The sequence below is a fragment of the Rhodoferax sp. U11-2br genome (genome assembly GCF_018619435.1).
Lineage (GTDB): Bacteria > Pseudomonadota > Gammaproteobacteria > Burkholderiales > Burkholderiaceae_C > Rhodoferax.
On sequence record NZ_JAHFZF010000025.1, the window covers coordinates 1 to 56,824 of the forward strand.

Sequence of the window (56,824 nt, forward strand, 5' to 3'; positions counted from 1 at the left end):
TTTCGGGGCACCGCGCAGGGTCTGATCAACATCTGCACCAGTATCGGCACCTTGTTGTCTGCCGCCGCGATTGGGGCTCTGGCCGACTTCAGTGGCCAGGGGGCAGAGGGCTTCAGTGTGGCTTATGAAGTGGTGGCTGTGCTGATGGCGGGCATGTTGTTGTTGGCACTGGGTTTGCGCAAAAACAGCGCAGCCCTCAAGCCCGCCAAGGTGTGAGTCAAGGCGTCGCCAGACGGCGCCTGGGGGGCGTTTTCAGCGCCCGATGGTGATGGGAATGCGCTGCCGTCCAAAATCACCACATGCCGCATCAAAGCGCCCGGCCAGGGGCGCACCACAGTCGGGGCAGCGTCCATCGGGTCTGAGCCGGTAAGACTTGATCTGGTACCAGTCGCGCACGATCAGCGGCGCCTGGCAAGCCTGACAAAACGTGGTGTCGCCCTCGACATGGTGCACATTGCCGGTATAGACATGGTGCAAACCGGTGTTGAGCGCAATGTGGCGAGCCCGCACCAGGGCGGCGGGTGGTGTGGCCGGCACGTGACGCATCTTGTGGTCAGGGTGGAAGGCTGAAAAATGCAGCGGCACGTCCGGCCCCAGTTCCTGCAACACCCAAGCCGACAGCGCGGCCAGTTCTTCGTCCGAGTCATTGTGGCCAGGTATCAAAAGTGTGGTTATCTCAAGCCATACCTGGGTTTCATGCTTCAAATAGAGGAGTGTGTCGAGCACCGGTTGCAGGTGTGAGCCGGTGAGCTGGATGTAAAAGTCGTCGCTGAACGCCTTCAGGTCAACATTGGCCGCATCGATCATGGCGTAAAAGTCGCGGCGCGGCTGCTCGTGCATGTAGCCTGCGGTCACCGCCACGGTTTGCACCCCGGCCGCATGGCAGGCATCGGCCACATCCATCGCGTATTCCGCAAAAATCACCGGGTCGTTGTAGGTGAAGGCCACACTTTTGAAGCCGTGCTGAACAGCGGCGCTGGCGATGGCCTCGGGCGAGGCGGGGTCCATCAGCCGGTCCATGTTGCGTGATTTGCTGATGTCCCAGTTCTGGCAGAACTTGCAGGCCAGGTTGCAGCCAGCCGTGCCAAACGACAACACGCTGCTACCCGGGTAAAAGTGGTTCAGCGGCTTTTTCTCGATCGGGTCGATGCAAAAGCCCGATGAGCGCCCGTAGGTGCTCAGGACCATCTGGTCCCCCTCGCGTTGGCGGACAAAACAGGCCCCGCGCTGGCCCTCGTGCAGCTTGCAGTCGCGCGGGCACAGGTCGCACTGCAGGCGCCCGTCGGGCAGGGTGTGCCAGTACCGTGCCGGGTAGCTGGGGCTGGACATCAGTCCCTCCTGTGGCGTGACGGCTCATGCCAGGACTGGACCGTGTAGCGTTGCAGGCGCACACCGGTATCCCAGAAGTTGGCAGGCAGACCGGCCTTGCGTTTGAGCTGTGCCATGAAGTCGCGGGCCTGCGGCAACTGCGCCCAGACCTGCGGCAAAAAGGTGCTGCGGTGGGGGCCAAACGCAAACACCACCCCGTCCACGCCCGGTCGCAACTGGGCCAACGCATCGACCTCATCTGCACACTGCATGGCTTGCATCGGTGACAACAACGAGACCTCGATGTCCGTGTGCGCCAGTTCGGCCAGGCTCAAGGGTGCGAAGCGGGTGTCTTGCAGGGCGGCAGCCACCGCATTGGCCTGCACATCGGCCCGCAGGCTGCGTCGCGCCTGTAATGAACCGACACAGCCGCGCAACTGCCCGTGCTGGGTCAGCGTGACAAAGCAGGCGCCTGGGTCGAGCAGCCCGGCGACATCGTCAACGGCGTCGACCGGTTGGCCCAGGGCGGTGGAGATGCTGGCGCGGGCCAGGTGCAGCAGGCTGTCTCCCAGGGCCTCGGAACAGCCGCACGGTGCGGGTTCAGTTTGCATGGTCCACCTCCATGAACGCCACGGCCGCATACCCCACCACACGCGCCATGTCGCCTGCGGTATCTCCCGAGTTGCACATCCCGAGCAAACGGGGCTGCAGGCCATGGTGCCGGGCCGCCAGCAGCAGGCCGTTGATGGATGTGCCGCCGCAGGCTTGCTGTTGGCTCAAGGGGCCATCCAGACGCAGGATGGCCTGCATGGTCTGGCTGTCGGCCTGTTGCGCGGCGCGATAGGGCAAAAAATGGGACAAATCGGAGCTGACAACCAGCAAGGTTTCCGGCCCACCCCACAACAGTTCCAGAACCTCGGCAACATCCTCGGCGCCGGCATGGCCCACCACCAGGGGCACCAGCTGGAAGTCATCCAGCACGGTTTGCAAAAAGGGCAGCTGCACTTCCAGGGCGTGTTCGTGGGCGTGGACTGAGCGACTAACCACCACTTGGGGCAGCTGCGCGAGTTGCGCCACCGCCGCCCGATCCATCTCCACCTGACCGAGCGGGGTGGCCAGGGCGTCGTCATCGGGCAGCGCCAGGCCGCGTACCGGTACCCGATGCGCCGGACCAAGCAGAACCACACGTCTGATGCTGTGCCGTGCGGGCGCCAGCCGGGCGTAGGCCAGCGCAGCGGTTGCGCCGGAGTAGATGTAGCCCGCGTGTGGCACGATGAGGGCTTTGGGCACCGGGCCAGCTGATCCGATGTGGGAGGGTACCTCTGCTAGCAAGGTGCTGACCTCATGCGCCAAGGCGGCGGCTTGGCCGGGGTAGAAACTGCCTGCGACGGCGGGCTGACGGACCGAGTTCATGAACGCACTCCCAGTGCAAGGACTGTCCTCACAGATCAGGCCATCTGGCCGGATATCAAGTGGCTTTGCGCCACACCCCCAGCACAATCACGGCGGCCAACGCCTGGACGGCCGCGATGGTCAGCACCGAGCCGCTCCAGCCCCAGGCTTCATAGGCCAGACCCGCACCCCAGGTGCCGACCGCCCCGCCCGCGTAATAACTCATGTAGTAGAGGCCAGTGGCCAGCGAGCGCCCCTCGGTCACGGTTTTGGCCAGGGTGCTGATGGTGGCTGACTGGCACAAAAAGACACCGCTGGAACACACCGCCAAGCCGATCACAATCACCGGCAGCGTTGGCACCAGCGTCATCAGCAAACCGCTGGCGGAGGTGGCCAAGGCCCACAACAGCGCTTTCATGAACCCCAGGCGCTCCAGATGGCGGCTGGTCATTGGAGTCACCAGCACACCCACCAGATAGACCGCAAACACATTGGCCAGCCCGGCCGACGACAGGTGAAACGGTGCCGCCGCCAGATGCAGGTTGACGTAGGTGAAGGTGCCCACCAGCGAGAACAACACACAGAATCCGACGGCGCAAGAGGCCATCAGTCGCTGGTTATGCAGATGCCGCCACAGGGTGGTGAACGCGCCCTTGACCTGACGGTTGGGCACAAAGTGGCGCGAGGCAGGCAGACGCCACCACACCAGCAGCGCACCCAACAAGGTCATGGCGGCCAGCACCACAAAGGCGCCGCGCCAGCCCAGCCAATGCCCGGCGTGCCCGGTGATAAAACGCCCACAAAAGCCACCCATCACCGTGCCGCCGACATAAATCGACATCATGCGTGCCAAACCACCACCGCGAAACTCTTCGCCAATGTAGGCAATCAGCACCACCACAATGCCGGGGATCGCCAGCCCCTGCAAGAAGCGCAAGCCAATCAGAGCGTTCAGGCTGTGTGTCAGCGGGATCAGCGCGGTAGGCAGCGTCAACGCAAACAGCGAGACACAGATCACATTGCGGCGCCCCAGGGCGTCTGAGAGCATGCCGATGAAGGGTGAGATCAGCCCCACGGCCAGCACCGTGGCGCCCACGGTCAGGCCGGCTTGCAGCGGTGAGGCGGCAAAGTCGCTCATCACCATCGGCAGCACGGCCTGGATGGCATAAACGTTCAGGAAGGCAAAAAAACCGATCAGCCAGACGATGGGCTGCGCGACCTGTTGACCGTCACCAAGGAAATACAGGCGCAGTGGGTGAAGTGACATGCGGAAATTTTAGACACCCGAGGTGCATAGGGTGCTGTTGTCGCCCCGCTATCATGCCGCGATGACTTTGAACGACTCAAGCGCCACACCCAAGCCTGTGGGCTGGCTGGCCACCCTGAAGGTGTATCTGGAACCGGCCTCGCTGCGTATGCTGCTGCTGGGCTTTTCGGCGGGTCTGCCGCTGCTGCTGGTGTTGGGCACTTTAAGTTTCTGGCTGCGTGAGGCGGGCATTGACCGCACCACCATCGGTTACCTGAGCTGGGTGGGCCTGGCCTATGCCTTCAAATGGGTCTGGGCGCCGCTGGTGGATCGGTTGCCGATCCCGCTGCTGACGCGTTGGCTGGGGCGCAGGCGCAGTTGGTTGCTGCTGTCGCAACTGGCCATCCTGATCGGGCTGGTGGCCATGAGTTTCAACGACCCGCAGGTGGCGCTGGCGCCAGTGGTGTGGGGGGCGCTGGCGGTGGCTTTTGGCTCGGCCACGCAGGACATTGCTTTGGACGCGTTTCGCATCGAGTCAGCCGACGTTAACCGGCAAGCAGCGCTCGCGGCGTCCTACCAGACCGGTTACCGCCTGGCCATGATCTGGGCCGGTGCCGGTGTCTTGTGGGTGGCGGCACGGGCCCAGCCTGACGGTGTGCTGGGCTACCAGCATGGTGCCTGGCAGACCGCTTATCTGGTGATGGCGGCCAGCATGTTGCTGGGGGTGTTGACGGTGCTGCTGTCGGACGAACCCCTGCGCCGTGTGTTGCCGCCCAGCAAAAACCTGACCGAGTGGCTGCACGGCGCGCTGGTGGCGCCGTTTGCCGACTTTTTGAGCCGTTTTGGCTGGCAGGCGGCGCTGATCCTGGCGCTGATCGCCACCTACCGCATCAGCGACGTGGTGATGGGCATCATGGCCAACCCGTTTTATGTGGACATGGGTTACAGCAAGGACGAGGTGGCGGCGGTGACCAAAGTGTTTGGTGTGATCATGACGCTGGTGGGCGCGTTTGTTGGTGGTGTCTTGTCCATGCGGCTGGGGGTGATGCGGGTGCTGATGCTGGGCGCGGTGCTCAGTGCGGCCAGCAACCTGTTGTTTGCTTATCTGAGCACCCTCGGGCACGACCTGAGCTGGCTGATTGTGGTGATTTCGGCCGACAACCTGGCCGGTGGCATGGCGTCGGCAGCGTTCATTGCCTACCTGTCGAGTCTGACCAATGTGGCGTATTCGGCCACCCAGTACGCGCTGTTCAGCTCCATGATGCTCTTGCTGCCGAAGTTCCTGGCGGGGTATTCGGGGCGGTATGTGGACAGTTTTGGATACCCCAGTTTTTTTGTCGCCACCGCTTTGCTGGGTGTGCCTGTGCTGCTGCTGGTGTGGCTGGCGTCAAGGTTAAAAGTGGCCTCTAGCCCCCATGAATAAAGGGTCGGCAGATATCTATTTTGATTATTTTTGTGTCGGCGTGTTTACCTATCTTTACGAACACTTCAAGCCTGCGAAGCGCTGGCTGACTAGACTGCCATGATGAACCAACAGCTTTTGATGATTGAAGACGATGCCCGCCTGGCCAACATGGTCTGTGAATACCTGGGCCAGTCCGGCTACACCGTGGCCCATGCGGGAGATGGCCAAAGCGGCTTGACGGCGCTGCAAGGCAAGCCGCCGCATCTGGTGATCCTGGACCTGATGCTGCCTGACATGGATGGCCTGGAGGTGTGCCGCCGCATCCGTGCGCTGCCCGGCGCCCTGGCCGCCACACCGGTGCTGATGCTCACCGCCAAGGGCGACCCGATGGACCGCATCATTGGCCTGGAAATGGGCGCCGACGACTACCTGCCCAAGCCCTTTGAACCGCGCGAACTGCTGGCCCGTATCCGCGCGGTGTTGCGCCGCCATGTCGAAGGGGCCCAGCCGGTGGCCACCAGCGTGCTGCGTTTTGGCTCTCTGGAAATTGACCGCGACGCCCGTGTGGTCAGTGTCAGCGGCCAGCCCTGCGAGTTGACCTCCTACCAGTTTGACCTGCTGGTGGCCCTGGCCGAGCGTGCGGGCCGGGTGTTGACCCGCGACCAGATCATGGAGGCGGTGCGCGGGCGCGAGCTTGATGCGTTTGACCGTTCGATCGACGTGCACATGGGCCGCATCCGCGCCGCCATTGAGCTCGACGCCAAAGACCCCAAACGTATCCTGACGGTGCGTGGTGTGGGTTACGTCTTTGCCCGGCAGCAAGATTGATGTTCCAGAAACTCTACGTTCGCATCTGGCTCGCGGTGGTGCTGGCCGTGGCTGTGCTGATCTTGCTGGTGGGTTGGATCTGGCGCATGACTGCCGACCCACCGATGCGGGATCTGGTGGTGCAAAACGAGGCGGGCCAGATCATTGGCCGAGGCCGTCCGCGCCATGTACCAGACGGTCTGGATGTGACCGAGCGCAGCGCGTATCACAGACAGCGGCAAGAGGGGCCGGCCCGTTCGGCATCGGTGCCCCAGGCTGCTGTCGAGGATGAGCCAGAGCCCGAACCAGGTGCCGCAGCCGGTGTGGCGGCAGAGCCGGACCACCCGGCGCCACCGGAGTTTGTGGTGCGTATGCATGACGGGCAAACCATGCATATGCGCCTGCGCCGCGCACCACCCTCGGTCTGGAGCCGTCCGCCCTTTGGTTTTGCCTGGATGCTGGTCTGGGTGGGCATTGCGGTGGCGCTGGCCACGTATCCGATTGTGCGCACCTTGACCCGTCGGCTCGAGCGCCTGCAAGACGGGGTCCAGCAGTGGGGCGAGGGCAACCTGTCCACCCGTGTGCCTGAGACGGGTTCGGATGAGGTGGCCTTTCTGGCCAAACGTTTTAACCAGGCTGCCGAGCGGGTCGAAACCCTGGTGAAGTCGCATGAAGCCTTGCTGGCCTCGCAGAAATCGCTGCTGGCCAATGCCTCGCATGAGCTGCGCTCGCCGCTGACGCGCATACGCATGGGGCTGGAGCTGCTGGGCCCCAGCGCGTCTGCTGCCTTCAAGAGTGAAATTGCCCGCAACATCAATGAGCTGGACCAGCTGATTGAGGAAATTTTGCTGGCCAGCCGACTCGATGCCCGCCAAAGTGACATGGGTACGGTCGAGTCGGTGGATCTTGTGGGTCTGTCGGCCGAGGAGTGTGCTCGTGTCAATGCTGAGCTGCTGTTGCCCGAGAAGGATGCCGCAGACGGTGGTGGCCCGGCATTTCAGGAGTTGCCGGTGCAGGGCGTGGCCAAGCTACTGCGGCGTGCGGTGCGCAACCTGCTGGAGAACGCACGCCGCCATGCCGCAGGTGAGGTCAGTCTGAGCCTGTTGCAGACCAGCACCCTGGCGCAGATCCGGGTGTGTGACCAGGGACCGGGCGTGCCGCCTGAGCTGCGTGAACGCATTTTTGAGCCCTTTTACCGCCTGCCCGGTGCCACCGAGCGTGACGGTGGTGTGGGCCTGGGTCTGGCGCTGGTGAAATCCATCGCCGAGCGCCACGGTGGCCGCGTGTTTTGCGAAGGTCGACTCGAGGGTGGCGCCTGTTTTGTCATCGAATTGCCCTTGCAAGTCGCCAAAAACTGACGTTTGCTTGCAAAAAAGTCGATTTTTCTGCAAAAAAACTCGCAATATCCCCCAAATGGGGGATATCCAAGACTGTATCAAGTCTGTAAAGTTCATCCAGCTGCTGTCACAGTCTTGAAGCAAAACTCTTGGAAAGATCGTTTGGTGTTTTCGAGTTTGCAAGGTTTCCAACGACGTTCCCTCTCGGGGGAACTTTACAAGCCACCTTCGGGTGGCTTTTTTTTGTCCCAACGCGGCCGCTGTCACCCAGGCTGATCTGCCGGATTGGCATCAAAATGGCCTCTGGCCCTTTTTAAATAAGGGCCGATAGCTATAAAAAAGCAAGTGCCTGCGCGGCGTTGATGTCGTTCAGGCAGCGGGTGTGGCCTAGCGGGCAGACACGCTCAAAACACGGTGCACAGTCCAGCGGTGGTTGGTACGCAGGGTCATTCTTGAGCCACAAGACATGCGCCGCCGCATTGAGCGGGGGGGTGTGCAAAGGGCTGCTGGAGCCAAAAATCGCCACCTGCGGCACACCGAACCCGGCACCCACATGCATCAGGCCCGAGTCATTGCTGATCAGGCCCTGGGTGGCGCTGATCAGGCACAGCGCCTGGGCCAGCGAGGTTTTGCCCGCCAGGTTCAGGATCGTGGCCTGGCTGCTGCCATCGGCGCCCTGGCAGGCCTGCGTGATCTCGGTGCACAGGTCCGCTTCTTTGCCTGAGCCCAGCAACACCACCGGCTTTTGGAGCTGGCGTGCCAGCTCTGCAAAGTGGCGGGTTGGCCAGCGTTTGGCCGGGCCGTATTCAGCACCAGGCGCCATCACGTAATAGCCGCTGCGTTGCAGACCCAACGCAGACAAGCAGACATCGGCCTCGGTGGTATCCAGATGTAACCGGGGTTGGTCGCTGGCCACATCACCCTCACCGCTGAGTGCCGAGTAAAACGCCACCATCGGCGGGCGCTGGCCCTTGGCCGGGTTTTTCATGAGGTGTGTGAGCAGGCCCACACGCGCCTCACCGAGGTAACCCACGCGCTCAGGGATACCCGCCAGAAAGGGCAGCAACGCACTTTTTAATGAGTTGGGGCAGATGTAGGCCACATCAAACTGGCCATCCATCTGTTTGGCCAGTCGCCGCCGCTCACGCAGCTGCAGACCCCCGTGGGCAAACGGGAACTCGATCACCTCGGTCACCTGCGGCATGGCCCGGTACACCGGTGCCACCCAGGGCAGGGCGCCCACGGTCAGGCGCTCACCACGCGCCTGCAGGCGGCGCAGCAGCGGCTCGGTCATGACCGCGTCACCAATCCATTGGGGAGCAATGACCAGGGCGCGTTTGGCCGGGGACGAAGACGGTTTCATGGTGTGCTCAGTAGCTTCAATTCACACGCCAGCTGACCCCTTGCCCGCTCAGGTGCCAAGTGGGTGGCACCTGCCACGTTGAGTGACATTTAATGGCCGTGGAAGTGTTCGCCAGGCTTGAGCTGGTAGACCGTGCCGCAGTACGGGCACTTGGCCTGGCCAGTGCGTGCCACGTCCAAGTACACCTTGGGGTGGGTGTCCCACTGCTTCATGTCGGCCAGCGGGCTGGGGCAGTAGACCCCGCCTGCATGGTTGAGGTCTTTGCCCAGGAGTTCGACAACAGGTTTGCTCATGGTGATCAGACTTTCGTGAGCCAGTGGGCGTATTTGGGGTTACGTCCGTTGACGATGTCAAAAAACGCGCTCTGGATTTTCTCGGTGATCGGGCCGCGGCTGCCACAACCAATTTCCAGGCGGTCTACTTCGCGGATCGGAGTGACTTCGGCAGCGGTGCCGGTGAAGAAGGCTTCGTCGCTGATGTAGACCTCGTCGCGGGTGATGCGTTTTTGCACCACCTCCAGGCCCAGGTCCTTGCAGATGTGCAGGATGGTGTTGCGGGTGATGCCGTTCAGGGCACCGGCCGACAGGTCGGGGGTGTACACCACGCCGCCCTTGACGATGAACAGGTTTTCGCCCGCACCTTCCGAGACAAAACCGCTGGCATCGAGCAGCATGGCTTCGTCGTAGCCGTCGTCGGTGGCTTCCATATTGGCCAGGATCGAGTTGGTGTAGTTGCTGACCGCCTTGGCCTGGGTCATGGTGATGTTGACGTGGTGGCGGGTGTAGCTAGAGATCTTGACGCGGATGCCACGTTTCATGCCTTCTTCACCCAAATAGGCGCCCCAGGGCCAGGCCGCGACCATCAGGTGGATGGTGTTGCCTTTGGGCGAGACGCCGAGTTTTTTGTCACCGATCCAGGTCAGCGGGCGCAGGTAACCGGACTCCAGTTTGTTCTCGCGGATCACGGCGCACTGGGCTTCGTTGACCTGCTCCGGGGTGAACGGGATCTTCATGCGCAGGATCTTGGCGCTGTTGAACAGGCGCTCAGTGTGTTCTGCCAGCCGGAAGATCGCCGGGCCGTTGACCGTGTTGTAAGCCCGCACCCCTTCAAATGCGCCGCAGCCGTAATGCAGGGTGTGGGTCAGCACATGGATCTTGGCGTCACGCCAGTCGACCATCTGACCGTCCATCCAGATTTTGCCGTCGCGGTCAGACATCGAGGGGGGAAGGGGACTCATGGTGTATTCCTTAAAAGTCAGCGCACCGCTGAAGGTCAAATCGACCATTTTAAGGGGCTGTTCTGAGCCCTTGCAGCGGCGCCACGCTGACATTTGCTCACAAGTCTGAACTGGCAAAGTGGGCGGTTCGGAGTATGCTCGTTGTTTACCCGGTGGCTTGCCACCCTTCTGATCTGGAGCTTCTCATGTCACACCCAGTCCGTTTTGTCTATTTTTTGACAGGCGCTTTGCTGGCCCTGGCCGGCGGTCTTGCCGTTGCACAAACCAACTGGTCGTCGGCGCCCGCGGCAGTGGACAGCCCGAAGGCGGCCAAGGCACGTTTTGAAGCCGACAAAAAGCTCTGCGCCGACGAGTCCTCGTCCCAGGCGCGTCTGCAGTGCCGTCGTGATGCCCAGTCGGAATATGACAAGGCCTTGGCCAGCCTGCGTGCCAAGGGCACCTACAGCACCCAACCCGCGGTGGCCAGCTGCGCCGAATGCGCCCGCGTGACCGCTGTGCAAGTGGTGGAGAAAGAAGGTGACAGCAATGCCGTTGGCCTGATCGCCGGTGGCGTGGCGGGTGCGGTGCTGGGGCGTCAGGTCGGGGGCGGCTTTGGCAAAGACCTGGCCACCGTGGCGGGTGCCGCCGGTGGAGCTTATGCGGGCAAAAAAATCCAGGAGCACATCAACACCACCCAGGTCTGGCAAGTCAGTGTGAGTTACACCCAGGGTGGCAGTGCCAAATTTGACTTTGCGCAGGACCCAGGCTTCAAAGTGGGTGATGCCGTCAAGAAATCGGGCAATACCTTGGTTCGCCAGTGAGACTTTCGTCGCACAATCCCAGTTTTCCAATCACTTCATCTCCACACATCATGACCCAACGCAGCCCTTCACTTCTTGACTCATCCCGTATGTTTCGCCGCTGGGGCTCCAGCCTGCTGCTCGGCTGTGTGTGTGCCATGGGGGTGGGGCTGGCCCAGGCTGCCGACTTCTCGGCCGGGCGCATTGCATTTGTCAACATGGAGCGGGTGTTGAAGGAGTCCAGCCCCGCCAAGGCCAGCATGGGCAAGCTGGAAAAAGAGTTCTCAACACGCCAGAAAGATGGCGCCGCCAAGGATGCGGCATTCAAGGCTGCTGTGACCAAGTTCCAGACCGATGCGCCGGTGCTGGCCGAAGCACAGCGTCTTGAACAACAAAAGAAGTTGCTGGAGCAGGAGCGTGACCTGCAGAGCACCCAGCGCAGCTTTCAGGAAGATCTGAACAAACGCAAGAACGAAGAGTTGCAAAAACTCGTCGCCAGCACCAACAAGATCATCAAGCAGATCGCAGCCACCGAAAAGTTGGACTTTGTCCTGCAAAGTGCGATTTTTGTCGACCCGAAAAACGATGTGACCGACCGGGTGATCAAGCTGCTGGAGACCGCAGGCGCTCAATAAGCCAGGTCCCTGACAACCGCCATGGCCTGTTCGACCCGCTCCACCGCGTGGATCGTCAGGCCCTCAAAGTCTTTGGACTGGAGGTTTTTGGGCAGGTTGGCCTTGGGCACCACCGCCACACTGAAGCCCAGTTTGGCGGCCTCTTTGAGCCTTTCCTGACCGCGCGGTGCCGGGCGCACTTCTCCCGCCAAACCCACCTCACCAAACGCAAAAAAGCCCTTGGGCAGCGGTTTGCCACGCAGGCTTGAGGTAATGGATAGCAATACCGCCAGATCTGCTGCGGGCTCCGAGATCCTGACGCCCCCAACGGCGTTGACGAACACATCCTGGTCCATACACGCCACACCGGCGTGACGGTGCAATACCGCCAGCAGCATCGCGAGCCGGTCCTTGTCCAGCCCGACACTCAGGCGCCGTGGGCTTGGGCCACCGCTGTCGACCAGCGCCTGAATCTCCACCAGCATCGGCCGGGTGCCTTCGAGCGTGACCATGACACAACTGCCCGGCACCGGTTCGGCATGCTGGCTCAAAAAGATGGCGCTCGGGTTGCTGACCCCTTTGAGGCCTTTCTCTGTCATGGCAAACACACCAATCTCGTTGACCGCACCAAAGCGGTTTTTGATCGCGCGTACCAGCCGGAAGCTCGAATGCGTGTCGCCCTCGAAATACAGCACGGTGTCCACCATGTGCTCCAGCACCCGTGGCCCGGCCAGGGCGCCTTCTTTGGTGACGTGGCCGACCAGAACGATGCAGACACCGCTGGCCTTGGCGGCGCGCGTCAGGTGCGCAGCACATTCCCGCACCTGGGCCACGGAACCCGGCGCCGAGGTGAGTTGTTCGGAGTACACCGTTTGGATCGAGTCGATCACTGCGATGTCGGGCCGGGTCGATTCCAGCGTGGCCAGGATTTTCTCCAGCCCGATCTCGGCCAGCACCCGCACCTGTGAGCCGTCGAGCCCCAGGCGCCGGGCGCGTAAGGCCACCTGGGCGCCACTTTCTTCCCCGGTGACATAAAGCGTGTTTTGACCGCTGCGCTGCAGCGAGTCGAGCGCCTGAAGCAGCAGGGTCGATTTGCCAATGCCGGGGTCGCCACCGATCAGCACCACGCCGCCTTCGACCATGCCACCCCCCAGCACCCGGTCCAGTTCGTCGTGGCCGGTGGGGATACGCGCCATGTCCACCGCGTCGATGTCACCCAGGATTGCCAGTTCAGCCGTTTTGGCCAGCGAGGCGAAGCGGTTTTTGGTGGGTGCGCTGCTCTCGGGGGTGGACTCCACCAGGGTGTTCCAGGCGTGGCAATGCGGGCATTTGCCCAGCCATTTGGGGCTGATGCCACCACATTCTGAACACACGAAAACGGTTTTGTCTTTGGCCATGTCGGGATATTACTGTATAAATCACCAGATTTTTAGGCGTCGTTGTGGTCGCCCGGTGGCGTCGCTGGCCTGGGTTTAAGTTTGATCTAAGCCGGGGCTGGCAGCATCCGGGGGAGACACACTCGGGTGTGACCGTGCCAAGCGCCCGTCAGATGGACGGGCTTGGCAGAATGGTGGTTCTGCTTTTCTCAAACCCATGCGATTACTTCTGGTTGAAGACGATGTGATGATTGGTGAGGCCGTGCTGGACCTGCTGCGCGCCGAAGGTTACGCGGTCGACTGGGTCAAGGACGGCGCCCACGCCGATGAGGTGTTGCGCGAGCACGGTTATGACCTGCTGCTGCTGGACCTGGGTTTGCCCAAGCTGGATGGCCTCACGGTGCTGGAGCACCTGCGTGCACGCAAGGACCGGGTGCCGGTGTTGATCGCGACCGCTCGCGACGCGTTAAACCAGCGTGTGGCCGGGCTGGACAAAGGTGCTGACGACTACATCATCAAACCCTACGAATTCGATGAACTGCTGGCGCGCATCCGGGCGCTGCTGCGCCGGGCCGCCGGGCGTGCCGAGCCGGTGTATGAACACCTGGGTGTCAGCATCGACCCCGCCACCCGGGAGGTGTGGGTGCGCGGGCAGGCCGTGTCGCTGTCGGCGCGTGAATGGTCGGTGCTGGAGCTGTTGCTGGCGCGCCCGGGTATGGTGCTCTCGCGCAAACAACTCGAAGACAAACTCTACAGCTGGCGCGACGAGGTCAGCAGCAATGCGGTCGAGGTGTACATCCACGGGCTGCGCAAAAAACTGGGGGCCGAGCTGATCCAGAACGTGCGGGGCGTCGGCTACATGATGCCCAAGGGTGCGCCGTGAAGCTGCCACATACCCATTCTCTGCGGGCCCGGTTGTTATGGTTGTTGTTGGTGGCGGTGGTGGCCACGGCCTTGCTCCAGGCGGCTGTGGCCTACCGTGCCGCGCTGGCCGAGGCCGACGCATTGTTTGACATCCAGATGCGGCAAATGGCTTTGTCGCTCAGCCCCGGCATGCCCGAGGGGGGGCAACTGGTGCCCAGCGACGGCAGTGGTGATCAGTATGATTTTTTGATCCAGGTCTGGACCTCTGACGGGCTGAGCCTGTTTCAGTCCACCACCCACGCGACCCTGCCCCAGCGTGCGGTGCTGGGTTACTCCACCATCCAGGCGCGTGGCACCACCTACCGGCTGTACTCCTTTGACACCGGCTCGCAGGTGATCCAGGTGGCGCAGGATGAACAGGTGCGCCAGGCCATGGCGGCCAAGCTGGCGTTACGCACCGTGTTGCCCACCGTGGCGCTGGTGCCGCTGCTGATGCTGCTGGTCTGGTGGGTTGTGAGTTCGTCCTTGGCCCCGGTGACACGGGTGCGCCAGCAGGTAGCGGCCCGTGAGGCCGATGAACTCGGGGAGCTCGCCGAAGATCAGTTGCCTGACGAAATCCGTCCGCTGGTGCACGAGCTCAACCTCTTGTTTGGCCGGGTCACGCAGGCGTTTGAGGCACAGAAAAACTTTGTCGCCGATGCGGCGCACGAGTTGCGCACCCCGCTGGCCGCGCTCAAGTTACAGGTGCAGATGTTGCGCCGCGCGGCAGACGAGCGCAGCCACGACATCGCGATCAACCGGCTCAACGCCGGCATTGACCGTGCCAGCCGGCTCATCGAGCAACTTCTGGTGCTGGCACGCCAGCAGTCCGGCACGCAGGCTCAGAGCACCACGGTGGATCTGGGCACCATGGTGAAAACCGTGTTGGAAGAACAGGTCTTCCCGGCCCAGGCCAAACAGATCAGCATCGATACCCAGATCAGCACCCCAGTCTGGGTGTTGGGCCAGGTGGATGCCCTGCAGATCCTGGTGCGCAACCTGGTCGACAACGCCATCAAATACACCCCGACCACCGGCCGCATCCTGGTGACGGTGTTGAGCGAGGACGGTCGACCCTGGCTGGAGGTGCATGACAGCGGTCCGGGGATTGCGCCCGCCGACCGCAGCAGGGTGCTGGACCGTTTTTACCGCGTGGCCGGTTCCGAGGTGGGTGGCAGCGGCCTGGGGCTGGCCATTGTCAAAACCATCGCCGATGCCCAGCATGCACAAATCACACTCGACGCCTCCGAGCCGCTGGGTGGTTTGCGGGTCAGGGTTGAATGGCCCACTCCGGTGTTGCCCCTGGCACCCAACGGGTTGACCCAAGCCTCTTAAGCCCGGTTTAAGCGGTTTTAAGCCCGCTCTAAGCAGGGGTTCACACACTGAACGGGTGTTCAACAAAGTGTGGAGAAACCGCTATGAAAAAACCGTTTGTTGCCAGCCGTGTGGTGTTGTCCTTGGTGCTCGGGGGTGTTCTGGGTGGCGCTGCTGTCACCACCTTCAGCCTGACCCATGCCCAGGCCGCCTCGCTGGTGTCTTCTGCGCCCGCCGTGTCAACCGCTGTGCCCAACGCCTCGATGAGCCTGCCAGACTTCTCACAGATTGCGCAGCAGCATGGCCCGGCGGTGGTCAACATCACCGTCACCTCTCTGAAAAAGGTGTCCAACCAGGGCGGCGGCGGAGCGGTGCGCCAGCGTGGTTTTCCGGGTCTTGACCCGGACGACCCGTTTTATGAATTTTTCCGCCGCTTTCAGGGCCCCGGTGGTTTGGCCGGGCCCGATGCCTCCCCCACACCCACACGTGGTGAGGGCTCGGGTTTTATCGTCAGCGCCGATGGCCTGATCATGACCAACGCCCATGTGGTGCGTGATGCGACCGAGGTCATGGTCAAACTGACCGACCGGCGCGAGTTTGCCGCCAAGGTGCTTGGCTCCGACCCCAAGACCGATGTGGCGGTGATCAAGATCGACGCCCACAACCTGCCCACCGTGCCGCTGGGCCAGGCCAAGGACCTCAAGGTGGGGGAATGGGTGCTGGCGATTGGTTCGCCGTTTGGTTTTGAAAACAGTGTCACCGCCGGGGTGGTCAGTGCCAAGGGTCGCTCCCTGCCTGATGACAGCCTGGTGCCCTTCATCCAGACCGATGTGGCGGTGAACCCGGGCAACTCGGGCGGGCCGCTGTTCAACACCAGGGGTGAGGTGGTGGGCATCAACTCGCAGATCTACAGCCAGTCCGGCGGTTACCAGGGCCTGTCGTTTGCCATCCCGATCGAGCTGGCCAGCAAGATCAAGGACCAGATTGTGGCCACCGGCCATGCCAGCCATGCGCGTTTGGGGGTGGCCATTCAGGAGGTCAACCAGGCGCTGGCCGACTCGTTCCACCTGGCTCGCCCCGAGGGTGCGTTGGTGTCGAGTGTCGACGCCGGTGGGCCCGCTGACAAAGCGGGTTTGCAAAGTGGTGACGTGATCCTCAAGGTCAATGGCCAGCCGATTGTGGCTTCCAGCGACTTGCCTGCGCTGATTGGCGCAGCCGCACCCGGTGACAAGCTGGAGCTCGACATCTGGCGCCAGGGCAAGCCCGAACACCTCAGTGCCAAAGTGAGCGACGCCAGTGACAAGGCAGAGAACGTGGCTGCGGCGCCCGGCGCTGCCGGTCAAGGCCGTCTGGGCCTGGCCTTGCGTGCCCTGACACCGCAGGAAAAACGCGCGGCCGGTGTTGCGGCTGGTTTGTTGGTGGAAGACACCACCGGTCCCGCAGCATTGGCCGGTGTCCAGGCCGGTGATGTGTTGCTGGCGGTGAATGGTGCGCCGGTGCAAAGCCTGGAGCAGGTGCGCAGCCAGGTGGCCAAGTCGAACAAGTCGGTGGCCCTGCTGATTGCGCGTGACGGCAGCCGGATCTTTGTGCCGGTGCGGCTGGGCTGATGTTGTACCGGTCTTCATTGACACCGCGCCCATGTGGCGCGGCAGAGCCCGCCGCACCCGAGGCGGCGGGTTTGTCGGCCCACATTCTGCCCACCTCGGCCACGATGATTGGGGTGTGTATGACAGTGCTGTCCATCGGGCGCGTGGGTGCGGGCGCCAGCTGGCACATGCTGATCGACAAGGCGCTGGCGGTGGATGCACTGATTTTCCTGGCCAGCGCCTTTTTGTCGTTTGCCGCCATGCGGGCCCAGGTGGGTGGGCGGCGTTATGAGCGCTGGGCTGACGTGGTGTTTCTGGCCGGTCTGGGTGTGTTGGTGGTGGTGGCGCTGAGCCTCGCCTTTACCATCCGCTGAGTGTCTGTCGGTGCGCTACAGCCCACTTGGCACGCCACTTTTGTCCAATAATGGGTGCGTGGACAGAGGGGCTGTAGCGACCTGCTGTTGCCGGGATGACCGGGTGGGCATCTTGTATTTTTGATAGCTACTAGGCCAATATTTATAAGGGCTAGGAGCCAAAATGACTGATAAACATACGCTAGGTGCGCCACCGCTGGATGACACGCTGGCAGCGTCCGGTCTGAGTGCCGCGCAGGCGGCAGAGCGTTTGCAGCAGGACGGCCCCAACAGCCTGCCGACCGACCAACCGCGTGGCCTGTGGGCCATTGTGCGTGAGACCCTCTCCGACCCGATGTTTGCCCTGTTGCTGGGTGCCGCTGTCTTGTACCTGGTGCTCGGTGACTTGCAGGAAGGGCTGATCCTGTTGGGTTTGGTGCTTGTGGTGCTGGCGCTGACCCTGTACCAGGAAGGCAAGACCGAACACGCGCTGGCCAGCCTGCGTGATTTGACCAGCCCGCGTGCGCTGGTGCTGCGCGACGGTGAACCGCGCCGTGTTGCCGGGCGTGAGGTGGTGCAGGGCGACCTGCTGATCCTGGCCGAAGGTGACCGCATCGCCGCCGACGCCTTGCTGGTTCAGGGCGAGGAGGTACAGGTCGATGAGTCGCTGCTCACCGGTGAGCCTTTGCCGGTGGACAAGCAGGCGGCGGTGGACGCAGGTGTGTTGCCAGCAACACCGTCCTCGCAGCTGTTTTCTGGCAGCTTGTTGGTGCGTGGCCATGGCCGGGCGCGGGTCACCGCCACTGGCGCACGCAGCGAGATTGGTCACATTGGCAGCGCCCTGGAGAGCCTCACAAGTGAGGCCTCACCACTTCGCTTGCAAACCGCGCAACTGGTCAAAACACTGGCGCTGATCGCGGTGGTGGCCAGCTTGTGCCTCGTGCTGGCCTATGGCTTGCTCAAGGGGGACTGGCTGGGTGCGCTGCTGGCGGGTATTGCGCTGGCCATGGCGCTGTTGCCGCAGGAGTTCAGCGTGGTGCTCACGGTGATCCCGGCGCTGGGCGCCTGGCGTTTGTCCAAACACAAGGTGCTGACCCGACGTATTGCCGCGATCGAGACCCTCGGCGCCACCAGTGTGTTGTGTGTCGACAAAACTGGCACCCTGACCGAAAACCGCATGACCGTGGCCCAGCTGTATGCCGAGGCGGCCACCGGACCTGCGGGGGGGGTGATCCAAGGGGAGAGCCTAGGCGTGGACTACGCCCGCACCACCGAGCTGCCGGAGGCCTTTCACACGCTGGTGGAGTACTCGATCCTGGCCAGCATGAGTGACCCGTTTGACCCGATGGAGAAGGCCTTTCACCGCCTGGGCCAGCATTTTTTAAAAGACACCGAACACCTGCACCGCGACTGGACCCTGATGCAGCACTACGGCCTGACGCCCGAGTTGCGCGCCATGTCGCACGTCTGGAAGGCGGTCGAAGGCCAGGCCAATGTGGTGGCCGCCAAGGGTGCGCCCGAGGCGATTGTGGACTTGTGCCACATGGACAGCGCCGCCCAGGCACGCGTGGCGGCCGCGGTGGAAGTGATGGCGGCGCAGGGCCTGCGGGTGCTGGGTGTGGCACGGTCCCGTTTTGAGGGCATGGACTGGCCAGCCATCGAGCATGACTTCGCTTTCGAATTTGTCGGTCTGCTGGGCCTGGCTGACCCGTTGCGCCCGGAGATTCCCGAGGCGGTGGCGCAGGCGCGCGGTGCCGGCATCCGGGTCGTGATGATCACCGGTGACTACCCGGCCACCGCCCAGGCCATTGCGTTGGCAGCGGGCCTGCCGGCGCCTGCGGTGGCCGAGGCTACCCCAAACTGGTTGTTAACCGGGGATGTCTTGGCGCAACTGGATGATGCTGCTTTGCAGCAGCGCATGCGCAACGTCAGCGTTTGCGCTCGCATTGCTCCCACGCAAAAGCTGCGCATTGTGCAAGCGCTCAAGGCCAGCGGTGAAGTGGTGGCGATGACTGGCGACGGCGTCAACGACGCGCCCGCGCTGAAAGCCGCCCACGTGGGTGTGGCCATGGGCGAGCGCGGCACCGACGTTGCGCGTGAGGCGTCGTCGATTGTGCTGCTGGACGACAACTTTGCCGGGCTGGTGCAGGCGGTGCGTCTGGGGCGGCGCATTTTTGACAACCTGCGCAAGTCCATGTGTTACATCCTGGCAGTGCATGTGCCGATTGCCGGCATGGCGCTGCTGCCGGTGCTGCTGGGCTGGCCCACGGTGTTGTTCCCTTTACACATTGCGTTTCTGGAGCTGGTGATTGACCCGGCCTGCTCGATGGTGTTTGAGAACGAACCGCCCGAGCCCGACCTGATGCAGCGCCCGCCTCGCGATGTGACGACACCCTTGTTTGGTGGTTTAACGCTGTTGTGGGCGCTGTTGCAGGGTCTGGGGGCGCTGGCTGTGGTGTTGCTGGCCACCTGGTGGGGCATGGCCCATTTGGGGGAAGGTGCGGCGCGGGCCTTTGCTTTTGCCACTCTTGTGGCGGGTAACCTGGCGCTGATCCTGGTCAACCGCTCTCGCAGCGGCTCATTGCTGACGCGTTTGCGGGTGCCGAACCGCAGCTTGTGGTGGGTGTGTGCGGCTGCACTGGCCCTGATGGCGCTGGCGCTGTACCTGCCCTGGCTGGCTGGCCTGTTCATGTTTGATGTGTTGCCGCTGCCCTGGCTGGCCGTCGCGCTGGGGCTGGGTGGCCTGCTGGTGGGGGTGTTTGAGGCGGTCAAAACTGCCGGTCGCTTCCGTGCAGCAGCCGGAGGAGGCTGAGGCCCTGGCTGCTAAACCCCGTGCAACTCGCGCAGGCGCTGTACCTTGTCCAGGTTGACCTTGACCTGCACCGTGTGGGCGGCCACCGGTGCTTTCACGGCTTGCCCAGCTTGGCTGGTATTGCGGTAAGCATAGGCGCTGACCGGCATGCCCGCCGCATTGATGATGCTGGCCACATGCGGGCTGTTGGCCTTGCTGCCACGGGCGATCACCACCGCCGTCTCGCCGGTAGCCAGCTGCACATAACTGCCGGGTGGGTAAAAGCCCAGCGCCGCCGCCATGGCGTGGCGCAGCAAAGTGGTGTCGGGTGAGCTGTTTTTGACCAAAATTTTGGTGGCGTCCAGAGGCAACATGGCTTGGCGCACCCGGCGCGGCGCCATTTTGGCGGTCAGCGTGTCGGCCAGATGCAGCAGGCGCACCAGCATCAGCGCGTTGGTGTCATCCGTCAGCAGGTCCGGCGTGTGGTGCCAGCGCACCAGGTTCAGCAGGCTGCTGTCCTTGACACCCAGCGCGCTCAACATGCTCACACTCAGGCCCGCGTGCTGGTTGATGTCTTGCCGTTGTGCCGGGGTCGGGCTGGTTTTCTGATGCGTCAGCGTGTCCTGCAGGCGCGCCATGCCGATGTTCATCACCAGCGCAGCGCGCAGCAGCGTGAAACGTGCCGCCAGCGGCAGCGCCAGCTTGTCGGCGGTGAGCACCGCCACCACACCGGTCAGCAGCGCATGGCTGGCGCAGTAACCCAGCTGCAGCTCGGGCAGCGCCTGGAACAGCACAAACAGGCCCTCGTCGGGGTCCTGGGTCAGCAAGGCCAGCGCCCGGTCTTCCAGCGCCTGTAGCCGGGGCAGCGGGCAAACCGCCAGCTCACCCTGGTAAAGAAGGCCGCGCAACACGTCCTGCACATCCATCCAGCCGCCGTTGAGCTCGTGGCCGGACAAAAAATCTTCTTCCTCAATCACCCAGGGTAGCGGCAGTTGGGCAATCAGTAACATGTCGGCGCCCTCGTTGTAGAAGGCCCGCATCTGGCGCTCCAGGCTCTTTTGCCAGGCCTGAGCGTCGGTTTCGGTCATGCAGGCCTGGTGGCTGCGCAGCATCTCGCGGTGCGCCTCGGACTGCAAGACCTGCTGGCGGCGCAGCAACAGCCGCCCGCTCGGGCTCCAGATGTCCACCGGCAGCGGTTTGCCCAGCTGCACCCGCTCCAGCGGCACTGGCCGATAGCTGGACATCAGTCCTGGACCTGGACTTGCACCGGCACCCGTGGCGCCAGTGCACACATCAGCTCGTAGCCCAGGGTGCCCGCGTGTTGGGCCACCTCGTCAATGCTGAGCACCGCCCCGTTGCTGGCGCGGCCCCACAGCGTGACCTCGGTGCCAAACCCAACCGCCTGGCCTGCCGCCACCAGCGGCGTGAGGTCCACCGCGAGCATGTCCATGCTGACGCGCCCGAGTGTGCGGGTGCGCACACCGGCCACCAGCACCGGTGTGCCGGTCGGGCAGATGCGCGGGTAACCGTCGGCATAACCGCAGGCCACTACGCCCACAACGATTGGGCGTTCTGCCACAAACTTGGAGCCATATCCGACGCTATCCCCCGTATCTATTGACTGAGTAGCTATGATCTTTGAGGACAGCGTCATGGTCGGCAACAAATCCCAGTCGGTGATGTTGTGCTCAGGAAAGTCGGGTGCGCTGCCGTACAGCACGATGCCGGGCCGGATCCAGTCCGAGGCCAGGGCCTCGTCGTTGCCTGGGGTGGTTTCGTCGTCGGGGCGGGTGTGGCGCAGGGTGGCCGCGCTGTTGCTCACCGAGCGTTCGCCCGGCAAATCACGCGTGACCTGGTTGAACACCCGGATCTGATGTGCGATGCCACGCGGGCCATCGGCGTCGCTGAAGTGGGTCATGAACGAGATCTCGTCCACCTGCGTCAGGGCGTTCAGGCGGCTCCAGGCCGAACGAAAACGCTCGGGCGTGAAGCCCAGGCGGTTCATGCCCGAGTTCATTTTGAGGAACACCCGGTGTGGCACATTGGTCTTGTGCGCCGCCAGCATGTCGATCTGTTCGTCGCAATGCACCGCATGCCACAGGTCCAGGCGTGAACACAGCTCCAGGTCACGCGCTTCGAACACACCTTCGAGCAGCAGGATCGGGCCGCGCCAGCCCAGGGCACGCACACGCTGGGCCTCCTCCAGGTCGAGCAGGGCAAAACCGTCGGCACTGCGCAGGCCCTCATAAGCGCGTTCGATGCCATGGCCGTAGGCGTTGGCTTTGACCACCGCCCAGGCTTTGGCGTCGGGCGCGGCGCGGCGGGCACGCGCCAGGTTGTGCTGCAGTGCAGCAGGATGGATGGTGGCGAGGATGGGGCGTGGCATGGCAGAGGGGGCTTGGGGACAATAGCGACAGGCCAGATTTTGACACCGCTCTACCGTGCTATAACTCCGGCCTGTTCGGAGACAACTTACCTCGATTGGAGCCTGCAAGCCAGGCATGTCTTTTCCCTGATGAAACGCGGTTTTTACACCATCATGGCGGCGCAGTTTTTTAGCTCGCTGGCCGACAACGCCTTGTTTGTGGCTGCCGTGCAATTGCTGCGCTCCAGCCACTCTCCCCAATGGCAGCAAGCGGCTTTGGTGCCGATGTTTGCGCTGTTTTATGTGGTGCTCGCGCCGTTTGTGGGCGCTCTGGCCGACTCCATGCCCAAGGGCCGGGTCATGCTGATCAGCAACTTCATCAAGGTTGCGGGCTGCCTGTTCATGCTGTTTGGCACCCACCCGCTGATGGCTTATGCGGTGGTCGGTCTGGGTGCTGCGGCGTATTCACCCGCCAAATACGGCATCCTGACCGAGCTGCTGCCGGCCTCCCAACTGGTCAAGGCCAATGGCTGGATCGAGGGCCTGACCATCGGCTCGATCATCCTGGGGGTGTTGCTGGGTGGCCAACTGGTGGCGCCCCTGATTGCCGACAAGATTCTGGCGATCAAGTTTCCCATTGCTTACCTGGGCATCAACACCCGGGCCGAGGCGGCTATTGCGGTGCTGATTTTTGTCTACCTGCTGGCGGCCTGGTTCAACACCCGCATCCCGCAGACCGGGGTGCTGATGCGCCCGCTGCCCAAAAAAATGAGCTCGCTGCTGCCCGATTTCTGGTCGTGTAATGCCCGTCTGTGGCGCGACAAGCTGGGCCAGATCTCGCTGGCCGCCACCACCCTGATCTGGGGTGTGGCGGGCAATCTGCGGTTTATTGTGCTGGCCTGGGCGGCTGCCGCGCTGGGCTACGGTGTGACCCAGGCCTCGGCCCTGCAAGGGGTGGTGGCGATTGGCATGGCGGTGGGCGCGGTGGTGGCCTCGATGCGCATGCGGCTTGAAGACGGCCCGCGTGTGATCACGCTGGGCATTGGCATGGGGCTGCTGATCATCATGTTGATCTTCATCACCAATGTCTGGGTGGCTGCGCCGTTTTTGATTCTGCTGGGCGCGCTGGGTGGCTTTTTGGTGGTGCCGATGAACGCGCTGCTGCAGCACCGGGGCCACAACCTGATGGGTGCGGGTCGCTCGATTGCGGTGCAAAACTTCAACGAACAGGCCTGTATTCTGGTGCTGGGTGCACTCTACAGCCTGTCCACCGGGCTGGGGCTGCCGACCTTTGGCGCGATCACTTTGTTTGGCCTGGTGATTGCCGGTTTCATGTGGCTGATCAAACGCTGGCATGCCCGCAACTGCCGCGACCATGCGACTGAGGTGGAGCGGCTTCTCGCGATAGCCAGAAACGACAAAGCCCACGGGTGATGTCACGGCGTGTTTTCACGCACATTCGAAAGGCTCCCATGACCACTGTGTATGACTTCGAGGCGCTGTCGATTGACGGCAAACCGGTGCCCCTGAACCAGTTCAAGGGCCATGCGATGCTGATCGTCAACACCGCCAGCGCCTGTGGTTTCACGCCGCAGTTTGCCGGGCTGGAGAAGCTGCATGCCACCTATGGCGCCAAAGGGCTGGTGGTTTTGGGGTTCCCGTGCAACCAGTTTGGTGCGCAGGACTCAGGCAGCAATGGTGAGATCGCCCAGTTCTGCCAGCGCAACTACGGTGTGAGTTTTGCCATGATGGCCAAGATCGACGTCAATGGCAGCGGCGCCCACCCGCTGTACCAGTGGCTCAGCGGCCAGGCCCCGGGCCTGCTGGGCACCAAGGCCATCAAGTGGAACTTCACCAAGTTTCTGGTCGGCAAGGACGGTGCGGTGCGCAAACGTTACGCACCGACCGACACCCCGGCCAGCCTGGCCAAGGACATTGAGGCCGCGTTAGCAGCCTGATTCAGTGCCCCTCAGGACGCCCGGCTTGCCAGCCGCAAAGCGGCGTCACGCAGGGCGTCTTCGGTGGCAGTCCAGCCCAGGCAGGCGTCGGTGATCGACACACCGTAACGCAGGTCTTCGGGCTTGCCCAGCTTCTGGTTGCCCTCCTGAATGTTGGACTCCAACATCACCCCCTTGATGGCGCGGTTGCCCTCCACCAGCTGGCCCACCACGTCCTTGAGCACCAGGCTTTGTAGGTTGTGGTTTTTGCGCGAGTTGGCGTGGCTGCAGTCGACCACGATGTTGACCGGCAGCTTGGCCGCCGCCAGTTCGTCGGCCGCCTCTGCCACCGACACCGAGTCGTAGTTGGGCACGCTGCCACCGCGCAGGATCAAATGGCCAAACGCATTGCCACGGGTGTGGGTCAGTGCCACTTGGCCAAATTCGTTGATGCCCAGAAACGCGTGCGGCTGGGCGGCGGACAACATCGCGTTCACCGCCACGTCCAGGCTGCCGTCGGTGCCGTTTTTGAAGCCGACCGGGCTCGACAGGCCGCTGGCGAGTTCGCGGTGGGTCTGGCTCTCGGTGGTGCGGGCACCAATCGCGCTCCAGGCAATCAGGTCACCCAGGTACTGCGGGGTGATCGGGTCCAGCGCCTCGGTGCCGCAGGGCAGGCCCATGTCGTTGAGGTCCACCAGCAGCTTGCGGGCGATCTGCAGGCCGTCTTCGATGCGGAAGGAATCGTCCATGTGTGGGTCGTTGATCAGGCCCTTCCAGCCCACGGTGGTGCGTGGTTTCTCAAAATACACCCGCATCACCACAAACAGCTGGTCTTGCACCTCGGCCGCCAGCGCCTTGAGGCGCTGTGCGTAGTCCATGGCGGCGGGGATGTCGTGAATCGAGCACGGCCCCACCACCACCAGCAGGCGCGGGTCGCTGCCCTGCAGGATGTTGGCCACCGTCTGGCGCGCCTGGCTGACGGTGCGCATGGCACGGTCACTGGCGGGCACCGCGTCGTGCAGCGCGGTGGGTGACAGCAGGGTTTGCTGCGACAACACGTTCAGGTTTTCAAAGGCGTTCGGGAAGGTCATGATGGTGTGATGAAAAATGTGGCTCTGGCCCTGATTCTACGTGGGCTGGTAGCTATGCTAAGCATAGTGCTCTGGCGGCCATGGTGCAAAGATGCTGGGGGAACAGTATCAGTCAGGCTACTTTTCTTTACAAGACTTTGCAGAACTCAACTGCCAGCCGGTGATCCAATCAGGGCTCTCTTTGAGAAAGGTCTCATCATGAAACAACAGATTCTTGTGGCCGCCCTGGCGCTTGTCTGCGGCACCACTTTTGCCCAGGAAGTCGGGCGTGTGGTCTCCAGCACACCGGTCATCCAGCAGGTGGCGGTGCCACGCCAGGTGTGCAGCACCGAACAGGTGGCGGTGGCCCAGCCCAAGTCGGGTGCGGGTGCGGTCATGGGCGCCATCGCTGGTGGCGCCATGGGCAATGCCATTGGCCACGGTAGCGGCCAGGCGGCGGCCACCATGCTTGGCCTCTTTGGCGGCGCGGTGCTGGGCGACCGGATTGAAGGCCAGGGCGACACCCAGCTGCAAAACGTGCAGCGTTGCAGCAGCCAGACCTTCTACGAGAACCGCACCGTGGCCTACAACGTGGTCTACGAGTACGCCGGCAAACAATACAGCGTGCAAATGCCCCAAGACCCCGGGCCGACACTGCAGCTGCAGGTCACGCCAGTGGGTGCTGCGCCAGCCGCTGCCGCCCCCACGGCACAGCTGTCTTACGACCAGGTGCAGCCCACCACCGTGATCGTGACACAACCGGTCTACCCGGTGTATGCGCCCCGGCCCTATTACCCACCGGTGTCCTTGAACCTGGGCTGGGGTTACTGGGGGGGCAACTACGGCCATGGCCACGGGCATTGGCGTTAACACACCAATTGGCCAGCAGCTGGCTGCATCCGGCCTGGGCTAAAGGGTTTGGGCATGAGCCAAAGTCTTTGACACATGAGCCAAATCGGCCTTTAGCCCTTTTATGATCAGGGCGGGTAGCTACTGATCAAGTAGCGCAGGTGGTTGCCGGGGCGACCGTTTGCGCGCTGGCGCACAGAGCCTGCCCACCAAACCGTCCACAGTGGGGCCTTGTTCACCACACTGAAGGATGCGCGATGTTGCGAAGCATGAACGACCTCAAGGGTTACACCATTGGCGCCACTGATGGCGAAATTGGCCACGTCACCGACTTTTTCTTTGACGACCAGCGCTGGACCATCCGTTTTCTGGTGGTCGAGACCGGCACCTGGCTGCTCAGCCGCAAGGTGCTGATCTCGCCGTTTTCACTGATGCAGGCCGACTGGGAACACAAACGCCTGCCGGTGCGCATCACCCGCGAGGCGGTCAAAAACAGCCCCGACATCGACACCAACCAGCCGGTATCGCGCCAGCACGAGGTGCAGTACGCCGACTACTACGGTTACCCCTACTACTGGGGTAGCGACGACCTGTGGGGCAACGGCCTGTACAACCCGGTGCTGGCACCACCGGCTGGGCTGAACCCGGAGGCGCTGGCCCAAGTCCGGTCCGAGGTGGCGGGTGTCTACGCCCGCGCCGAGCAGACCCTGCGGCAGAACGACGACCCGCACCTGCGCAGTTGCCAGGCGGTGCTGGGTGATCACCTGGAAGCCAGCGACGGCGACATCGGCCATGTGCAGGGCATGCTGGTGGATGAAGACAGCTGGACGATTCGTTACCTGGTGGCCGACACCAGCAACTGGTGGCTGGGGCACCAGGTGCTGATCCCGCCGGACTGGGTCAGCGACATCCGCTGGGCCGATTCACGCGTCAGCGTCAACCTGAGCCGCCAAGCCATCCAGGACAGCCCGCGTTTTGATGCGTCAACACCACTGACCCGTGAACAAGAGCAGGCGCTGTACCGCCACTACGAACGCCCGAGCTACTGGGAGCGTGAACACACAACCGCGCCGGATAGGTCGTAGGAGGGGTGTCTGCGGGTTTGGCCTCGTTAGGTGTCGGCTGGGTCTGTATGAAAACTATCGCTAGCCCTCATTTAGCAAGGGCTGGTAGCTATGGCTACTGTAGCTATGCGAGGTGGCAGAGGCCTGCGTTGCGCAGTGCGGCCAATCATCAGTGCCGTCATTTGCTGCCCATGTGTGCGCCATTTTCACCATACAGCCGAAGGCAGATTGAGGCTGGAAGCCGACAGCCAAATTTACAGACAGCGCTTATACAAATCGTCGAAATTTATCCTTTAGCACTCAAGAAAAGCGTCCGCGTACCCAACCAGTTTTGCAGCTGTTAATGTTCACGCTAGGTAGACCTAAAGGGAATTTCTGAAGCAACAACTCGCTCCGCTAAGTTGTGCTGTCCAATATTTTTAAGCATTTGCCGCAGAGAGTTTGCTGCGAGAGCGCTCGATACAGAAGGGCCAAGTATTATTCGATCCACGAGGGTTTCTAGGGAGATGTTTTCTGTTTTTAGTTCAGGTATTGGCTTGATAGGAAGTTTAAGTTTCGGCTCAATGCCTTTGTTTGTGGCAAGGTGACCGAAGTATTTCTTGAAGATTTGCTCTTTATCCTTGTCGCTCATATAGACGACACGCCACTCTCGCTCTTCATGGAACCCGTGATGCTTCGTGAAAAGGGCAAATGACTTTAAGCGCTGCAGCCAAGCCCAGGCTGCGTAATAAAAATCGTCTTCCACCTTTGCGTGAACGGAAATTACTGCTGCAAGGCTAGTTAGTTTTTCGCAGATCCAATTTTTCCGCTCAATCTTTGAGGCGTAATGCACTTTGCCAACGATTAGCGGCGAATCTGCATATTCGTTTATGTTGGCAGTGCTGATTACAAGAGCTGCACCTGAACCCGAGTTTCCGTAGCCACGCCACATGGATAGCAATCCGTCGTTGTCGTCAGCGTTATGCTCCGAAAAGCATAGTATGTATGTGTTTAAAACGTGATTTGAATCGAAATCGCTGAACAAACGGTCAAAATCTTGTAGAAGTTTTTTGTGGTTCTCTGGCGTGCCACACGCCTTACGAATTGCTTCATTTTGATGTAGTTCGCGCGCGCCTTCGCTCATGCCAAACTGCAACTCTTCGAGGTCATTCATGAAAAGAGGATTGGAAAACCAAAACTGTTCTTTAGTGACGATTTGCTCGAAAGTTTGAATGGATGTGTAGTGAGCGAGCAAGGGGCGTGACGACGGGAAGGATGACTCCTCTTGAAAGTCAGCCCAAAGCTCTGCTGATGCAAGGTTAAAGAAGGTCGGATCGCTCATGTTACGAATGCAGATGTGAGAGCAAGTTCTCAGCCGACAATTCTGACAGCAAGTTCACTGCCTGAGTATCCCCAGAACAGGAGAAATCGTGGAATGACTGAAACCGCTGAAAAACGGTAGGCCACATCAGTACCTTTGCAAGACTTTTCGCCAATCCTCACTCAGACGCCAAGAAGCCAAATCGCTTGGCTACAACTGCACCTATCGCAGCCGCAACTGGTGTACCCAAGAAATAGATCAACCAGCCATTGGCAGCTTCATGCGACGCAGAAAACAGAACTATCAAGGCAACACAGGTGAGTAGTACGTTCAAGCCACTCAGTCCGCCCAAACACGAGGTGTCCGAAGTTTCCAAGTAACCAGTGATGGCCAACCAAATCCAATGTGGCGCTGAATATGCCAGGTAGGTAAGAGCAAAACTTTCAACCGCACTTTGCAGGCCTATGGCGGTCATTTCTGATGGAGGTGCAGCAACTGCGGTAGCAATGACAACCATGAGCGGGATGGCAAGTTGAATCAGGTAGCGCATGCCAGAGTCCTTCGGTGGCGAACAAAGTTCTCCTTAGATTGTGCCAAGGCCGACGCTTTAGACCATCCCCCGATTGAGGGATGCCACTGAATGACTGCAACCCTGCCTGCCACCTCCACCCGCGCCCCGTTCAGTGAAGTCCAGCCCACGCAGTCCTCACACCCCAGCCTGCAGCGCCTCATCCAGCAGCTCAATCCAGTGCCGCACCGGTGTTTTGGTACCGCTTTGTAAATGGCTGATGCAGCCGATGTTGGCTGAGGCAATGCTGTCGGGTGGGCCGTTCTCAAAGGTGTGGTTGATGTGGCCCAGTTTGCGGTCGCGCAGCTGGGTGGCGATCTCCGGCTGCAGCACGCTATAGGTGCCGGCCGAGCCGCAGCACAGGTGGGATTCGCAGCCGGTGATCTTGAGTTTGAAACCCAGCTCAGCCATGTATTTGTCCACCCCGCCACGTAACTTCATGCCGTGTTGCAGTGAACACGGCGGGTGCCAGACGATGGTGCTGGCGCGAGGTTTGACACGTTCGCGCAGTTTCTCGGTCAGTTCGGGCAGCCATTCGCTGATGTCGTGGGCGAGGTCGCTGATGCGTTGCGCCTTGGCCGCGTAGGCCGGGTCGTCGCGCAGGATGTGGCCGTAATCCTTGACGGTGGCGCCGCAGCCCGAGGCGTTCATCACAATGGCTTCGACCCCCGGGCGGCCCGCCACGCCGTTGATGTAGGGCCACCAGGCGTCGATGTTGGCCCGCATTTCGCTCTTGCCACCGTCCTGGTCGTTCAGGTGAAACTTGAGGGCTCCACAGCAGCCGGCCTTGGGTGCGATCACCGTCTGGATGCCCGCGGCGTCCAGCACACGGGCGGTGGCGCTGTTGATGTTGGGGCTCATGCTGGGTTGGACACAGCCAGCCAGCATCAGCACCTGGCGCGGGTGTTGGCGTGTGGGCCAGGCGCCGCCGCTTTGTTTGGCGGGCACTTTTTTCTGCAGTGCCTGGGGCAGCAGGCCACGTGCGAGCTGGCCCATGGCCATCGCAGGTGCAAACAGCGGCGACGAGAGGCCTTCCTTGAGTGTCCAGCGCATGGCTTTTTCGTTGGCCGGGCGCGGCACCTGCGCGTCCACCAGTTTGCGGCCAATGTCGAGCAGGTGGCCGTATTGCACGCCGCTGGGGCAGGTGGTTTCGCAGTTGCGGCAGGTCAGGCAGCGGTCCAGGTGCAGCTGGGTTTTGCGCGTGGGTTTGGCGCCTTCGAGCACCTGTTTGATCAGGTAGATACGGCCACGCGGGCTGTCGAGTTCGTCACCAAGCAGCTGGTAGGTCGGGCAGGTGGCGGTGCAAAAACCGCAGTGCACACAGTTGCGCAGAATGGCCTCGGCGGTCAAGCCGTCGGGCGTGCCTTGGTATTGGGGGCTGAGTTGGGTTTGCATGGCGATACGGCGGCTCAGAGCGAACGGAACATGCGCCCAGGGTTGAAGATGTTGGCCGGGTCAAACTCGGCCTTGAGGCGCGTGTGGATCTGGTCGAGTGGCCGCTCTAGGGGCTCAAATCGGTCGATAGCCCTTTTTGTGTCTGGCTCATTTGCTCTGAAAAGCATAGTTGTTCCGCCCACGGCCTGGCTCAGGTCGCGCAACTTGGCGGCGGCCGACTCGGGTGCCCAGACCCAGCGCAGGCCGCCGTGCCATTCCACCAGCTGCGGCCAGAGCAGGTTCAGCCCCGGGGCGGTCTGCGGCAGGCTCAGGCGCCACAGGGCCAGGCCCGGGTGGGCGGCGGCGTCAAAAAACGGCAAGGTCTGGTCGCGGCAGGCAGTCCAGTCGGCGCTGGCTTGTGCGGGGTCCACGGTATGGCCGGGCAGATCCTGCGTCATGTTGGTGATGGCCGAGTCCACCGCAGCGCCCGCGCCGCGCAGGCGCACAAAGAGCTGGCCGACCTCGCCGGGTTCGTGTTCACCTTGTTCCCAGCGGCTGGCGTTGAGCGGTAGCGGCTGCGCGCCCCAGCGGTGCAATTGTTCCAGCGCACGGGCCTGGTCAACCTCGAACACCAGGGTGGCTTCGGCTGCGGGCAGCGGCATCACCTTGAGCGACACCTCGGTCAGCAGGCCCAGGATGCCCAGGCTGCCCACCATCAGGCGGCTGAGGTCGTAGCCAGCCACGTTTTTCATGACCTGGCCACCAAAAATCAGGTGTTCAGCCCGGCCATTGACCATCTGCAGACCCAGCACATAGTCACGCACACCGCCTACGCTGGCGCGCGACGGGCCACTCAGCCCGGCTGCGACCATGCCACCCACGGTGCCACGCCCGCCAAAACGCGGGGGCTCAAACGCCAGGCACTGGCCCTGCTGTGCCAGCGTGGCCTCCAGCTCAGTCAGTGGGGTGCCCGCGCGTGCGGTGATGACCAGTTCGGTCGGTTCGTAGCTGACGATGCCGGTGTGGCCGCTGGTGTCGAGCAATTCACCCTGCAGCATTTCGCCATAAAAATCCTTGCTGCCGTGGCCCCGGATGCGCAGCGGTGTGTGGGCTGCTGCGGCGGCGCGAATGCGGTCGATCAGGGCGGGCAGGGTGTCGGTCATGGCAGTGCGGGCAAAAAAAGATGGCCCATGTTAGGGCCAAGTCCTGACGGCAGGCTTGAATTTTTTGAAACGTCTGTGTTCGAAAAATTGTCAAACTCCCGCCGCCCCCAATGCTGCGGGCGAGCCGACTCAGTCGCGGAAAAACTGCACCGGCAGCCCGGCCACCGCCACCCGCATTGCCACCACCTGGCCCGACAACGGGTAGGTGGCCAGCTCGTCGGCAGGGCGGTTTTTGCTGGCGCTGGTGAGGTACAGGGTTTTGAGGTCTTCGCCACCAAAACAGGGCATGGTGGGGCAGACCAGCGGGGTCGGAATGTCGGCCAGCAGGCGGCCGTCCGGCGCAAACTGGCAGACGCGCTGGCCTTCATACATGGCGACCCAGTAATTGCCCGCCACGTCGACGGCGGCGCCATCCGGGCGGCCACCGTAGACCAGGGGTGCGGCGGCCGTGCCTGGCCAGCCTTCGGGTTTGGGCTCGAAGCTGGCAAACACCCGCTGCGCCGACATGGCGCCGCTGCTGGTTTCAAAGTCCCAGGCCCAGACCGTGTGGCTGGGTGAGTTGGCCCAGTACAGGGTGCGGTTGTCGGGGCTCCAGGCCAGGGCGTTGGCGGTGGTGAAGCTGCCGTTGGGGGCAATCTTGCAGCTGATATGGACCTGGCCCGGGTGCTCGGGGTGGTGGGTGTCCAGGCAGTAGAGGCCCACGTTCTTGAGCTGGCGCGTCTCGTCAAGCGTGCCGATCCACAGGCGGCCCTGGGCATCACATTTGCCGTCGTTGGCGCGCATCTGGGTGGTGTCGTAGTCCAGCGTGGCCAGCAGCTGCAGCTCACCGCCCCACTCGCGGGCGCGGAACACGCCGTGGCGCAGGGCGATCACCAGCCCGCCGCTGCTTGCCGGGGCGATACAGCCGGGCTCACTGGGCAAGTCCCAGGTCTCGACCGTGCCCATGTAGGTGTTGGCGCGCAGTACCTGGCGGCCCGGGATGTCGAGCCAATACAACATCTGCTCTTGCGGGTGCCAGAAGGGCGATTCACCCAATTGGCAGCGGTGGGGGGCGACGGTTTGCCAAGTGGCTGGGTGCTCGGGTGCGGAAGGATTCATGTGGGCAGAGTGGCATCAAAGGGAGGTGCCATTGTGCCCGGCAAACCTTGGCCTGTAGCGGCTCAGGCCGTGGGTGGGTTGATCAGAATCGCGCGGAAGTCGTTCACATTGGTCAGTGTGGGCCCGCAGACCACCGAGTCACCCAGCGCCTGGAAAAAGCTGTGGGCGTTGTTGTTGTCCAGATAGCTGCGCGGGTTCATGCCCAGCGCCCAGGCACGCGCCAGGGTGTCGGGGGTGAGCAGGGCACCGGCAATCTCTTCCAAGCCGTCGACACCGTCGGTGTCTGCCGCCAGCGCGTAGACCCCCGGGGTGCCTGCCAGTGCAATGCCCAACGCCAGCAAAAACTCCACATTGCGCCCGCCTCGTCCGGTGCCGCGCAGGGTCACCGTGGTCTCACCACCACTGAGCAACAAACAGGGCGCCTGGAACGGCTGGCCCTGGCGGACCACCTGGTGGGTCAGGCCCGCCAGCACCTTGGCCACATCGCGCGACTCGCCCTCCAGGCTGTCGCTCAGGATGTGGGGTGTGAACCCGGCTGCCTGGGCCACCTGGGCTGCCGACTGCAGGGCGATCTGCGGTGCGGTGATCAGCTTGACAACACTGTGGGCCAGACGCGGGTCACCAGGCTTGATGGTTTCCCCCGCGCCACTCTCGAGCAATGCGCGTGCGGCCGGGGGGAGGCTGATCTGGTAACGCTGGACGATGGCCAGTGCGTCGGCGCAGGTGCTGCTGTCACCCACCGTGGGGCCGGAGGCGATGTCCATCGGGTTGTCGCCCGGCACGTCCGAGATCAGCAGCGTGAGCAGCTGCGCCGGGTGGCAGGCTGCGCCCAGACGGCCACCCTTGATGTCTGAGAGGTGGCGGCGCACACAGTTCATCTCAGAAATGCTGGCGCCGCTGGCCAGCAGGGCGGCATTGACCGCCTGTTTGTCCTGCAGCGTGAGGCCAGCGCCTGGTGCCAGCAGCAGGGACGAGCCACCGCCCGAGATCAGCGCGATCACCAGATCGTCGGCACTGAGGCCGGTGACGAGGTCGCGCAGACGTTGTGTGGCCTGCAGTCCGGCAGCATCGGGCACCGGGTGGGCGGCCTGCACAATCTCGATGCGCTGGCAGGGCACCTCATAGCCGTAGCGTGTGATCACCAGACCTTCCAGCGGGCCTGGCCAGTGGTCTTCGAGCGCGCGCGCCATGGCGGCCGAGGCCTTGCCCGCACCTATCACGATGGTGCGGCCCTTGGGTGGCGGCGGCAGATGCGGTGGCAGGCACAGCGCGGGTTGCGCTGCGGCCACAGCGGCATCGAACATCTGGCGCAGCAGGGCGCGCTGCTGGGTGACTGGGCTTGGCGTCATGGGCAGTTGGGGTGGGCTTTGGCAGATAAACTGCGTTTATACGTCAAAATGGCTTGTAGCCCTTATTCTTCAAGGGCATGCAGCTATTTAAATGGTAGTGCCAAAGGGCCGGGTCAACAGCTGTGTGGCCCGGCCCTTGTGTTTATTTGGCGCTGGCGACCTCATGGTTGCCCATGAGTTCGAGTGCCTTCACGAGCGCCGAGTGGTCCAGGTCAGCCATGCCGTTGGCGGCGCACACCTGCATCAGCTGCACCGCACCGGCGGTTTGGGGCAAGGCCAGGCCGAGTTCGCGTGCGCCTTGCATCGCCAGGCCCAGGTCTTTTTGGTGCAGCTTGATGCGAAAGCCAGGGTTGAACGTGCGATTGATCATGCGTTCACCATGCACTTCGAGAATGCGGCTGGAGGCAAACCCACCCATCAGTGCGGCGCGCACCTTGGCCGGGTCGGCACCGGCCTTGCTGGCAAACAGCAGGGCTTCACCCACGGCGGCGATGTTGAGCGCCACGATGATCTGGTTGGCCACCTTGGTGGTCTGGCCGTCGCCGTTGCCACCGACCAGGGTGATGTTTTTGCCCATCAGTTCAAACAGCGGTTTGACCAAGTCAAACGCGGCTTGTGAACCACCGACCATGATGGTCAGGCTGGCGGCTTTGGCGCCCACTTCGCCACCGGACACCGGTGCGTCGAGGTACTCACAGCCCAGGGCGTTGATCTTTTGTGCAAACACCTTGGTTTCCATCGGCGAGATGCTGCTCATGTCGACCACGGTTTTGCCAGCAGTCAGGCCAGAGGCCACGCCGTTATCACCAAACAGCACCTTGGCCACATCAGGGGTGTCGGGCAGCATCAGGAAGATGATGTCGGCGTGTTGGGTTACTTCCTGCGCGCTAGCGCATGCGGTAGCACCGGCAGCCGTCAGCTCGGCGGGCACCGGGCCCAGCGTGGTGACAAATAACGTGTGGCCAGCCTTGATCAGGTGCGCTGCCATGGGGGTGCCCATGATGCCCAAACCGATAAATCCTAATTTGCTCATTGTGAAACTCCAATACAGATTGACGAATTAAAAAAAGGGGGTGAGCCAGGGGGCGCTCAGTCCCGGTATTTGTCGCGCAGCGCCTGGGTGGCGGCACGAAACACGCCCAGGTCACTGCCCACGGCGACAAAAGTGGCGCCCATGGCCATGTAGCGGCGGGCGTCCGCCTCCACCGGGGCCAGGATGCCGCAGGGTTTGCCCGCTGCCTTGGCGGCGGCAAAGACACTGGTGATGGCCGCTTGCACTTCGGGATGGTTGGCATTGCCGAGGTGGCCCATGCCGGCGGCCAGATCGGACGGGCCAACAAACAGGCAGTCGATGCCGTCCAGCGCGGCAATCTCGGGTGCGGCGGCCACACCGGCCGGGCCTTCAATCTGCACCATCACACACATCTGTTCGTTGGCGCCTTTGAAGTAGTCGGGCACCGTGCCGTAGCGGTTGCTGCGTTGGGACACCGACACACCACGCATGCCTTGGGGTGGGTAACGGGTGGCGGCGACGGCCTTGCGGGCTTCGTCGATGTTTTCCACAAACGGGATCAGGAAGTTGTAAAACCCGGCGTCCAGCAGACGCTTGATTTCCACCGGGTTGTTCCAAGACGGGCGCACCACCGGCGCACTGGGGCTGTCCTTGAGCGCCATCAGCTGCGGGATGAGCGTGCCCATGTCGTTGGGCGCGTGTTCGCCGTCGAGCAGGATCCAGTCAAATCCGGCAACGCCGAGTGCCTCGGTGGTGATAGCGCTGGCCAGAGCCGACCAGCAGCCGATGAGCTTTTTGCCGGCCAGCAGGTCGCGTTTGAAACTGTTGGGAAACGGTTGGTAGGGGGTGACTTGGGTCATGGCAATACTTGGTTGGTTGAATGGGGGCTGAGCGCTCGGGGGGCGAGGCTCAGGTGATGGGGGCCGGGTTGAACAAGGTCAAAGCGTTGTGCAGCTGCCACTGCTCGGCCCAGGTCTGTTTGCGGCCACTGGCCACATCAAGCATCAGGTGGAACAGCTCCCAGCCCACGTCTTCGATGCTGGCGCTGCCTTCGGCAATACGGCCGGCGTTCACGTCCATCAGGTCGTGCCAGCGCCGGGCCAGGTCAGATCGGGTGGCGACCTTGATCACCGGGCACTCGGCCAAGCCATAAGGCGTGCCACGGCCGGTGGTGAACACATGCATGTTCATGCCCGCGGCCAGTTGTAACGTGCCGCAGACAAAGTCGCTGGCTGGGGTGGCGGCATACACCAGGCCGCTGGTGATGCCCTTGCCACGCAGGCTCTCGCCGGGGGACAACACCCCACTGATGGCCGCGCTGCCGCTTTTGATGATCGAGCCCATGGCCTTTTCAACAATGTTGGACAGGCCACCCTTTTTGTTGCCCGGTGTGGTGTTGGCGCTGCGGTCCGCACTGCCTTGGGCCAGGTAGGCGTCGTACCAGGCCATCTCGCGGACCATGGCCTGCGCCACCTCGGGGCTGCTGGCGCGGGCGGTGAGCTGGTCGATGCCGTCACGCACCTCGGTCACCTCGGAAAACATCACCGTGGCACCAGCGCGCACCAGCAGGTCGGCACAAAAGCCAACGGCGGGGTTGGCGGTCACACCCGAGAAGGCATCGCTGCCGCCACATTGCACACCCACCACCAGTTCACTGGCGGGCACGGTTTCGCGTTGTCTGGCGTTCAGGCGGGCCAGGTGTTTGTCGGCACTTTGAAGGATCGCGTCGATCATCGACATCAAACCCACATGCTGCTCGGATTGCAGACAGACCACATCGAGCGGCTCAGGTTCGCAGGAATTTGCGCCAAAACTGCTTGTAGCCCTTGTATCCAAAGGGCTGGTAGATACGCTATTGATAGCGATGGCATTCGCTGGCAAAAGCCGCTCGGGCTGCAGCTTTTCGCAGCCCAGGCTGACCACCATCAGTTCACCCCCAAAGTTGGGGTTTTGGCTGATGTGGCGCAGGGTGCGGATCGGGATGATGGCGTCGGGTGCGTCAATCGCCACCCCACAACCATAAGCGTGTTCCAGTCCCACCACATCGTCCACATTCGGGTACTTGGGCAGCAGCTCGGCCTTGATGCGTTTGACCGCCATCGCGACCACGCCTGACACACATTGCACCGTGGTGGTGATCGCCAGAATGTTGCGTGTGCCAACCGAGCCGTCGGCATTGCGGTAACCCTCAAAGGTATAACCCTCGAGCGGCGGCAAGTCTGGCGCGGCCTGGGTGGCCAGCGGCAAATTGTCGAGCGCACGCGCGTCGGGCATCAGCAACACCGACTCGTTGACCCAGCTGCCTGCGGGCAAGTCGCGGACGGTTTCGCCAATGCTTACGTTGTAGCGCCGCACGGTGCTGCCCTGCGGCAAATCGACCAGCGCCACCTTGTGGCCTTGTGGCACGGCTTGCACCAGGCGCAGGCCGTTGCCAAACACCGCGCCCGCAGGCAAACCTCCATCGTTGACCACAATGGCCACGTTGTCTGCCGGGTGCATGGTGATGAATAGCGGTGTGCTGTTCATGGCTCAGAACCTCGGTTTGATCTGTTTCCAGTCGGGCCGGAAACGCTGCATCTGCATCACGTCGTTGCGGGTGCGGATGCGGCAGACCTTGAAGGCTTCGTGCAACTCGGCCAGTTTGTCCTGGTCCAGCTCGACACCCAGGCCGGGTTTGTCGCTCAGATGCACACAACCACCCACAATCGGCACCCGGCCGCCGACCAGCACCTCGTCTTGCTGCCAGGGGTAATGGGTGTCGCAGGCGTAACTCAGGTGGTGCACCGAGGCGGCCAGATGGGTCATCGCCATCAGGCTGATGCCCAGATGGGAGTTGGAGTGCATCGACAGCCCCAAACCAAAAGTCTGGCAGGTGCGCGCCAGCGCCTGGGTGGCGCGCAGGCCCCCCCAGAAATGGTGGTCTGACAGCAAAATCTGCACCGAGTTGAGTTCAATGGCGCGCTTCAACTCCGCCCAGTTGGTGACCACCATGTTGGTGGCCAGGGGCAAGTTGGTCAGCTTGTGCAACTCGGCCATGCCCTCCAGCGTGGGGGTCGGGTCTTCGTAATACTCCAGCACACCGTCGAGCTTCTTGGCCACCCGCAGGCTGGCTGCCATCGACCAGTTGCTGTTGGGGTCGATACGCAGCTGGTGGTTGGGGAAAGCTGCACGCAGGGCCAGGATGGCGTCGGCTTCTTCATCGGGCTCGAACACACCGGCCTTGAGTTTGATGCTCTCAAAGCCGTATTGGTCGATCATCTGTTTGGCCTGTTTGACGATCTGTTCGGCGTTGACCGCCTCGCCATAGGGGTCAGGGGCGTACTCGGGATCGACCGAGGCGTCCCATTTGTAGAACAGGTAGGCCGAGTACGACACCTTGTCGCGCACAGCCCCGCCCAGCAGCTCCACCAGCGGGATGCCGATGGTGCGGGCCTGCAGGTCCATGAAGGCCACCTCAAACGCCGAGAACGCGCTGGTGACTAGGTTGCTGGCCAGCGAGCCCGGGGCCAGTTCCATTTCGACATGGCCGGTGTTGGTTTTGGGCGCGAGTGCAGCCACACGGGCCAGCATGCCGTTGAGGTCAAAGGCCGACAGGCCGACCAGCGTGGGGGCGCTGCGTGTCAGCAGGTCGAGCACCGGCGCATCGCCGTAGGTTTCGCCCAGGCCCACCAGACCGTTGGCACCCTCCACCTCGATGATGGAGCGCAGGCCAAAGGGCTCGTGCACACCCGCCGCATTGAGCAGGGCGGGGTCTTTGATGGCAATCGGTGTGACCCGGACGGCGGTGATTTTCATGATGATGACTCAGACAAAAATGGATCGGCAAGCAATGGGTGCCAAAGCACCTGGAGAGAGGGTAGAACCCGGAACCAGTCCGTGTGTCTGGGCCAGGGCCAGATGGCCGCTGGCCCAGGAACTAGGCGGTCGCAGTCGTGGTCTTGACCGTTTTGCTGCTGTGGGTCTTGTAGACATGCCACAGCACGGATACCAACGACAAACCGATGAACGTGCCTGAAATCGGAGAGGTCAGGAAGTCCATGAAGTTGTTGTCAGACAGCATCAGGCCACGGCGCAGGTTGGTCTCGGCCATGGGGCCGAGGATCAGGCCGATGATGAAGGGCGTCTGCGGGATGCCAAACTTCACGAAGCCATAACCGATCAGGCCAAAGAACACGATGACACCCACGTCAAAGATCCGGTTGCCCAGACCGAAGGCGCCCACGAAGCACAGCACCAGGATGATGGGCAGCAGGATGTATTTCGGTACCCCCAGCAATTTGACAAAAACCCGCACGCCATACAACTCAGCAAACAGCATCATCACGGCCGACACCAGCATGGCGATGAAGATGGTGTACACCAGCGGACCTTGCGAGACGAATAGCAGCGGCCCGGGCTGGATGCCATGGATCATGAAGCCGCCCAGCAGCATGGCCGTCACGGTGTCGCCCGGGATGCCCAGGGTCAGCAGCGGGATCATGGCACCGCCCACAGCAGAGCAGGCAGCGGTTTCAGAGGCCACAACGCCGTCGATGATGCCTGTACCGAATTTCTCAGGATGTTTGGACTGTTTCTTGGCCACCATGTAGGACACGATGTTGGAGGTGCCGGAGCCGATACCAGGCAAGATGCCGATGCCGGTGCCGATCAATGTGGAGCGGACCATGTTCCAGCCCTGCTCAAAAAACTCTTTCACGGAAAAGCCGAAACCCTTCAACTTGACGATGGTGACTTTGGCATGGGTCTCGGTCTTGACTTCTTCGGCTACTTTGATGATCTCGGAGATCGCAAACAGACCAATCAGCACCGGCAGAATGTCGAAGCCACCATTGAGTTCGGTCAGACCCAGGGTGAAGCGTGTGGTGGCGTCTACCGGCGCAATACCAACGGTTGAGAACGCAAAACCCAGCAAGCCGGAGAACAGGCCCTTGACCATCGAACCGGTGGACAGGGTGACGATCAGTGTGAGCGAGAAGATGGCGATTGAGAAATACTCATGCGGTCCAAACGCCAGGGCAATCTTGGCCAGCGAGGGCGCAATGAACATCAGTGCAAAAATGCTCAGCAGTGTGCCTATGAACGAGTAGAAGATGCCGACGCCCAGCGCCTTGGCGCCTTCGCCCCGTTCCATCATGGGGCCACCGTCAAACACGGTGGCCACCGAGGCCGGTGTCCCCGGGATTTTGAGCAAAATGGCTGAAATGAGGCCGCCCGAGACGCCGCCGATGTACAGCCCGACCAGCAGCGCAATGCCGGCGCTGGCGCTTAATGAGTAGGTGATGGGCAGAAACAGCGCCACCGCCATGGTGGCCGTCAGGCCCGGAATGGCGCCAAAAATGATGCCCACGACTGTGCCGAAAAAGATCAGGCCGAGCATCTGGAAGGTGAAGACGTTTTCAACACCCTGAAGGAAGAGGTCAAACATGCAATGGCTCCTGTTACTCGATGAATGCGCTCAGCAGCCCGACCGGCAAGATCATGTCGAAAGCATGGCGAAAGGTCAGGTACACAACGATAGACGTTGTCACAGCGATCGCCCCGTACAGGGGGTAGCTGATCTTCTTGTCACCTGGGGTCAGCACAATGAACTGCGCGAACAGGTAAACCACCGTCATGAGGGGGAAACCGACGGACTCCAGCAGTGCCGCGTAGGCCACGATCAGGCCCAGGGTTTTCCAGACCGTGCGGTAGTCCGCCGTGTCCTGTTTGCCGGACTGCTTGGCACCTGCCCGCTTGAAGGCCTCCCTGAGTTGCAGAACGCCCAGCAGGCACATCGTGGTGGCCAGCACATAAGGGACGAAGGCTGCGTCGATGAATTGTTTGCGCGGAATGGCGCTTGTCAGATACAGATAACCGATACCAATCAGGAGGAATATCGCCCCAACGACGATCTCCCGTTTTTTGATGTTGTCCATGGTGAAGCCTTGAGAGAAGAAAGGACAGGTGCGTGAAGCGCGCTGTAGCGCGCTTGCACCCATGTAGTGAGTCGGTGTGGCTTACTTCTTCTGACGCAACACGTCTTTGTACTGCAGGAAGTCGTCACGTACCTTGTTGAGCATGTCGTTGGCTTCCTTGGTGTGCAGGAAAGACACCGGCTGCTTGAACCCCTCTTCCAACGCCTTGGCGTAGGCGGGTTCTTTGGTGATCTGTTGCATCACGTCAGCCATTTTTTTGATGATGGCCGGGTCGGTGCCCTTGGGGAAAGCAATGACGTAGGGTTTGCCCATGTCCAGAGAAATGCCCTGGTCCTTGAAAGACTTGATGTCACCCAGCAGCGGGTTGTGGGCGTCGTTGTACTGCGCAATCATGGACATGTCGCCCGTGGCGGCATAGTCTTTGACCGGACCAAAGGAGATCGAGGACAAGTCGATGCGCCCACCGAGCAGCGACGTGATCTTGTCGGCAGCGGAGCCGACATCGACAAATTTCAGCTGGATGCCGGCCTTTTTCTGGAAGATCAGGCCTTGCAGGTGGGAGTAGCCACCCATTTCAGTACCGTAGATCACGGTGCCAGGGGCTGCCTTGGCTTTCTCGGTGATCTGCTGAACGGTTTTCAGACCGGATTTTTTGCTGCCAATCAGAACCACACCCTTGTCGATGGCGGGAATGCAGGCCACATCGAGCTTGGCATCAAACTTGTGGTCACTCATGCCCGACACTTCGTTGACGATCAACATGCCGGTATGGGCGAAAAACAGTGTGTTGCCATCAGGTGAGGCACCTTCCACCTGCGACATGCCAATCGTGCCGCCACCGCCGTTGACGTTGGTGACCACCATCGGTTTGCCTGTGATCTTCTCGAAAAAACGCGCCATCTGGCGGGCGTTGAAGTCGGTGTCACCACCCGCGCCAGCGGGCACGATCACCTGCACAGGGCGGGTCGGCCATTTGGTCGCGTCAGCGGCAAAGGCGCTGCCGAGAGCAGTTGTGATGCCGACAGCCGCCACGGCTGCAGCCAGAAAAGTTCTACGAAACGTCATCATGATCTCCGGTTGGTAGGTGAGAAAAAAGAAAGTGACAGGACTAAACGGCGCCGTGGGTTTCAAGGTACACGGCGTAAAGAGAATGGCTGCTGGCCATGTACAAGCGGTTGCGCTTGGGGCCGCCAAATTCGAGGTTGGCACAGCGTTCGGGCAGCTTGATGAAGCCGATGGCTTTGCCTTGGGCGTTGAAGACTTTCACGCCATCCATTTCTTCGGAGTTGCCCGTGGGCAAATGGGCTTTCAGGCCACCACCGACATCGGTTGCTTCGGCGGCAAACGCACCGCTGTGACCCCAGCCGCACCACAGATTGCCGTCGCGGTCGACCCGGAAGCCGTCCAGGGAACCGGTGCCGTTGGCGTCAATCAGTTTGGTCTTGTTGCTCACCGTGCCATCCGCGTTGACATCAAAGCTCCAGATGCTGCGGTTGGGGGTGCCTTTCCACTCGACCACATACAGCTTGCTCTCGTCGGGTGAGAAGGCCAGACCGTTGGGGTTGACCAGGTCGGTGATCACCGCCGTGATCTGACCGCCTTTGGCGATGCGGTAGACATTGGTGCTGGCCTGCTCGGGTTTGGCACGTGAGCCTTCCCATTCACCGTTGATGCCAAACAGTGGGTCGGTGAACCAGACGCTGTCGTCTGACTTGACCACCACATCGTTGGGCGCGTTGAGGCGTTTGCCTTCAAAACGGTCGGCCAGCACTGTTTTTTTGCCGTTTTTTTCGGTACGAACCACGCGCCGTGTGACGGAGTGTTCACACGTGATCAGACGGCCTTGGCGGTCCCGCGTGTTGCCGTTGGCATAGTTGACGTTTTGCTGGTACACGGAAAATTTGCCGGTGGCCTCATCAAACTTCATCAGCCGGTTGTTGGGAATGTCACTGCACAGCAAGTAGCCTGGTTGGCCCGCCACCACATTGGGGAAGTAGGCCGGGCCTTCGGCCCAACGCATGCCGGTGCCAACCTGCTCCACCGTGCTGCTGTAGAGCCGGTATTTGGCAAAGCTGGGGTCCAAGATCAACACCGACGGGTCTGGGTAGCGCTGGTTGGGGCTGAAGCTGAAGGCTTGCGCCAAAGCGCTTGTGCTGGCAGCTGCCAGACTGGTGCTGGCGGCCAGCTTCAAAAAGCGGCGGCGCGGGTTGATCGAGGTCTCTTGCATGGGTTGTCTCCTGGCATAGCTCGGTTGGAAGATGGACGCTGGTGTGTTGCTCTTTGTGGGGCTATCGCCCTCTTGTGGCAGGTTATTCATCAGGTCACTGGACGGAAATGGTTTAACGCTTTACAGTTCGATATCGGCTTAACTTGTCAGTTGTATGTTGTCTGACGAGTTAAATTGTGATCCGCAGAAATCAGGGAGTCAATCGTTTTTTTATGGAATCATGGAAAACCCCTAGTACCCCGGCGAGCCGTCAGCGGCGGCCGCGTGGGCTGGTGCAAGAAATCGTCAACAGCCTGGCTGCCAGCATCCGCGAAGGTGCCATCAAACCGGGTGACAAACTGCCCACGGAGTCGGAAATCATGGCCCGGTTTGAGGTCAGCCGCACGGTGGTGCGCGAAGCCTTGTCCAATTTGCAGGCCTCGGGTTTGGTGGAAACCCGCCACGGCATTGGCACTTTTGCTCTGGCGCTGCCCGATACCAGCAACTTCAGAATCACCGGCTGCGATTTTTCAACGCTGGCCGATGTGATTGCTTTGTTGGAGTTGCGCATCAGCCTGGAGACCGAGGCCGCTGGCCTGGCTGCACAGCGCCGCACCGATGCCAATCTGGCCGCCATGGAACTGGCCCTCAAGGCGTTTTCGGATGCCATCGAGCACGACTCCGAGGCTGTGCCCTCAGACTTTGCGTTCCACATGGAGGTGTCTCGGGCCACGGGCAACCGCCACTTTGCCGACCTGATGACCTATCTGGGCACCATGATCATCCCGCGAACCCGGATCAACACCTCGAACAGCGCGCCAGAAGGACGGCTGAAGTATTTGCAGCAGGCGCATGGTGACCACGAAAACATTTTTAACGCGATCCGCAACCGTGATTCGGATGGCGCGCGCGCCGCGATGCGCACCCATCTGAGCAACAGCCGCGAACGCCTGCGTCGGGCGCAGCTCAGTCAGGTGCAGTGATCGCCATCGTATCCATAGCATGTTTCCCTTTTGGTGTAAGGGCTGCAGGCAAAAAAAAGCCACTTTTCTGAATGGTGGTCCATGGGTTGTGGCGCGACCCAATTTCCCCTTTTTCATATGTAAACGGCTTGTCCACAAGCTGTGATGGTGCTGGGTCCAGGGTTGCTTGAGTCTGGGCGCAGGCTGGCAGCTACGGCACCCGGATGAGGGTTGTCCCTCTTGTCAATATTGAGTCTTTGGTTGTACGATGTCTGCTAAGTTAATTCTTCCATCAACCTCCATCCATTGAGAAAGAGCGTCGTCATGCCAGCAGTTGCCCCTCATCACACCCCCGTTGTCACCCACATGCGTGTTGTCCCGGTTGCCGGGCACGACGGCATGTTGCTCAACCTGAGCGGGGCACACGGGCCATTTTTTACCCGCAACCTGGTCATCCTGACCGACAGCTCGGGCCACACCGGCGTGGGTGAGGTGCCTGGTGGTGAAAAAATCCGCCAGACGCTGGAAGCGGCGCAAGACATGGTTGTTGGCCAGTCGATTGGCCATTGGAATCAGGTGCTCAATAGCCTGCGTGTCGCTTTTGCCGACCGCGACAGTGGTGGCCGTGGGCAACAGACCTTTGACTTGCGTGTCGCCATCCATGCGGTCACCGCCGTCGAAAGTGCCCTGCTGGACCTGCTGGGTCAGCACCTGGGTGTGCCGGTAGCGGCCTTGCTGGGCGAAGGTCAGCAACGCAGCAGCGTGGCGGTGTTGGGTTACCTGTTTTATGTGGCTGACCGCCAGCAAACCGATTTGCCCTACCGCAGTGAACCCGACCAGGCCGACGACTGGCTGCGCCTGCGCCACGAAAAAGCCCTGGACGCCCAGGCGGTGGTCAGGCTGGCCGAAGCGGCTTATGCCCGTTATGGCTTCAAGGACTTCAAACTCAAGGGCGGCGTGCTGCGCGGTGAGGAGGAAATGGAAGCGGTCGAGGCCCTGCATGCACGTTTTCCTGACGCGCGCATCACGCTTGATCCGAACGGTGGCTGGCTGCTCAAAGACGCGATCCGTCTGTGCCGTGACCACCGCGATGCCTTGGCCTATGCCGAAGACCCATGTGGTGCCGAGGGTGTGTTCTCGGGGCGTGAAGTGATGGCTGAGTTCCGGCGCGAAACCGGTCTGTTGACCGCCACCAACATGATTGCCACCGACTGGCGCGAAATGGCGCACTCGGTGGCCTTGCACAGCGTGGACATCCCGCTGGCCGATCCCCACTTCTGGACCATGCAGGGCTCGGTACGGGTGGCGCAGTTGTGCCAGATGAACGGGCTGACCTGGGGCTCACATTCCAACAACCACTTTGACATCTCGCTGGCGATGTTCACCCATGTGGCTGCCGCAGCACCGGGCAAGGTCACCGCGATCGACACCCACTGGATCTGGCAGGACGGCCAGCGCCTGACCAAAGAGCCGCTGCAGATTGTGGACGGCAACATCACCGTGCCGGTCAAGCCGGGGCTGGGTATTGAGCTGGACATGGTGGAGGTGGAAAAAGCCCATCAGCTGTACCTGCAGCATGGCCTGGGTGCGCGTGACGATGCCATCGCCATGCAGTACCTGATTCCCGGCTGGAAGTTTGACAACAAACGCCCGAGCCTGGTGCGCTGACTGGCGCTGTTGCAACCAGCATCAGCAACAAGCTGACGCATGCGCGATCTTCATCAACAGCCATCCATGCGCACAGCGCGCATCCATTTTCCAAAGCATGTGATGCGACTGTGCGAGCGCGGGTTCCTGGATCGCAAGTGGCGCCCTCGGCCGCTTGCACCCTCGCTCTGTCGAATGCGCAGCAGCGCTAGCGCCTGACTTTCTGATCAGCTCGCCGACAAGCTCGGCTTCATTTGGCCTACACGTGTGATCGCGTCAGAAACCATCGAGAGGTACTCCATGAACAACTTGAAAATCTCCACCCGTTTGTCCCTTGGCTTCGCGGTCATCACACTTGCTTTTCTGGTGTTGTCCTCGTTTGCCGCGTGGCGGATCCACCAGGTATCGCTGGCCACTGCACACATGGAATCGGAGACAAAGCTGTTGGACCTGGCAGAAAAATGGCAGGCTGACATCCGAGAGAACTCCGCACGCGCTCTGGCCATGGCTTATGGCCCGGGCACGGTGATGCTGGCTTTTTTCAAGGACGACGTCGATGCCACCACCGCGCAGACGGTTGCCACTCAGAAGAAGTTTCTGGAGCTGGCCAAGGATGAGGGCATCCTCAAGCAGGTTGGTGTTGTGGATCAGGCAAACAAGGCCTATCTGGCGGCGCGTGAAGACGCCATTGCGCTGAAGGACTCCGGTGACAGCGCAGGGGCGCAGGAGCTGGTGCGCAACACATTTGCCCCGGCCGCTGCCGAGTACGTCCGCGCCACCCAGGCCTTGGTGAACGGTCAGATATCCAGCATCGATAAAACCCAGGATGACATCGAAGCCATCTTCAGCCAACTCTACCTCGTTGGCGGCGCCCTGCTGGCCCTGTGTGTGGGCATCGCTGTTTTTGCCAGCTGGAGCATCTCCCGCGGCATTGCCCAAGGCATCACGTTGGCCAGCAGCGCTGCTGAGCGTTTTGGTGAGGGTGACTTGAGCCAGACCCTGCCACAAGACGGCAAAGACGAAATCGCCCACTTGTTACAAGCCCTCTTCAAAATGCAGACCAATCTGGTCGGTGTGGTCCAGCGCGTGCGCCAGGGCTCAGAGTCGGTGGCCACCGCCAGCGCCGAGATCGCCCAAGGCAACCAGGACTTGTCTTCGCGCACCGAGTCCCAGGCCAGTGCATTGCAGGAGACCGCCGCCAGCATGGAGCAGCTCAGCTCCACCGTCAAACAAAACGCCGACAACGCCCGCCAAGCCAACCAACTGGCCCAAAACGCCAGCTCTGTGGCCATCAAGGGCGGCGAAGTGGTCGCCCAGGTGGTTGACACCATGAAAGGCATCAACGAGGCGTCACGCAAGATCAGCGACATCATCAGCGTGATCGATGGCATTGCCTTCCAGACCAACATCCTGGCCTTGAACGCGGCGGTGGAAGCCGCCCGTGCTGGTGAACAAGGCCGTGGTTTTGCGGTGGTGGCCTCTGAAGTGCGTAGCCTGGCCGGACGCAGTGCTGAAGCTGCCAAAGAAATCAAGACCCTGATCAGCGCCAGCGTGGAGCGGGTCGAACAAGGTACAGCCCTGGTCGATCAGGCCGGTGCCACCATGACCGAGGTGGTGGCTTCTATTCGCCGGGTCAATGACATCATGGGAGAGATCAGTGCGGCCAGCAATGAACAAAGCCAGGGTGTGAGCCAGGTGGGAGATGCGGTGACACAGATGGACCAGGCCACCCAGCAAAACGCGGCCCTGGTGGAAGAGATGGCGGCAGCGGCGAGCAGCCTCAAGAGCCAGGCGCAGGATCTGGTGCAGACGGTGGCGGTGTTCAGGCTGGGGGCGGGGGAGAGCGGCAGCATCATCCCTTTATCGATGGCTTCAACGCCTGATCAACGGCACAAAGCAGCTGGTCTGTCGTTGGTGGCGCCTGCTTCAGTCTTGCCATCGCCAAGCGCTACCTGATTCCAGCTCGGAAGTGTGACAAAAAGCGCCTAAGCCGGGGGTGCTGATCCCAAAGGCTGGCCGTCAAACACGGCGGGCCTCAGCAAAAAAAACCCACCGGGGTCGAAACACCCGGTGGGCCAACTCTCTAGGAAGCACTCACAAAATACCTGTTGCAGGCACGCGGCCTGCAACGCGCCAGACCTTATCGGCCGTAGGCTGTTTCACCGTGGGAGGTGATGTCCAGACCTTCGCGTTCGCTTTCTTCGCTGACACGCAGACCAATGGTCATGTCCACAATCTTGTAGGCCACGAAAGACACCACACCCGACCAGATCACGGTGGTCAACACCGCCTTGGTTTGTACCCAGACTTGGGCTGCGATGGAGTAGTCGGCCGATGTCACCATGGTGGCCGTGACCCAGTCGGCCACGTAGCCGGGGCCGCCCAGGGCGGGGCTGTTGAAGACACCGGTCAGGATGGCACCCAAGATACCGCAGACACCGTGCACACCGAACACGTCCAGCGAGTCATCAGCACCCAGGATCTTCTTGAGACCATTCACACCCCACAGGCCGGCAAAGCCAGACAGGAAACCAATCACCAGCGCACCACCAATGCCGACGTTGCCAGCAGCGGGTGTGATGGCGACCAAGCCCGCCACACAACCGGAAGCCGCACCCAGCATGGAGGCTTTGCCGCGCATCAGGGTTTCACCGATACACCAGGCCAGGATGGCCGCAGCGGTAGCACCAAAGGTGTTGATGAAGGCCAGAGCCGCAAAACCGTTGGCTTCCAGCGCAGAACCGGCGTTGAAACCAAACCAGCCCACCCACAGCAAGGAGGCGCCGACCATGGTCAAAGTCAGGCTGTGAGGCGCCATCGATTCCTTGCCGTAGCCGATGCGTTTGCCAACCATGTAGGAGCCCACGAGGCCAGCCACAGCGGCGTTGATGTGCACCACCGTACCACCCGCGAAGTCCAACGCACCCCATTGCCAGATCATGCCGGCTTTGCCGGTCATTTCTTCCGCCACAGCTGCGGCGCTGTAGGCATCCGGGCCCATCCAGAACCAGACCATGTGGGCAATCGGGGCATAAGCAAAGGTGAACCACAACACCATGAAAGCCAGCACCGCAGAGAACTTCATACGTTCGGCAAAAGCGCCCACGATCAGCGTGCCGGTGATGCCGGCAAAGGTGGCCTGGAAGGCGGCGAACACAATCTCAGGAATCACCACGCCCTTGCTGAAGGTGGCGCCGTTGGCAAAGGTGCCAGCAACGTTGTCCCAGATGCCCGCCATGAAGAGTCGGTCAAAGCCACCAAAGAACGCATTGCCCTCGGTGAACGCCAGGCTGTAGCCATAGATGAACCACAAGACCACAATCATCGAGAAGGTGACCATGACCTGCATCAGCACCGACAGCATGTTCTTGGAGCGGACCAGGCCGCCGTAGAACAGCGCCAGACCGGGCACTGTCATCAAAATCACCAGCAGGGTGGAGACCATCATCCAGGCGGTGTCGCCCTTGTTCGGAACAGGTGCTGGTGCAGCAGCGGGCGCAGCAGCCTCGGCAGCGGCCGGGGCTGCCGCAGCGGCAGCAGCAGGTGCCTCAGCAGGCGCAGCGGCCACCGGAGCAGCGGCGTCAGGGGCTGCCGGTGCAGTGGTGGTGGCAGCAGCTTCGGAGGTGGTTGGGGCGGGGGCCTGCGCCAAAGCAACGGCGCCGCCAAGCAACAAGCTCATGCCCAACGCAAGGGATGCAAGTAGTTTTTTCATGTTGTGGATCTCGTGTGAAGTGAGAAGTGGGCGTCAGAGCGCTTCCTTGCCGGTCTCGCCGGTGCGGATGCGGATCACCTGCTCAACCGGTGTGACAAAAATCTTGCCATCACCAATCTTGCCGGTGCGTGCTGCGCCTTCGATGGCTTCGATGACCTGGTCGAGCATCTCGTCAGACACGGCGGCCTCAACCTTGACCTTGGGCAGAAAGTCCACCACATACTCTGCACCCCGATACAGTTCGGTGTGTCCCTTTTGGCGACCGAAGCCTTTGACTTCGGTGACAGTGATGCCCTGCACGCCGATGGAGGAGAGCGCTTCGCGCACCTCATCGAGCTTGAAGGGTTTAACAATTGCAGTGACAAGTTTCATGAGTTCTCCTTGGCTTGGAAAGAGTGGGTCACACTCGGCGGGTTCAGAGTCATCGGCCTCTCCAACAAGTGGGTTGACGAGCATGTAAAGCAGGGTTCGTGCCAGACGCCTGGATTTGCCTGGCTGGAGCCCTGCAAATCAGCACGAGATCTGTGGGTTAAGATATCTGTATAAATAACCAGTAAGCACCACCATGGTGCATCAATCGGACGCATTGCCTGTTGGCAGCGCACCGTTTTAGTCAGGAGGTTTCATGAGTCTGTCTTTGGTGCAAAGCCGGGCCCTGCTGGGCCTGGATGCGGCCGCCGTGACGGTCGAAGTCCACTTGGCCAACGGTTTGCCGAGTTTCACCTTGGTGGGTTTGGCTGATGTTGAGGTGAAAGAAGCGCGTGAGCGGGTGCGCTCGGCCATCCAGAACTCGGGGCTGGAGTTTCCGAGCAACAAAAAAATTGTGGTCAACCTGGCGCCAGCCGATTTGCCCAAGGACTCGGGCCGGTTTGATCTGCCCATAGCGCTGGGCATTTTGGGCGCCAGTGGCCAGATTGATACTGCGGCGATGGCGGGCTGGGAGTTTGCTGGCGAGTTGTCACTGTCGGGTGAGTTGCGCCCGGTGCGGGGTGCGCTGGCTATGAGCCTGGCCCTGCATGGCAGTGGTGTGGTCACCCAGCTGGTGCTGCCACCCGAGAGCGCCGAAGAGGCCGCCCTGGTGCCCAGTGCCCAGGTGTACCGCGCCCGGCATTTGCTCGATGTGGTGCAGCATTTTTTACCGACTGCTTCAGAAAACAGAGCAGCTGAGCCAGGTGAAGGATGGGCTAGAGTCGATTCTGCGCCTTGTGTGCAAGCGGCTGACTACCTCGATCTGGCCGATGTCAAAGGCCAGCTTGGGGCCAAACGGGCGCTTGAGATTGCTGCCGCCGGTGGCCACAGCCTGCTGTTGATGGGGCCACCGGGCTCGGGCAAATCGATGCTGGCGCAGCGTTTTGTCGGTTTGCTGCCGCCCATGACCACCGATGAGGCCTTGCAAAGTGCCGCCATGGCCAGCCTGGGCGGGCGTTTTTCTCTGGCCAGCTGGGCGCGCCGACCCACCTGCCAGCCGCACCATACCGCGAGTGCTGTCGCTTTGGTCGGTGGCGGTTCGCCGCCGCGCCCCGGAGAAATTTCGCTGGCGCATCATGGGGTCTTGTTTTTGGACGAATTTCCGGAATTCCCGCGCGCCGCTTTGGAGGCGCTGCGTGAGCCGCTGGAGACCGGCACCATCACCATCTCAAGGGCGGCGCGGCGCAGTGAGTTCCCGGCGCGTTTCCAGCTGATTGGTGCCATGAACCCTTGCCCCTGTGGTTACCTGGGCTCCAACCAGAAGGCTTGCCGTTGCACCCCTGACCAGGTGGCGCGTTACCAGGGCAAACTCAGCGGCCCGCTGGTGGACCGCATTGACTTGCATGTGGAGGTGCCCGCCGTGACGTCCAACGAACTGATGCAGGCGCAGCCGGGTGAAGCCAGTGCGGTGGTGCAGGCCCGTTGTATCGCTGCACGGGAGCGAGCCATGGCCCGCCAGGGCAAAACCAACCAGGCTTTGCAGGGGCAGGAGATCGATGAATTTGTGCTGCTGGACGAGGCGGCCGCCAAGTTTTTGAACGTGGCCGCCACCCGCTTGGGCTGGTCAGCGCGCAGCACCCACCGGGCGCTCAAAGTGGCGCGCACCATTGCCGACCTGGCCGGTGCACACAGCACCCAGGTCACCCATGTGGCCGAGGCCATGCAGTACCGGCGGGCCCTGAAGGCGGCCTGAGGGCTACAGATTGGGCGCCAGCAGGCGCTGCAGGTCTTTGGCCTCCAGGCCACGGCGCTGTGCCATGTCCTGCAACTGGTCGTCACCAATCTTGCCCACGCTGAAATAACTGGCCTGCGGGTGGCCGATGTAGAAACCGCTGACGCTGGCGGCCGGCGTCATGGCCAGGCTCTCGGTCAGGCTCATGCCGATGTCTTCACATTGCAGCAGCGCAAACAGCTCTTTTTTGACACTGTGGTCGGGGCAGGCCGGGTAACCTGGCGCCGGGCGGATGCCGCTGTATTTTTCGGCAATCAGCTCCTGCGGGCCCAAGGCCTCAGACGGCGCATAACCCCACAAATCGGTGCGCACTCGGTGGTGCAGGTATTCGGCAAAAGCCTCGGCCAGCCGGTCGGCCATGGCCTTGAACAGGATCGCGCTGTAGTCGTCATGGGCGGCAATGAACTGCTGCTCTTTTTTCTCGACACCCAGGCCGGCGGTCACCGCGAACACACCCACATAGTCTTGTCGGTTAGGGGGTGCGACGCCGGATGATGCGGGGTCTTGTAAGTTTTTTTGGCAAAACCCCAAGTCAAGGCCTGTAGCCCTCGTATCTTCTAGGTTGGATGCTACGTCGTCAGTAGCAATGTCTTTTGGCGCCACAAAATCCGCCAGGCAGCGGTTGGGCAGGTAGCTGCCATCGTCCTCGACCTCGCGCGCGGTTTGTTGGCGCAGGCCGTACCAGGTCAGGGCCACGCTGCTGCGGGTGTCGTCGGTGTAGAGCACGATGTCGTCACCCACCGCGTTGGCCGGGTACAGGCCCACCACCGCGTTGGCGCTGAGCCAGCGGCCTTCGATGATTTTTTTGAGCATGGCCTGGCCGTCGGCGTAGACCTTTTTGGCCTCAATGCCCACCACCTCATCCTCCAGGATCGCCGGGAACGGCCCGGCCAGGTCCCAGGTCTGGAAGAACGGGCCCCAGTCGATGTAGCGGGCCAGCTCAGCCAGGTCAAAGTTTTTGAACTCACGTCGGCCAATGAACTTCGGTGTGGTGGGCTGGTAGGCCGCCCAGTTGATGGGGGTCTTGTTGGCACGTGCCTTGGCCAGCGGCCACAGCGGTGTCTGTTTTTTGTTGGCGTGTTGCTGGCGCACCTTGTCGTAGTCGGTCTGCAACTCGGCCAAATAGGTATCGGCATGCTCACCCAGCAGGCTCTGCGCCACACCGACGCTGCGTGAGGCGTCGGGCACATAGACCACCGGGCCCTCGTAATGCGGCGAAATCTTCACCGCGGTGTGTACCCGGCTGGTGGTGGCGCCGCCAATCAGCAGCGGGATTTTTTTGATGCGGAAGTAGTCGTCCTTTTGCATCTCACCGGCCAGGTACTGCATTTCCTCCAGGCTCGGTGTGATCAGGCCGCTTAGTCCAATGATGTCGGCGCCCTCGGCCTTGGCGCGTGCCAGGATCTCGTGGCAGGGCACCATCACACCCATGTTGACCACGTCAAAGTTGTTGCATTGCAAAACCACGGTGACGATGTTTTTGCCGATGTCATGCACGTCGCCCTTGACGGTGGCGATGACGATCTTGCCCTTGGTTTGCACGTCGCGCCCGGCGGCTTCGTCGCGGCGTTTTTCTTCCTCGATGTACGGAATCAGGTGCGCCACGGCCGACTTCATGACCCGGGCGGACTTGACCACCTGCGGCAGGAACATCTTGCCCTGGCCAAACAGGTCACCCACGATGCTCATGCCCGCCATCAGCGGGCCTTCGATCACATGTAGGGGGCGGCCACCCTTGGCGACGATGGCCTGGTACGCCTCTTCGGTGTCTTCGACGATGAAGTCGGTAATGCCGTGCACCATGGCGTGGCTCAGGCGCTGTTCCACCGTGACCGGGTGTTCAGGCGTGCCGCGCCATTCGAGCCTTTTGCTCTCGTCCTTGGCGCCGCTTTTGGCGGTTTCAGCTATCTCGACCAGGCGCTCACCGGCGTCGGAGCGGCGGTTCAGCACCACGTCTTCAACACGTTCGCGCAGAATGGGCTCCAGGTCGTCGTAGACCCCGACCATGCCAGCGTTGACGATGCCCATGTCCATGCCGGCTTTGATCGCGTGGTACAGGAACACGGTGTGGATCGCCTCGCGCACCGGGTCGTTGCCCCGGAAGGAAAAACTCACATTCGACACGCCGCCGCTGACCTTGGCACCCGGCAAGTTTTGCTTGATCCAGCGCGTGGCGTTGATGAAGTCGACCGCGTAGTTGTTGTGCTCTTCGATGCCGGTGGCAATCGCGAAGATGTTCGGGTCAAAAATGATATCTTCCGGCGGGAAACCCACCTCGTCCACCAGGATGCGATAGGCGCGTTCACAGATTTCGATCTTGCGCTCATAGGTATCGGCCTGGCCCTGTTCGTCAAAGGCCATCACCACCGCTGCGGCACCATAACGGCGCAGCAATTTGGCGTGGTGCTTGAAGGCGTCCACCCCTTCCTTCATGCTGATCGAGTTGACCACCGCCTTGCCTTGCACACAACGCAGGCCAGCCTCGATGACACTCCACTTGCTGGAGTCAATCATGACCGGAACCCTTGATATGTCTGGCTCAGACGCTATCAAATTCAGGAATTTCACCATGGCCGCCTGGCTGTCGAGCATGGCCTCGTCCATGTTGATGTCGATGATCTGGGCGCCGTTTTCCACCTGCTGGCGCGCCACACTCAGCGCCTGGTCGAACTCACCGTTGAGGATCATGCGCGCAAAAGCCTTGGAGCCGGTCACGTTGGTGCGTTCACCCACGTTAACAAAAGTGGCGCTTGGCGCAGTGTCAGCCGCTGCGGCGATGCCAATGGTCAGAGGCTCCAGGCCGGACAGTTTGAGGGGGGGTACAACAAAATCGGACATGCAACTCACCTGTGAAATTCATAAAGTCAGGTGAGCGTCGTTGTGTAAATCCAAGCCTGACGGGTTGTGTGGCCCGCTGCAACGCTCCTTGGAAGGCGCCGATTTTAGCGGCGAGGCCCTTCACATCACACGCAGCGTGTTGCGGCCCTATCCACCACACCGGGATCGCTGGCTGGCCTGCCCGGTGGTTTGCCGTGTGAATCGCTGCGGATAGCAGCAGGGTATTGGGGGCAAACTGCAAGAAAGGGCTTCCCAAGCGGCTTGACAGGTAAGATTCGCACCCTGTCAAACTGCACGTCCTTGCCTTGAGCCGTGGTTGTGGTGTGTCAATGTCTTACCCGGACCTGTGTTCGCTTTGAGAGGCTTGTTGGATGAACTTGTATTCGTCGTTGACGTTGCGTCAGTGGCTGACTGTGCCATTCACCGTCCTGATGGTCGGTGTGGTGGTGCTGACGGGCACCTTGTCGTACTGCACCGGCAGTCAGGTGGTCAATACGGTGTCGCAGCATCTGCTGCAGGAGATGGTGGCCCGCGTAGGCCAGGCTGTTGACCGGCATGTGGTGGGGTCGGCTGCGGTGTTGGAGGCGGCCTTTCCTACAGGCTTGGTGGTGCCCGATACCATCGACGCCGAGCTGGACACCCTACGCAACCGGTTCTGGATCGCCACTTCTTTGCACACCGATCCGAACAACTTCGTCTATTACGGCAACCACCACGGCCAGGCCATTGGTTTGTTGCGTCTGAGTTCCGGCGAGGCCGAACTGCGCTACAAGTTGCGGGCTGATCAATTCCGTGGTTTCAGCCGTTTTAGCGGGATCAACGGTGCGCTGGGGCCAAAGACGTTCGAAAAAAAGCTCTTTGATCCGCGCGAACGCCCCTGGTACAAAGCGGCAGAGCGCAGTGTGTCGTCGGCCTGGACCGCGATCTACATCGACTTCACCACCGAAGAGCTGGTGGCCACCCGCGCCCGGCGGGTGCTTGATGCCCGGGGTGAGATGCAAGGGGTGGTGGCCACCGACATCTCGCTGCAGCGGCTGAACTTGTTTGTCAGCAACCTGTCCATCAGCAGTCATGGTGTGGCCTTCATCATCGAGCCCGATGGCAAGTTGATTGCCTCGTCCAGTGGGCCCAATATCAAACGCCTTCCTGGTGGGGGCAGTGAACGCCTGATGGCCATCGACAGTGTCAATCCCCTGCAACGGGCGGCCTACCAGCAGGTTCGGGATCGGCTTCAGTCAGCCAGTCTGGGTGTTGGCCCGCGTGCGCTGGTGTTCAACGGTCCGAACGGCGGGGCGGTTGAGATGGCGTTTGACCGCGTGCTGGACCATGCGGGCCTGGACTGGTTGATCGTGGTGGCGGTTCCGCGTAGCGATTTCATGCAAGGCTTCACTGCCAACATTTTCCGTACCGCTTTGATTGGTTTGCTGGGTGTGATGGCCGCAGTGTTTCTGGGTTGGCATATTGTGGGTTGGGTGGGGCGTGACATCAAGCGTTTGACCGAGGCGGCCAAGCTGGTGGGGGAGGGGCGCCTGGAGGCGCCGCTGGAGGTGTATCGCAATGACGAAATTGGGGTGTTGGCCAGCACCTTCCGCAGAATGCAGTACCGGTTGCGAACCGATGTGCTGACCGGTCTGAGCAACCGTGAGATGTTGCTGCACAGCATCACCCAACGCATCGAGCATAAACGGCGCCAGCTTGACGCCTTGTCGTTTGCGGTGTTGTTCGTGGACCTGAACAACTTCAAGCTGATCAATGACCATCTGGGGCACGACGCTGGTGACCGGGTGCTGATGGAGATTGCCACGCGCCTGAGCAAGGCGGTGCGCCCCGGGGATGTGGTGGCGCGGTATGCGGGGGATGAGTTTGTGCTGCTGATCAATGACATTCCGTCTCGCCAGGTGGCGGATCAGGTGCGCAAAAAGCTCGAGGCCACACTGCTCGAGCCGGTGCAGCAGGTGGATCTCGGCGCGGTGCCAGAAGGCGCCGGGTTTGGTGGGGCGGTGGGTCTGGCGATGTACCCGCTGGACGGTGACACCGCCGAACTGCTGATCGCACGGGCCGACCAGGAAATGTACGAACGTAAACGGGCCTGGCGGCTGGACGCCTGACCCGGCTGGGGAACGCCGTGTTTGGGCCGCTGTAGCCGGCGGCCTGATCATTCAGGTGCTCAGACCTGCTCCCACTGCCCGCTCTGGTCTGACTTGAACAGCGCATCGATGATGCGCATGTTGCAGATCGCGTCATCGAGCCCATAGGGCAGGGGAATCTCACCTCGCACCGCTTGTGAAAATGCGTCCCCTTGCAGGGTGTACATGTCACATGCTGGCAGTGTTTCGCGCACCGCCGACACACCGCCGATCTGGCTGCCGTTGTCGAGCAACAGG

49 protein-coding genes and 1 riboswitch (1 of these 50 cut by a window edge) are annotated in these 56,824 nt (G+C 61.7%); of the genes, 20 read left to right on the forward strand and 29 right to left on the reverse strand.

Features of this window, described 5'->3' with window-relative positions:
* A partial coding sequence (locus KKO72_RS15160) for a hypothetical protein (RefSeq protein ID WP_214940210.1) occupies window positions 1–216 on the forward strand: 216 nt, incomplete at its 5' end.
* 36 nt (window positions 217–252) lie between these two features.
* Here KKO72_RS15160 and amrS read toward each other — a convergent pair.
* The 4 genes from amrS to KKO72_RS15180 are packed head-to-tail and all read right to left on the reverse strand — an operon-like array spanning window position 253 to window position 3,967.
* Window positions 253–1,329, reverse strand: a complete 1,077-nt coding sequence (gene amrS / locus KKO72_RS15165; RefSeq protein WP_214940213.1) for an AmmeMemoRadiSam system radical SAM enzyme — start codon at window positions 1,327–1,329, stop codon at window positions 253–255.
* The gene (gene amrA / locus KKO72_RS15170; RefSeq protein ID WP_214940216.1) at window positions 1,329–1,919 is read right to left on the reverse strand and encodes an AmmeMemoRadiSam system protein A; all 591 of its coding nucleotides are present in this window, start codon (window positions 1,917–1,919) and stop codon (window positions 1,329–1,331) included. Before amrA ends, amrS begins: the two co-directional genes overlap by 1 nt.
* Window positions 1,909–2,721: an AmmeMemoRadiSam system protein B gene (gene amrB / locus KKO72_RS15175; protein WP_214940220.1), complete on the reverse strand. Its 813-nt coding sequence runs from the start codon at window positions 2,719–2,721 to the stop codon at window positions 1,909–1,911. The genes amrA and amrB overlap by 11 nt, the downstream gene beginning before the upstream one ends.
* A gap of 55 nt (window positions 2,722–2,776) precedes the next feature.
* Window positions 2,777–3,967 carry an MFS transporter gene (locus KKO72_RS15180; RefSeq protein WP_251140693.1) on the reverse strand — a complete coding sequence of 397 codons (1,191 nt, stop codon included), beginning with the start codon at window positions 3,965–3,967 and terminating at the stop codon, window positions 2,777–2,779.
* A 61-nt stretch (window positions 3,968–4,028) separates the two neighbouring features.
* Between KKO72_RS15180 and KKO72_RS15185 the strand changes: the two genes are divergently transcribed.
* The 3 genes from KKO72_RS15185 (at window position 4,029) to KKO72_RS15195 (ending at window position 7,516) form a co-directional block, all read left to right on the forward strand.
* Window positions 4,029–5,369: an MFS transporter gene (locus KKO72_RS15185; protein WP_214940223.1), complete on the forward strand. Its 1,341-nt coding sequence runs from the start codon at window positions 4,029–4,031 to the stop codon at window positions 5,367–5,369.
* 102 nt (window positions 5,370–5,471) lie between these two features.
* Window positions 5,472–6,179: a response regulator gene (locus KKO72_RS15190; protein WP_214940226.1), complete on the forward strand. Its 708-nt coding sequence runs from the start codon at window positions 5,472–5,474 to the stop codon at window positions 6,177–6,179.
* Window positions 6,179–7,516, forward strand: a complete 1,338-nt coding sequence (locus tag KKO72_RS15195) for a cell wall metabolism sensor histidine kinase WalK (RefSeq protein WP_214940229.1) — start codon at window positions 6,179–6,181, stop codon at window positions 7,514–7,516. Before KKO72_RS15190 ends, KKO72_RS15195 begins: the two co-directional genes overlap by 1 nt.
* Window positions 7,517–7,826: 310 nt before the next feature.
* On the opposite strand, the gene waaF is transcribed toward KKO72_RS15195, so the two are convergent.
* The 3 genes from waaF to KKO72_RS15210 form a co-directional block, all read right to left on the reverse strand.
* Window positions 7,827–8,858, reverse strand: a complete 1,032-nt coding sequence (gene waaF / locus KKO72_RS15200) for a lipopolysaccharide heptosyltransferase II (RefSeq protein WP_214940231.1) — start codon at window positions 8,856–8,858, stop codon at window positions 7,827–7,829.
* 89 nt (window positions 8,859–8,947) lie between these two features.
* Window positions 8,948–9,151 carry a zinc-finger domain-containing protein gene (locus tag KKO72_RS15205; protein WP_214940235.1) on the reverse strand — a complete coding sequence of 68 codons (204 nt, stop codon included), beginning with the start codon at window positions 9,149–9,151 and terminating at the stop codon, window positions 8,948–8,950.
* Window positions 9,152–9,156: 5 nt separating this feature from the next.
* Window positions 9,157–10,095 carry a branched-chain amino acid transaminase gene (locus KKO72_RS15210; protein WP_078366938.1) on the reverse strand — a complete coding sequence of 313 codons (939 nt, stop codon included), beginning with the start codon at window positions 10,093–10,095 and terminating at the stop codon, window positions 9,157–9,159.
* A gap of 185 nt (window positions 10,096–10,280) precedes the next feature.
* Here KKO72_RS15210 and KKO72_RS15215 point away from each other — a divergent pair, with 185 nt between their 5' ends.
* The gene (locus tag KKO72_RS15215; RefSeq protein WP_214940250.1) at window positions 10,281–10,895 is read left to right on the forward strand and encodes a glycine zipper 2TM domain-containing protein; all 615 of its coding nucleotides are present in this window, start codon (window positions 10,281–10,283) and stop codon (window positions 10,893–10,895) included.
* An 89-nt stretch (window positions 10,896–10,984) separates the two neighbouring features.
* Complete coding sequence (locus KKO72_RS15220) at window positions 10,985–11,509, forward strand: OmpH family outer membrane protein (protein WP_214940253.1); 525 nt, start codon at window positions 10,985–10,987, stop codon at window positions 11,507–11,509.
* Here KKO72_RS15220 and radA read toward each other — a convergent pair.
* Entirely contained in the window at window positions 11,503–12,885 is a 1,383-nt protein-coding gene (radA, locus tag KKO72_RS15225; protein ID WP_214940272.1) for a DNA repair protein RadA, read from the reverse strand. The genes KKO72_RS15220 and radA overlap by 7 nt on opposite strands.
* Window positions 12,886–13,081: 196 nt before the next feature.
* Between radA and KKO72_RS15230 the strand changes: the two genes are divergently transcribed.
* The 5 genes from KKO72_RS15230 (at window position 13,082) to KKO72_RS15250 (ending at window position 19,832) form a co-directional block, all read left to right on the forward strand.
* Window positions 13,082–13,747 carry a response regulator gene (locus tag KKO72_RS15230; RefSeq protein WP_214940275.1) on the forward strand — a complete coding sequence of 222 codons (666 nt, stop codon included), beginning with the start codon at window positions 13,082–13,084 and terminating at the stop codon, window positions 13,745–13,747.
* Window positions 13,744–15,102: an ATP-binding protein gene (locus tag KKO72_RS15235; RefSeq protein ID WP_214940279.1), complete on the forward strand. Its 1,359-nt coding sequence runs from the start codon at window positions 13,744–13,746 to the stop codon at window positions 15,100–15,102. Before KKO72_RS15230 ends, KKO72_RS15235 begins: the two co-directional genes overlap by 4 nt.
* A gap of 83 nt (window positions 15,103–15,185) precedes the next feature.
* Window positions 15,186–16,688: a Do family serine endopeptidase gene (locus tag KKO72_RS15240; RefSeq protein ID WP_214940299.1), complete on the forward strand. Its 1,503-nt coding sequence runs from the start codon at window positions 15,186–15,188 to the stop codon at window positions 16,686–16,688.
* A complete protein-coding gene (locus KKO72_RS15245) occupies window positions 16,688–17,041 on the forward strand; it encodes a hypothetical protein (RefSeq protein WP_251140694.1) in 354 nt (117 codons plus the stop codon). The genes KKO72_RS15240 and KKO72_RS15245 overlap by 1 nt, the downstream gene beginning before the upstream one ends.
* Window positions 17,042–17,204: 163 nt before the next feature.
* A complete protein-coding gene (locus KKO72_RS15250; RefSeq protein ID WP_214940302.1) occupies window positions 17,205–19,832 on the forward strand; it encodes a cation-translocating P-type ATPase in 2,628 nt (875 codons plus the stop codon).
* 11 nt (window positions 19,833–19,843) lie between these two features.
* On the opposite strand, the gene KKO72_RS15255 is transcribed toward KKO72_RS15250, so the two are convergent.
* Window positions 19,844–21,055, reverse strand: a complete 1,212-nt coding sequence (locus KKO72_RS15255; RefSeq protein ID WP_214940305.1) for an HD-GYP domain-containing protein — start codon at window positions 21,053–21,055, stop codon at window positions 19,844–19,846.
* Window positions 21,055–22,197 carry an alanine racemase gene (alr, locus tag KKO72_RS15260; protein WP_214940309.1) on the reverse strand — a complete coding sequence of 381 codons (1,143 nt, stop codon included), beginning with the start codon at window positions 22,195–22,197 and terminating at the stop codon, window positions 21,055–21,057. Before alr ends, KKO72_RS15255 begins: the two co-directional genes overlap by 1 nt.
* A 129-nt stretch (window positions 22,198–22,326) precedes the next feature.
* Here alr and lplT point away from each other — a divergent pair, with 129 nt between their 5' ends.
* A complete protein-coding gene (gene lplT / locus KKO72_RS15265) occupies window positions 22,327–23,610 on the forward strand; it encodes a lysophospholipid transporter LplT (protein WP_214940312.1) in 1,284 nt (427 codons plus the stop codon).
* 38 nt (window positions 23,611–23,648) lie between these two features.
* Window positions 23,649–24,134: a glutathione peroxidase gene (locus KKO72_RS15270; protein WP_214940315.1), complete on the forward strand. Its 486-nt coding sequence runs from the start codon at window positions 23,649–23,651 to the stop codon at window positions 24,132–24,134.
* An 11-nt stretch (window positions 24,135–24,145) separates the two neighbouring features.
* On the opposite strand, the gene KKO72_RS15275 is transcribed toward KKO72_RS15270, so the two are convergent.
* Window positions 24,146–25,204, reverse strand: a complete 1,059-nt coding sequence (locus KKO72_RS15275; protein ID WP_214940317.1) for a 3-deoxy-7-phosphoheptulonate synthase — start codon at window positions 25,202–25,204, stop codon at window positions 24,146–24,148.
* Window positions 25,205–25,402: 198 nt separating this feature from the next.
* Between KKO72_RS15275 and KKO72_RS15280 the strand changes: the two genes are divergently transcribed.
* Window positions 25,403–26,053 carry a glycine zipper 2TM domain-containing protein gene (locus tag KKO72_RS15280; protein ID WP_214940320.1) on the forward strand — a complete coding sequence of 217 codons (651 nt, stop codon included), beginning with the start codon at window positions 25,403–25,405 and terminating at the stop codon, window positions 26,051–26,053.
* A gap of 236 nt (window positions 26,054–26,289) precedes the next feature.
* A complete protein-coding gene (locus KKO72_RS15285; RefSeq protein ID WP_214940323.1) occupies window positions 26,290–27,117 on the forward strand; it encodes a PRC-barrel domain-containing protein in 828 nt (275 codons plus the stop codon).
* A gap of 331 nt (window positions 27,118–27,448) precedes the next feature.
* Here KKO72_RS15285 and KKO72_RS15290 read toward each other — a convergent pair whose 3' ends face one another.
* From KKO72_RS15290 to KKO72_RS15355, 14 genes are all read right to left on the reverse strand, one after another.
* Window positions 27,449–28,417 carry a DUF2971 domain-containing protein gene (locus KKO72_RS15290; RefSeq protein WP_214940326.1) on the reverse strand — a complete coding sequence of 323 codons (969 nt, stop codon included), beginning with the start codon at window positions 28,415–28,417 and terminating at the stop codon, window positions 27,449–27,451.
* Between the two features lie 157 nt (window positions 28,418–28,574).
* Complete coding sequence (locus KKO72_RS15295; RefSeq protein WP_214940328.1) at window positions 28,575–28,946, reverse strand: hypothetical protein; 372 nt, start codon at window positions 28,944–28,946, stop codon at window positions 28,575–28,577.
* Between the two features lie 156 nt (window positions 28,947–29,102).
* On the reverse strand, window positions 29,103–30,359 hold the full coding sequence (gene glcF, locus KKO72_RS15300; protein ID WP_214940331.1) for a glycolate oxidase subunit GlcF: 1,257 nt from the start codon (window positions 30,357–30,359) through the stop codon (window positions 29,103–29,105).
* A 14-nt stretch (window positions 30,360–30,373) separates the two neighbouring features.
* On the reverse strand, window positions 30,374–31,501 hold the full coding sequence (glcE, locus tag KKO72_RS15305; protein WP_214940334.1) for a glycolate oxidase subunit GlcE: 1,128 nt from the start codon (window positions 31,499–31,501) through the stop codon (window positions 30,374–30,376).
* A 129-nt stretch (window positions 31,502–31,630) separates the two neighbouring features.
* Window positions 31,631–32,599: an SMP-30/gluconolactonase/LRE family protein gene (locus KKO72_RS15310; protein ID WP_214940337.1), complete on the reverse strand. Its 969-nt coding sequence runs from the start codon at window positions 32,597–32,599 to the stop codon at window positions 31,631–31,633.
* Window positions 32,600–32,661: 62 nt separating this feature from the next.
* Complete coding sequence (locus KKO72_RS15315) at window positions 32,662–33,948, reverse strand: glycerate kinase (RefSeq protein WP_251140695.1); 1,287 nt, start codon at window positions 33,946–33,948, stop codon at window positions 32,662–32,664.
* 142 nt (window positions 33,949–34,090) lie between these two features.
* Window positions 34,091–34,981 (reverse strand): 2-hydroxy-3-oxopropionate reductase, encoded by an 891-nt coding sequence (gene glxR, locus KKO72_RS15320; RefSeq protein ID WP_214940340.1) that lies wholly within the window; start codon window positions 34,979–34,981, stop codon window positions 34,091–34,093.
* 56 nt (window positions 34,982–35,037) lie between these two features.
* Window positions 35,038–35,820, reverse strand: a complete 783-nt coding sequence (garL, locus tag KKO72_RS15325; RefSeq protein WP_214940345.1) for a 2-dehydro-3-deoxyglucarate aldolase — start codon at window positions 35,818–35,820, stop codon at window positions 35,038–35,040.
* Between the two features lie 49 nt (window positions 35,821–35,869).
* Window positions 35,870–37,486, reverse strand: coding sequence for a galactarate dehydratase (gene garD, locus KKO72_RS15330; protein ID WP_214940348.1), 1,617 nt, complete (start codon window positions 37,484–37,486; stop codon window positions 35,870–35,872).
* Between the two features lie 3 nt (window positions 37,487–37,489).
* Complete coding sequence (locus KKO72_RS15335; protein ID WP_214940351.1) at window positions 37,490–38,755, reverse strand: glucarate dehydratase family protein; 1,266 nt, start codon at window positions 38,753–38,755, stop codon at window positions 37,490–37,492.
* 121 nt (window positions 38,756–38,876) lie between these two features.
* The gene (locus tag KKO72_RS15340) at window positions 38,877–40,385 is read right to left on the reverse strand and encodes a tripartite tricarboxylate transporter permease (protein WP_214940354.1); all 1,509 of its coding nucleotides are present in this window, start codon (window positions 40,383–40,385) and stop codon (window positions 38,877–38,879) included.
* 13 nt (window positions 40,386–40,398) lie between these two features.
* Window positions 40,399–40,875, reverse strand: a complete 477-nt coding sequence (locus tag KKO72_RS15345; RefSeq protein ID WP_214940356.1) for a tripartite tricarboxylate transporter TctB family protein — start codon at window positions 40,873–40,875, stop codon at window positions 40,399–40,401.
* 81 nt (window positions 40,876–40,956) lie between these two features.
* Window positions 40,957–41,940, reverse strand: a complete 984-nt coding sequence (locus KKO72_RS15350) for a tripartite tricarboxylate transporter substrate binding protein (RefSeq protein ID WP_214940359.1) — start codon at window positions 41,938–41,940, stop codon at window positions 40,957–40,959.
* Between the two features lie 43 nt (window positions 41,941–41,983).
* A complete protein-coding gene (locus tag KKO72_RS15355) occupies window positions 41,984–43,102 on the reverse strand; it encodes an SMP-30/gluconolactonase/LRE family protein (RefSeq protein ID WP_214940364.1) in 1,119 nt (372 codons plus the stop codon).
* Between the two features lie 212 nt (window positions 43,103–43,314).
* Between KKO72_RS15355 and KKO72_RS15360 the strand changes: the two genes are divergently transcribed.
* The 3 genes from KKO72_RS15360 to KKO72_RS15370 all read left to right on the forward strand — a co-directional run bounded on the left by KKO72_RS15360 (window position 43,315) and on the right by KKO72_RS15370 (window position 47,646).
* The gene (locus KKO72_RS15360) at window positions 43,315–44,064 is read left to right on the forward strand and encodes a FadR/GntR family transcriptional regulator (protein ID WP_180124915.1); all 750 of its coding nucleotides are present in this window, start codon (window positions 43,315–43,317) and stop codon (window positions 44,062–44,064) included.
* Window positions 44,065–44,367: 303 nt separating this feature from the next.
* Window positions 44,368–45,711, forward strand: a complete 1,344-nt coding sequence (gene gudD / locus KKO72_RS15365) for a glucarate dehydratase (RefSeq protein WP_214940379.1) — start codon at window positions 44,368–44,370, stop codon at window positions 45,709–45,711.
* Window positions 45,712–45,990: 279 nt separating this feature from the next.
* A complete protein-coding gene (locus KKO72_RS15370) occupies window positions 45,991–47,646 on the forward strand; it encodes a methyl-accepting chemotaxis protein (RefSeq protein ID WP_214940382.1) in 1,656 nt (551 codons plus the stop codon).
* A gap of 184 nt (window positions 47,647–47,830) precedes the next feature.
* Here KKO72_RS15370 and amt read toward each other — a convergent pair whose 3' ends face one another.
* Window positions 47,831–49,402: an ammonium transporter gene (gene amt / locus KKO72_RS15375; protein ID WP_214940385.1), complete on the reverse strand. Its 1,572-nt coding sequence runs from the start codon at window positions 49,400–49,402 to the stop codon at window positions 47,831–47,833.
* 33 nt (window positions 49,403–49,435) lie between these two features.
* Window positions 49,436–49,774 (reverse strand): P-II family nitrogen regulator, encoded by a 339-nt coding sequence (gene glnK, locus KKO72_RS15380; protein WP_078365450.1) that lies wholly within the window; start codon window positions 49,772–49,774, stop codon window positions 49,436–49,438.
* 253 nt (window positions 49,775–50,027) lie between these two features.
* On the opposite strand from glnK, the gene KKO72_RS15385 reads away from it, so the two are divergent.
* The gene (locus KKO72_RS15385) at window positions 50,028–51,563 is read left to right on the forward strand and encodes a YifB family Mg chelatase-like AAA ATPase (RefSeq protein WP_214940388.1); all 1,536 of its coding nucleotides are present in this window, start codon (window positions 50,028–50,030) and stop codon (window positions 51,561–51,563) included.
* Window positions 51,564–51,566: 3 nt separating this feature from the next.
* Here the strand turns inward: KKO72_RS15385 and KKO72_RS15390 are convergent, their stop codons facing one another.
* A complete protein-coding gene (locus KKO72_RS15390; RefSeq protein ID WP_214940391.1) occupies window positions 51,567–54,440 on the reverse strand; it encodes a vitamin B12 dependent-methionine synthase activation domain-containing protein in 2,874 nt (957 codons plus the stop codon).
* Window positions 54,441–54,465: 25 nt separating this feature from the next.
* Window positions 54,466–54,536: riboswitch (S-adenosyl-L-homocysteine riboswitch) on the reverse strand.
* A gap of 275 nt (window positions 54,537–54,811) precedes the next feature.
* Between KKO72_RS15390 and KKO72_RS21295 the strand changes: the two genes are divergently transcribed.
* Window positions 54,812–56,548 (forward strand): diguanylate cyclase, encoded by a 1,737-nt coding sequence (locus KKO72_RS21295; protein WP_214940406.1) that lies wholly within the window; start codon window positions 54,812–54,814, stop codon window positions 56,546–56,548.
* Between the two features lie 59 nt (window positions 56,549–56,607).
* Here the strand turns inward: KKO72_RS21295 and KKO72_RS15400 are convergent, their stop codons facing one another.
* A protein-coding gene (locus tag KKO72_RS15400; protein ID WP_214940409.1) for a Gfo/Idh/MocA family protein crosses the window boundary here: on the reverse strand, window positions 56,608–56,824 show its final stretch. 782 nt of this gene lie beyond the right edge of the window; only the last 217 of its 999 coding nucleotides appear in the window; its start codon lies beyond the right edge, outside the window; its stop codon occupies window positions 56,608–56,610.

What these genes read in the sequence shown, in the direction of transcription:
- alr (WP_214940309.1), bottom strand. Translation starts at nt 22,197, where the DNA reads ATGCCACGCCCCATCCTCGCCACCATCCATCCTGCTGCACTGCAGCAC.
- amrB (WP_214940220.1), bottom strand. Translation starts at nt 2,721, where the DNA reads ATGAACTCGGTCCGTCAGCCCGCCGTCGCAGGCAGTTTCTACCCCGGC.
- KKO72_RS15245 (WP_251140694.1), top strand. Translation starts at nt 16,688, where the DNA reads ATGTTGTACCGGTCTTCATTGACACCGCGCCCATGTGGCGCGGCAGAG.
- KKO72_RS15220 (WP_214940253.1), top strand. Translation starts at nt 10,985, where the DNA reads ATGTTTCGCCGCTGGGGCTCCAGCCTGCTGCTCGGCTGTGTGTGTGCC.
- waaF (WP_214940231.1), bottom strand. Translation starts at nt 8,858, where the DNA reads ATGAAACCGTCTTCGTCCCCGGCCAAACGCGCCCTGGTCATTGCTCCC.
- KKO72_RS15275 (WP_214940317.1), bottom strand. Translation starts at nt 25,204, where the DNA reads ATGACCTTCCCGAACGCCTTTGAAAACCTGAACGTGTTGTCGCAGCAA.
- KKO72_RS15285 (WP_214940323.1), top strand. Translation starts at nt 26,290, where the DNA reads ATGTTGCGAAGCATGAACGACCTCAAGGGTTACACCATTGGCGCCACT.
- KKO72_RS15345 (WP_214940356.1), bottom strand. Translation starts at nt 40,875, where the DNA reads ATGGACAACATCAAAAAACGGGAGATCGTCGTTGGGGCGATATTCCTC.
- KKO72_RS15180 (WP_251140693.1), bottom strand. Translation starts at nt 3,967, where the DNA reads ATGTCACTTCACCCACTGCGCCTGTATTTCCTTGGTGACGGTCAACAG.
- gudD (WP_214940379.1), top strand. Translation starts at nt 44,368, where the DNA reads ATGCCAGCAGTTGCCCCTCATCACACCCCCGTTGTCACCCACATGCGT.
- KKO72_RS15350 (WP_214940359.1), bottom strand. Translation starts at nt 41,940, where the DNA reads ATGACGTTTCGTAGAACTTTTCTGGCTGCAGCCGTGGCGGCTGTCGGC.
- lplT (WP_214940312.1), top strand. Translation starts at nt 22,327, where the DNA reads ATGAAACGCGGTTTTTACACCATCATGGCGGCGCAGTTTTTTAGCTCG.
- KKO72_RS21295 (WP_214940406.1), top strand. Translation starts at nt 54,812, where the DNA reads ATGAACTTGTATTCGTCGTTGACGTTGCGTCAGTGGCTGACTGTGCCA.
- KKO72_RS15295 (WP_214940328.1), bottom strand. Translation starts at nt 28,946, where the DNA reads ATGCGCTACCTGATTCAACTTGCCATCCCGCTCATGGTTGTCATTGCT.
- garL (WP_214940345.1), bottom strand. Translation starts at nt 35,820, where the DNA reads ATGACCCAAGTCACCCCCTACCAACCGTTTCCCAACAGTTTCAAACGC.
- amrA (WP_214940216.1), bottom strand. Translation starts at nt 1,919, where the DNA reads ATGCAAACTGAACCCGCACCGTGCGGCTGTTCCGAGGCCCTGGGAGAC.
- KKO72_RS15230 (WP_214940275.1), top strand. Translation starts at nt 13,082, where the DNA reads ATGCGATTACTTCTGGTTGAAGACGATGTGATGATTGGTGAGGCCGTG.
- KKO72_RS15190 (WP_214940226.1), top strand. Translation starts at nt 5,472, where the DNA reads ATGAACCAACAGCTTTTGATGATTGAAGACGATGCCCGCCTGGCCAAC.
- KKO72_RS15210 (WP_078366938.1), bottom strand. Translation starts at nt 10,095, where the DNA reads ATGAGTCCCCTTCCCCCCTCGATGTCTGACCGCGACGGCAAAATCTGG.
- KKO72_RS15280 (WP_214940320.1), top strand. Translation starts at nt 25,403, where the DNA reads ATGAAACAACAGATTCTTGTGGCCGCCCTGGCGCTTGTCTGCGGCACC.
- KKO72_RS15215 (WP_214940250.1), top strand. Translation starts at nt 10,281, where the DNA reads ATGTCACACCCAGTCCGTTTTGTCTATTTTTTGACAGGCGCTTTGCTG.
- KKO72_RS15270 (WP_214940315.1), top strand. Translation starts at nt 23,649, where the DNA reads ATGACCACTGTGTATGACTTCGAGGCGCTGTCGATTGACGGCAAACCG.
- KKO72_RS15250 (WP_214940302.1), top strand. Translation starts at nt 17,205, where the DNA reads ATGACTGATAAACATACGCTAGGTGCGCCACCGCTGGATGACACGCTG.
- glnK (WP_078365450.1), bottom strand. Translation starts at nt 49,774, where the DNA reads ATGAAACTTGTCACTGCAATTGTTAAACCCTTCAAGCTCGATGAGGTG.
- KKO72_RS15340 (WP_214940354.1), bottom strand. Translation starts at nt 40,385, where the DNA reads ATGTTTGACCTCTTCCTTCAGGGTGTTGAAAACGTCTTCACCTTCCAG.
- KKO72_RS15355 (WP_214940364.1), bottom strand. Translation starts at nt 43,102, where the DNA reads ATGCAAGAGACCTCGATCAACCCGCGCCGCCGCTTTTTGAAGCTGGCC.
- KKO72_RS15205 (WP_214940235.1), bottom strand. Translation starts at nt 9,151, where the DNA reads ATGAGCAAACCTGTTGTCGAACTCCTGGGCAAAGACCTCAACCATGCA.
- amrS (WP_214940213.1), bottom strand. Translation starts at nt 1,329, where the DNA reads ATGTCCAGCCCCAGCTACCCGGCACGGTACTGGCACACCCTGCCCGAC.
- KKO72_RS15240 (WP_214940299.1), top strand. Translation starts at nt 15,186, where the DNA reads ATGAAAAAACCGTTTGTTGCCAGCCGTGTGGTGTTGTCCTTGGTGCTC.
- glcE (WP_214940334.1), bottom strand. Translation starts at nt 31,501, where the DNA reads ATGACCGACACCCTGCCCGCCCTGATCGACCGCATTCGCGCCGCCGCA.
- KKO72_RS15390 (WP_214940391.1), bottom strand. Translation starts at nt 54,440, where the DNA reads ATGTCCGATTTTGTTGTACCCCCCCTCAAACTGTCCGGCCTGGAGCCT.
- KKO72_RS15315 (WP_251140695.1), bottom strand. Translation starts at nt 33,948, where the DNA reads ATGACGCCAAGCCCAGTCACCCAGCAGCGCGCCCTGCTGCGCCAGATG.
- KKO72_RS15370 (WP_214940382.1), top strand. Translation starts at nt 45,991, where the DNA reads ATGAACAACTTGAAAATCTCCACCCGTTTGTCCCTTGGCTTCGCGGTC.
- KKO72_RS15290 (WP_214940326.1), bottom strand. Translation starts at nt 28,417, where the DNA reads ATGAGCGATCCGACCTTCTTTAACCTTGCATCAGCAGAGCTTTGGGCT.
- radA (WP_214940272.1), bottom strand. Translation starts at nt 12,885, where the DNA reads ATGGCCAAAGACAAAACCGTTTTCGTGTGTTCAGAATGTGGTGGCATC.
- amt (WP_214940385.1), bottom strand. Translation starts at nt 49,402, where the DNA reads ATGAAAAAACTACTTGCATCCCTTGCGTTGGGCATGAGCTTGTTGCTT.
- garD (WP_214940348.1), bottom strand. Translation starts at nt 37,486, where the DNA reads ATGAACAGCACACCGCTATTCATCACCATGCACCCGGCAGACAACGTG.
- KKO72_RS15195 (WP_214940229.1), top strand. Translation starts at nt 6,179, where the DNA reads ATGTTCCAGAAACTCTACGTTCGCATCTGGCTCGCGGTGGTGCTGGCC.
- KKO72_RS15360 (WP_180124915.1), top strand. Translation starts at nt 43,315, where the DNA reads ATGGAATCATGGAAAACCCCTAGTACCCCGGCGAGCCGTCAGCGGCGG.
- KKO72_RS15255 (WP_214940305.1), bottom strand. Translation starts at nt 21,055, where the DNA reads ATGTCCAGCTATCGGCCAGTGCCGCTGGAGCGGGTGCAGCTGGGCAAA.
- KKO72_RS15385 (WP_214940388.1), top strand. Translation starts at nt 50,028, where the DNA reads ATGAGTCTGTCTTTGGTGCAAAGCCGGGCCCTGCTGGGCCTGGATGCG.
- KKO72_RS15185 (WP_214940223.1), top strand. Translation starts at nt 4,029, where the DNA reads ATGACTTTGAACGACTCAAGCGCCACACCCAAGCCTGTGGGCTGGCTG.
- glxR (WP_214940340.1), bottom strand. Translation starts at nt 34,981, where the DNA reads ATGAGCAAATTAGGATTTATCGGTTTGGGCATCATGGGCACCCCCATG.
- KKO72_RS15335 (WP_214940351.1), bottom strand. Translation starts at nt 38,755, where the DNA reads ATGAAAATCACCGCCGTCCGGGTCACACCGATTGCCATCAAAGACCCC.
- glcF (WP_214940331.1), bottom strand. Translation starts at nt 30,359, where the DNA reads ATGCAAACCCAACTCAGCCCCCAATACCAAGGCACGCCCGACGGCTTG.
- KKO72_RS15310 (WP_214940337.1), bottom strand. Translation starts at nt 32,599, where the DNA reads ATGAATCCTTCCGCACCCGAGCACCCAGCCACTTGGCAAACCGTCGCC.